Source organism: Streptomyces sp. NPDC003635 (assembly GCF_053587635.1).
In genome coordinates, this window is sequence record NZ_JBSFOK010000027.1 from 1 (window position 1) to 56700 (window position 56700).

The 56700-nt window shown below is 71.7% G+C and carries 50 protein-coding genes (1 of these 50 only partly in view); 27 read left to right on the forward strand and 23 right to left on the reverse strand.

Translation table 11 applies throughout. The features are described from left to right. The first annotated feature begins 179 nt into the window (after positions 1–179). From ACWDRW_RS24045 to ACWDRW_RS24055, 3 genes are read left to right on the forward strand one after another with little or no spacing between them, the layout of a single operon-like run. A complete protein-coding gene (locus tag ACWDRW_RS24045) occupies positions 180–1529 on the forward strand; it encodes a tetratricopeptide repeat protein (protein WP_451726177.1) in 1350 nt (449 codons plus the stop codon). Continuing rightward, complete coding sequence (locus ACWDRW_RS24050; RefSeq protein ID WP_451726083.1) at positions 1526–3181, forward strand: HoxN/HupN/NixA family nickel/cobalt transporter; 1656 nt, start codon at positions 1526–1528, stop codon at positions 3179–3181. Before ACWDRW_RS24045 ends, ACWDRW_RS24050 begins: the two co-directional genes overlap by 4 nt. A 33-nt stretch (positions 3182–3214) precedes the next feature. Beyond that, entirely contained in the window at positions 3215–4828 is a 1614-nt protein-coding gene (locus tag ACWDRW_RS24055) for a protein kinase domain-containing protein (RefSeq protein ID WP_451726084.1), read from the forward strand. A gap of 25 nt (positions 4829–4853) precedes the next feature. On the opposite strand, the gene ACWDRW_RS24060 is transcribed toward ACWDRW_RS24055, so the two are convergent. Continuing rightward, positions 4854–5648, reverse strand: a complete 795-nt coding sequence (locus tag ACWDRW_RS24060; protein WP_451726085.1) for an SGNH/GDSL hydrolase family protein — start codon at positions 5646–5648, stop codon at positions 4854–4856. Between the two features lie 316 nt (positions 5649–5964). Between ACWDRW_RS24060 and ACWDRW_RS24065 the strand changes: the two genes are divergently transcribed. The 7 genes from ACWDRW_RS24065 (at position 5965) to ACWDRW_RS24095 (ending at position 15456) form a co-directional block, all read left to right on the forward strand. Next, entirely contained in the window at positions 5965–7170 is a 1206-nt protein-coding gene (locus tag ACWDRW_RS24065) for a S8 family peptidase (protein WP_451726086.1), read from the forward strand. Positions 7171–7340: 170 nt separating this feature from the next. Further along, positions 7341–7715: a hypothetical protein gene (locus ACWDRW_RS24070; RefSeq protein WP_451726087.1), complete on the forward strand. Its 375-nt coding sequence runs from the start codon at positions 7341–7343 to the stop codon at positions 7713–7715. A gap of 1 nt (position 7716) precedes the next feature. Next, a complete protein-coding gene (locus ACWDRW_RS24075) occupies positions 7717–8814 on the forward strand; it encodes a GNAT family N-acetyltransferase (RefSeq protein ID WP_451726088.1) in 1098 nt (365 codons plus the stop codon). Positions 8815–9149: 335 nt separating this feature from the next. After that, the gene (locus ACWDRW_RS24080) at positions 9150–9971 is read left to right on the forward strand and encodes a glycosyltransferase family 2 protein (RefSeq protein WP_451726089.1); all 822 of its coding nucleotides are present in this window, start codon (positions 9150–9152) and stop codon (positions 9969–9971) included. Continuing rightward, a complete protein-coding gene (locus tag ACWDRW_RS24085) occupies positions 9968–10975 on the forward strand; it encodes a glycosyltransferase (RefSeq protein WP_451726090.1) in 1008 nt (335 codons plus the stop codon). The genes ACWDRW_RS24080 and ACWDRW_RS24085 overlap by 4 nt, the downstream gene beginning before the upstream one ends. Continuing rightward, positions 10968–11768, forward strand: a complete 801-nt coding sequence (locus ACWDRW_RS24090) for a polysaccharide deacetylase family protein (protein WP_451726091.1) — start codon at positions 10968–10970, stop codon at positions 11766–11768. Before ACWDRW_RS24085 ends, ACWDRW_RS24090 begins: the two co-directional genes overlap by 8 nt. After that, the gene (locus ACWDRW_RS24095; protein WP_451726092.1) at positions 11761–15456 is read left to right on the forward strand and encodes a lipopolysaccharide biosynthesis protein; all 3696 of its coding nucleotides are present in this window, start codon (positions 11761–11763) and stop codon (positions 15454–15456) included. Before ACWDRW_RS24090 ends, ACWDRW_RS24095 begins: the two co-directional genes overlap by 8 nt. 15 nt (positions 15457–15471) lie before the next feature. On the opposite strand, the gene ACWDRW_RS24100 is transcribed toward ACWDRW_RS24095, so the two are convergent. Next, positions 15472–16890 (reverse strand): GH39 family glycosyl hydrolase, encoded by a 1419-nt coding sequence (locus ACWDRW_RS24100; RefSeq protein WP_451726093.1) that lies wholly within the window; start codon positions 16888–16890, stop codon positions 15472–15474. 142 nt (positions 16891–17032) lie between these two features. On the opposite strand from ACWDRW_RS24100, the gene ACWDRW_RS24105 reads away from it, so the two are divergent. Together ACWDRW_RS24105 and ACWDRW_RS24110 are read left to right on the forward strand one after the other, a co-directional pair. Continuing rightward, positions 17033–18127: a DUF5925 domain-containing protein gene (locus ACWDRW_RS24105; protein WP_451726094.1), complete on the forward strand. Its 1095-nt coding sequence runs from the start codon at positions 17033–17035 to the stop codon at positions 18125–18127. A gap of 15 nt (positions 18128–18142) precedes the next feature. After that, positions 18143–18913 carry a DUF72 domain-containing protein gene (locus ACWDRW_RS24110; protein WP_451726095.1) on the forward strand — a complete coding sequence of 257 codons (771 nt, stop codon included), beginning with the start codon at positions 18143–18145 and terminating at the stop codon, positions 18911–18913. A 66-nt stretch (positions 18914–18979) separates the two neighbouring features. Here the strand turns inward: ACWDRW_RS24110 and ACWDRW_RS24115 are convergent, their stop codons facing one another. Continuing rightward, positions 18980–19351 carry a GntR family transcriptional regulator gene (locus ACWDRW_RS24115; RefSeq protein ID WP_451726096.1) on the reverse strand — a complete coding sequence of 124 codons (372 nt, stop codon included), beginning with the start codon at positions 19349–19351 and terminating at the stop codon, positions 18980–18982. 72 nt (positions 19352–19423) lie between these two features. Here ACWDRW_RS24115 and ACWDRW_RS24120 point away from each other — a divergent pair, with 72 nt between their 5' ends. Together ACWDRW_RS24120 and ACWDRW_RS24125 are read left to right on the forward strand one after the other, a co-directional pair. Beyond that, positions 19424–20356 carry an N-acetyltransferase family protein gene (locus tag ACWDRW_RS24120; protein ID WP_451726097.1) on the forward strand — a complete coding sequence of 311 codons (933 nt, stop codon included), beginning with the start codon at positions 19424–19426 and terminating at the stop codon, positions 20354–20356. Next, entirely contained in the window at positions 20337–20837 is a 501-nt protein-coding gene (locus ACWDRW_RS24125) for a DUF402 domain-containing protein (protein ID WP_451726098.1), read from the forward strand. Before ACWDRW_RS24120 ends, ACWDRW_RS24125 begins: the two co-directional genes overlap by 20 nt. Here ACWDRW_RS24125 and ACWDRW_RS24130 read toward each other — a convergent pair. Then, entirely contained in the window at positions 20834–21448 is a 615-nt protein-coding gene (locus tag ACWDRW_RS24130) for a class I SAM-dependent methyltransferase (RefSeq protein WP_451726099.1), read from the reverse strand. The genes ACWDRW_RS24125 and ACWDRW_RS24130 overlap by 4 nt on opposite strands. Positions 21449–21561: 113 nt before the next feature. On the opposite strand from ACWDRW_RS24130, the gene ACWDRW_RS24135 reads away from it, so the two are divergent. Further along, the gene (locus ACWDRW_RS24135; protein WP_451726100.1) at positions 21562–21699 is read left to right on the forward strand and encodes a hypothetical protein; all 138 of its coding nucleotides are present in this window, start codon (positions 21562–21564) and stop codon (positions 21697–21699) included. Positions 21700–21709: 10 nt separating this feature from the next. Here ACWDRW_RS24135 and ACWDRW_RS24140 read toward each other — a convergent pair whose 3' ends face one another. Beyond that, positions 21710–22159 (reverse strand): GNAT family N-acetyltransferase, encoded by a 450-nt coding sequence (locus ACWDRW_RS24140; protein WP_451726101.1) that lies wholly within the window; start codon positions 22157–22159, stop codon positions 21710–21712. Between the two features lie 170 nt (positions 22160–22329). Here ACWDRW_RS24140 and ACWDRW_RS24145 point away from each other — a divergent pair, with 170 nt between their 5' ends. After that, on the forward strand, positions 22330–23343 hold the full coding sequence (locus ACWDRW_RS24145) for a lytic polysaccharide monooxygenase auxiliary activity family 9 protein (protein WP_451726102.1): 1014 nt from the start codon (positions 22330–22332) through the stop codon (positions 23341–23343). 57 nt (positions 23344–23400) lie between these two features. On the opposite strand, the gene ACWDRW_RS24150 is transcribed toward ACWDRW_RS24145, so the two are convergent. Next, positions 23401–24261, reverse strand: coding sequence for an esterase/lipase family protein (locus tag ACWDRW_RS24150; RefSeq protein WP_451726103.1), 861 nt, complete (start codon positions 24259–24261; stop codon positions 23401–23403). A gap of 145 nt (positions 24262–24406) precedes the next feature. Continuing rightward, positions 24407–24853, reverse strand: coding sequence for a MarR family winged helix-turn-helix transcriptional regulator (locus tag ACWDRW_RS24155; protein WP_451726104.1), 447 nt, complete (start codon positions 24851–24853; stop codon positions 24407–24409). Positions 24854–24940: 87 nt separating this feature from the next. Here ACWDRW_RS24155 and ACWDRW_RS24160 point away from each other — a divergent pair, with 87 nt between their 5' ends. Next, entirely contained in the window at positions 24941–25315 is a 375-nt protein-coding gene (locus ACWDRW_RS24160) for a cupin domain-containing protein (protein ID WP_451726105.1), read from the forward strand. Here the strand turns inward: ACWDRW_RS24160 and ACWDRW_RS24165 are convergent. The 3 genes from ACWDRW_RS24165 to ACWDRW_RS24175 are packed head-to-tail and all read right to left on the reverse strand — an operon-like array spanning position 25293 to position 30878. Continuing rightward, a complete protein-coding gene (locus ACWDRW_RS24165) occupies positions 25293–26432 on the reverse strand; it encodes a DUF7639 domain-containing protein (RefSeq protein ID WP_451726106.1) in 1140 nt (379 codons plus the stop codon). The genes ACWDRW_RS24160 and ACWDRW_RS24165 overlap by 23 nt on opposite strands. 34 nt (positions 26433–26466) lie before the next feature. Continuing rightward, the gene (locus ACWDRW_RS24170) at positions 26467–27441 is read right to left on the reverse strand and encodes a DNA polymerase Y family protein (protein WP_451726107.1); all 975 of its coding nucleotides are present in this window, start codon (positions 27439–27441) and stop codon (positions 26467–26469) included. Further along, the gene (locus ACWDRW_RS24175; RefSeq protein WP_451726108.1) at positions 27438–30878 is read right to left on the reverse strand and encodes a DNA polymerase III subunit alpha; all 3441 of its coding nucleotides are present in this window, start codon (positions 30876–30878) and stop codon (positions 27438–27440) included. Before ACWDRW_RS24175 ends, ACWDRW_RS24170 begins: the two co-directional genes overlap by 4 nt. 133 nt (positions 30879–31011) lie before the next feature. Here ACWDRW_RS24175 and ACWDRW_RS24180 point away from each other — a divergent pair, with 133 nt between their 5' ends. Continuing rightward, positions 31012–32046 carry a DUF3533 domain-containing protein gene (locus ACWDRW_RS24180; protein ID WP_451726109.1) on the forward strand — a complete coding sequence of 345 codons (1035 nt, stop codon included), beginning with the start codon at positions 31012–31014 and terminating at the stop codon, positions 32044–32046. A 57-nt stretch (positions 32047–32103) separates the two neighbouring features. Here the strand turns inward: ACWDRW_RS24180 and ACWDRW_RS24185 are convergent, their stop codons facing one another. From ACWDRW_RS24185 to ACWDRW_RS24205, 5 genes are all read right to left on the reverse strand, one after another. After that, the gene (locus tag ACWDRW_RS24185) at positions 32104–33186 is read right to left on the reverse strand and encodes a S1 family peptidase (RefSeq protein ID WP_451726110.1); all 1083 of its coding nucleotides are present in this window, start codon (positions 33184–33186) and stop codon (positions 32104–32106) included. Between the two features lie 277 nt (positions 33187–33463). Next, positions 33464–34387, reverse strand: a complete 924-nt coding sequence (locus tag ACWDRW_RS24190; protein WP_451726111.1) for a slipin family protein — start codon at positions 34385–34387, stop codon at positions 33464–33466. Between the two features lie 157 nt (positions 34388–34544). Continuing rightward, positions 34545–35453, reverse strand: a complete 909-nt coding sequence (locus ACWDRW_RS24195) for a S1 family peptidase (RefSeq protein WP_451726112.1) — start codon at positions 35451–35453, stop codon at positions 34545–34547. A gap of 245 nt (positions 35454–35698) precedes the next feature. After that, complete coding sequence (locus ACWDRW_RS24200) at positions 35699–36550, reverse strand: S1 family peptidase (RefSeq protein WP_451726113.1); 852 nt, start codon at positions 36548–36550, stop codon at positions 35699–35701. A gap of 156 nt (positions 36551–36706) precedes the next feature. After that, positions 36707–37882: a DUF5685 family protein gene (locus tag ACWDRW_RS24205; protein WP_451726114.1), complete on the reverse strand. Its 1176-nt coding sequence runs from the start codon at positions 37880–37882 to the stop codon at positions 36707–36709. Between the two features lie 327 nt (positions 37883–38209). Here ACWDRW_RS24205 and ACWDRW_RS24210 point away from each other — a divergent pair, with 327 nt between their 5' ends. Continuing rightward, positions 38210–38647: a cell division protein SepF gene (locus ACWDRW_RS24210; RefSeq protein WP_451726115.1), complete on the forward strand. Its 438-nt coding sequence runs from the start codon at positions 38210–38212 to the stop codon at positions 38645–38647. Positions 38648–38702: 55 nt separating this feature from the next. Here ACWDRW_RS24210 and ACWDRW_RS24215 read toward each other — a convergent pair whose 3' ends face one another. Continuing rightward, positions 38703–39881, reverse strand: a complete 1179-nt coding sequence (locus tag ACWDRW_RS24215; protein ID WP_451726116.1) for an acyl-CoA dehydrogenase family protein — start codon at positions 39879–39881, stop codon at positions 38703–38705. Between the two features lie 89 nt (positions 39882–39970). Further along, positions 39971–41623: an MFS transporter gene (locus ACWDRW_RS24220; protein ID WP_451726117.1), complete on the reverse strand. Its 1653-nt coding sequence runs from the start codon at positions 41621–41623 to the stop codon at positions 39971–39973. A gap of 272 nt (positions 41624–41895) precedes the next feature. Between ACWDRW_RS24220 and ACWDRW_RS24225 the strand changes: the two genes are divergently transcribed. After that, positions 41896–43248, forward strand: a complete 1353-nt coding sequence (locus ACWDRW_RS24225; RefSeq protein WP_451726118.1) for a mannosyltransferase family protein — start codon at positions 41896–41898, stop codon at positions 43246–43248. A gap of 239 nt (positions 43249–43487) precedes the next feature. Continuing rightward, positions 43488–44492 (forward strand): phosphatase PAP2 family protein, encoded by a 1005-nt coding sequence (locus ACWDRW_RS24230; protein WP_451726119.1) that lies wholly within the window; start codon positions 43488–43490, stop codon positions 44490–44492. A gap of 106 nt (positions 44493–44598) precedes the next feature. Here the strand turns inward: ACWDRW_RS24230 and ACWDRW_RS24235 are convergent, their stop codons facing one another. Then, positions 44599–44814, reverse strand: coding sequence for an I78 family peptidase inhibitor (locus tag ACWDRW_RS24235; protein WP_451726120.1), 216 nt, complete (start codon positions 44812–44814; stop codon positions 44599–44601). A gap of 429 nt (positions 44815–45243) precedes the next feature. Here ACWDRW_RS24235 and ctaD point away from each other — a divergent pair, with 429 nt between their 5' ends. Beyond that, positions 45244–46923 carry an aa3-type cytochrome oxidase subunit I gene (gene ctaD / locus ACWDRW_RS24240; RefSeq protein WP_451726121.1) on the forward strand — a complete coding sequence of 560 codons (1680 nt, stop codon included), beginning with the start codon at positions 45244–45246 and terminating at the stop codon, positions 46921–46923. Here the strand turns inward: ctaD and ACWDRW_RS24245 are convergent. The 3 genes from ACWDRW_RS24245 to ACWDRW_RS24255 form a co-directional block, all read right to left on the reverse strand. Then, a complete protein-coding gene (locus ACWDRW_RS24245) occupies positions 46814–47839 on the reverse strand; it encodes a helix-turn-helix transcriptional regulator (RefSeq protein ID WP_451726122.1) in 1026 nt (341 codons plus the stop codon). The genes ctaD and ACWDRW_RS24245 overlap by 110 nt on opposite strands. A gap of 95 nt (positions 47840–47934) precedes the next feature. After that, complete coding sequence (locus ACWDRW_RS24250) at positions 47935–49227, reverse strand: ABC transporter substrate-binding protein (RefSeq protein WP_451726123.1); 1293 nt, start codon at positions 49225–49227, stop codon at positions 47935–47937. Further along, entirely contained in the window at positions 49196–49744 is a 549-nt protein-coding gene (locus tag ACWDRW_RS24255; protein ID WP_451726124.1) for a hypothetical protein, read from the reverse strand. Before ACWDRW_RS24255 ends, ACWDRW_RS24250 begins: the two co-directional genes overlap by 32 nt. Before the next feature lie 131 nt (positions 49745–49875). On the opposite strand from ACWDRW_RS24255, the gene ACWDRW_RS24260 reads away from it, so the two are divergent. The 3 genes from ACWDRW_RS24260 to ACWDRW_RS24270 are packed head-to-tail and all read left to right on the forward strand — an operon-like array spanning position 49876 to position 53758. Then, positions 49876–50346, forward strand: coding sequence for a hypothetical protein (locus ACWDRW_RS24260; protein WP_451726125.1), 471 nt, complete (start codon positions 49876–49878; stop codon positions 50344–50346). After that, complete coding sequence (locus tag ACWDRW_RS24265; protein ID WP_451726126.1) at positions 50346–53063, forward strand: branched-chain amino acid ABC transporter permease/ATP-binding protein; 2718 nt, start codon at positions 50346–50348, stop codon at positions 53061–53063. Before ACWDRW_RS24260 ends, ACWDRW_RS24265 begins: the two co-directional genes overlap by 1 nt. Continuing rightward, positions 53060–53758, forward strand: coding sequence for an ABC transporter ATP-binding protein (locus ACWDRW_RS24270; RefSeq protein ID WP_451726127.1), 699 nt, complete (start codon positions 53060–53062; stop codon positions 53756–53758). The genes ACWDRW_RS24265 and ACWDRW_RS24270 overlap by 4 nt, the downstream gene beginning before the upstream one ends. Here ACWDRW_RS24270 and ACWDRW_RS24275 read toward each other — a convergent pair. After that, complete coding sequence (locus ACWDRW_RS24275; RefSeq protein ID WP_451726128.1) at positions 53748–54266, reverse strand: transglycosylase family protein; 519 nt, start codon at positions 54264–54266, stop codon at positions 53748–53750. The two genes, ACWDRW_RS24270 and ACWDRW_RS24275, sit on opposite strands and share 11 nt — an antisense overlap. A 172-nt stretch (positions 54267–54438) precedes the next feature. Then, complete coding sequence (locus ACWDRW_RS24280; RefSeq protein ID WP_451726129.1) at positions 54439–55080, reverse strand: transglycosylase family protein; 642 nt, start codon at positions 55078–55080, stop codon at positions 54439–54441. A gap of 542 nt (positions 55081–55622) precedes the next feature. On the opposite strand from ACWDRW_RS24280, the gene ACWDRW_RS24285 reads away from it, so the two are divergent. Then, on the forward strand, positions 55623–56405 hold the full coding sequence (locus tag ACWDRW_RS24285) for a hypothetical protein (RefSeq protein WP_451726130.1): 783 nt from the start codon (positions 55623–55625) through the stop codon (positions 56403–56405). A 61-nt stretch (positions 56406–56466) separates the two neighbouring features. Beyond that, positions 56467–56700, forward strand: the 5' portion of a protein-coding gene (locus ACWDRW_RS24290) for a hypothetical protein (RefSeq protein ID WP_451726131.1). It continues 81 nt past the right edge of the window; the window shows 234 of its 315 coding nt (coding positions 1–234); it begins with the start codon at positions 56467–56469; its stop codon lies off the right edge, out of view.

Sequence of the window (56700 nt, forward strand, 5' to 3'; positions counted from 1 at the left end):
CCCAAGTACATCCAGTACGAGGGCTTGCACCCGGCACGCCGAGAGCACGCACCGGACGCCGCTCCTTGACGGGCAAACGTTGCCTGACGCGGCACCAGCAGCCGTCGGGGTGCGGGGTGGTGTGTCGGCCGCCGGTTCGTCGCGGCTGGTCACGCGGTTCCCCGCGCCCCTGGGGAGGCCTGCGCCCTGTCTTCTTCGCACGTGACCTAGGAGTTGGCATGAAAACTCGCGATCGCTTGCAACTCGCTCTGTGTTCAGGGTTGTTGGCCGTTGCGCTGTCCGGGGGAGCTGTCGCCCTCGGGGGTGGGCACGAGGACTCGGACGAACGGAGTGTCTCGCCCGTGAGTCTGATCACCGGAGATCTCGACACCGACGTGTCCTCGCTGCAACGCCATCTCCGTGAGCAGCCGCGGGACTTCGCCGGGTGGGCCGCCCTCGGACTCGCCTACGTCGAGCAGGCGCGCACCAAGGGTGACCCCTCCCGGTACCCGCAGGCCGAGAAGGCCCTGAAGCGGTCCCTGTCGCTGGAGGCCGGTAATGACCATGCGCTCGCCGGGCAGGCCGCCCTCGCCGCTGCCCGGCACGACTTCCCGGCCGCCCTCGCCTTCGCGGACAGGGCCCTGAAGGCCAACCCCTACAGCGAACGCGCCCTGGCCTCCCGCGTCGACGCCCTCGTCGAGCTCGGGCGCTACGACGACGCCCTGGAGGCCGCCGAGATCGCGGACGCCCGACGCCCCGGGGTCCCCGTCTTCGCGCGGTACGCCTACGTCCACGAACTGCGCGGCGACGTGAGGACCGCGCGGCGGGTGCTGGAGCAGGCCCTCGCCTCCGCGACGGCGCCCTCGGACGTGGCGTACGTGGCCACTCAGCTCGGCCAACTCGCCTGGAACGAGGGGGACTACGAGGAGGCGCTGCTCCAGTACGCGCGGGCGCTCGCCGCCGACGACTCCTACCTCCCCGCGCTGGAGGGGCGGGCCCGGGCCCAGGCCGCGAGCGGGGAGCGGGATGCCGCGGTGAAGGGCATGGAGGCGGTCGTCGCCCGCTCGCCGCTGCCCGGGCCGCTCGTCGTGCTCGGGGAGTTGTACGAGGCCGACGGGGAGCGGAAGCGGGCCGGCGACCAGTACGCCCTCGTCGACGCCTGGACCGCGCTCGCCCGGGCCAACGGCGTCAACGCCGACCTCGACACCGCCCTCGCCGCCGCCGACCACGGCGACCCGGACGCCGCCCTGCGCGCGGCCCGCGCCGAGTGGGAACGACGCCACACCGTGCACACCGCGGACGCCCTCGCCTGGGCCCTCCACGTCAGCGGGCGCGACGAGGAGGCACTGCCCTACGCGCGCCGGGCGACGGCCACCGGGTACCGCAACGCCACTTTCCTCTACCACCGCGGCATGATCGAGCGCGCCGTCGGTCAGGAGGGGGACGCCCGCGAGCATCTGGCGGCGGCCCTGCGGCTCAACCCCGGCTTCTCGCCGCTCGGCGCCCGTGAGGCCCGGGCCGCCCTGAAGGATCCGGAGGCCGGAGCGTGAACCTCCGTCGTCCGGTCGTCGTCGCCGCCGCGGTCGGCGCGGTCCTGCTGCTCGGCTCCCCGTCCGCGAGCGCCCACCCCCTCGGCAACTTCACCGTCAACCGCTACGACGGACTCGTCGTCGAAGCCGACGCCCTCCGCGTGGACCACGTCGAGGACCTCGCCGAGATCCCCGCCACGCAGGCCGGTCCGGAGATCGAGCGGCTGGGCATGGCCAGGTGGGCCGAGCGGCGATGCGCGAGCGCCGCGCGGGGCAGCGTCCTCCAGGTGAACGGCCGTACCACCGCTCTCTCCGTGAACAGCAGTCACGCGCGCGTGCGGCCCGGGCAGGCCGGGCTCGACACCCTGCGGGTGGAGTGCGCGCTGTCGGCTCCGCTGCCCGAGGGAGTGGGCCTCACGCTCGGCTTCCGGGCCGCCGGTGCCGACTCCGGCCCCGGGTGGCGGGAGATCACCGCGCGGGGCGACCGGATGACGCTCGCGGCCTCCGACGTACCGCGGGAGTCGCTGTCCGGGAAGCTGACCGCCTACCCGGAGAAGCTGCTCTCCTCCCCCGCCGACACCGCGACCGCCTCGCTGGAGGTGAGGCCCGGCGGGCCCGCGCTCGCCGAGGAGGACGAGCGGGACGCCCCCGCCGCCTCCGTGCTGCCGCGCGGCGCCGACCGGTGGACCCGGGCCCTTGACTCCCTGGTGGCCCGGAACGACCTCACCGTCGGCTTCGCCGCCCTCGCCGTGTTCATCGCGATCGGCCTCGGCGCCCTGCACGCCGTCGCGCCGGGCCACGGCAAGACGCTCATGGCGGCGGTGGCCACGGCCCGCGGCGGCAAGGCCCGGATGAAGGACGTCCTCCCGCTCGCCGCCTCCGTGACCGTCACCCACACCCTGGGGGTGGTCGCCCTGGGCCTGCTGATCACGGCCGGTTCGGCCGCCGCGCCCTCGGTCATCGCCTGGCTGGGCATCGCGAGCGGCGCCCTGGTCACGGGCGCGGGCATCACCCTCGTACGACGGGCCTGGCACCAGCGGGCCCACCAGCGCGCGCACGCCCATGCTCACGCCCACACCCACGAGCACGCCCATGCGCACGAGCGGACCCCCGCCCTCGTCGGCGCCCGCACCCACGAGCACGGCCGAGAGCAGGTGCACGACGAGCACGCACACGGGCATGACCACGAGGAGACCCACGCCCACGAGCACGACCATGAGCAGGCGCACGACCATGAGCAGGCGCACGCCCGCGGGCACAGCCACTCCCACGGCGGCACCACCCACACGCACTCCCACGGCGGCAGCACCCACTCCCACTCCACCGCCCCCACCGTGCGCGGCACGATCCTGCTCGGTTTCGCCGGTGGGCTCGTGCCCAGCCCTTCCGCCGTCGTCGTCCTGGTCGGCGCCGCCGCCCTCGGGCACGCCTGGTTCGGGCTGCTGCTCGTCGTGGCGTACGGGATCGGGCTCGCGCTCACCCTCACCGCGGCCGGATACGCCGTCGTACGGCTCGGGGCCGGGGCGAGCCGGCTGCTGGAGCGGCGTCCGCGCTGGGCCGTCCATCCGGTGACGGGTCTGGTCCGCCGCGGCGCACCGCTGTTGTCCGCGTTGGTCGTCGTAGCTCTTGGGGCCGGATTGGTGCTCAAGGGGGCGGCATCAGCCCTCGGTTGAGCTACTTTGTGAGGAAAAGGAGATTTCGCGCGCATGCGAATGGGGGCGCCCGTGTCCGACGCACCGGGCAGTGAACGAGTGATCGCGGGCCGCTACCGTCTCCTGTCCCCACTCGGTGAGGGTGGCATGGGGACCGTCTGGCGCGCCCGGGACGAGGTGCTGCACCGCGAGGTCGCCGTCAAGGAGGTGCGGGCCCCGCACGGGCTGCCGGCCGCCGAGGTGGAGCGGATGTACGCCCGTCTGGAGCGTGAGGCGTGGGCGGCGGCGCGGGTGGCGAACCGGAATGTGGTGACCGTGTACGACGTGGCCACCCAGGACGGCCGCCCGTGGATCGTGATGGAGCTGGTGCGCGGGATCTCCCTCGCCGAACTGCTCGACGCCGAAGGCCCGCTGCCACCGCAGCGGGCGGCGAACATCGGGGCCGAGGTGCTGTCGGCGCTGCGGGCCGCGCACGACGCCGGGGTGCTGCACCGGGATGTGAAGCCGGCCAACGTCCTGCTGGCCAACGACGGCCGGGCGGTGCTCACCGACTTCGGGATCGCCATGGTCGAGGGCAGCTCCGCGCTGACCATGACCGGCGAGGTCATCGGCTCGCCCGAGTTCCTCGCCCCGGAGCGGGCGCTGGGCCGCACCCCGGGGCCGGAGTCCGACCTGTGGTCGCTCGGCGTGCTGCTGTACGCGACGGTGGAGGGCAACTCCCCGTTCCGCCAGGACACCCCGCTCAGCACCCTGCGGGCGATCGTGGACGAGGAGCTGCCGCCGCCGCGCCGGGCCGGTCCGCTCGCCCCCGTGATCGAGGGGCTGCTGCGCAAGGACCCCGCCGAGCGGCTGTCGGCGCAGGAGGCCGAGCAGGAGCTGCGGATCATCGGTGCCGGAGGCACGCCCCGCGCGGGCGCGCTCCGGGCGACGCCGACGCCGTACGCCCCGACGGTCGCCTCGCACCAGCAGCCGCCGACGCCCCCGAGGGCGTACACACCTCCGCCGAGCTTTCCCGGCACCGCCCCGACGACCATCGGTCCGGAGCGCCCCGGTCGCAACCGCCGTGCCGCCGCCGTCCTGATCGCGGGTGTGGTGGTGCTCGCGCTGGCGATCGCCGGTCTGACGTACGCCCTGCTCAACCGCGAGGACGACGGCAAGGAGGCGGGCGGCGGCAGCACCACCAGCCAGGAGGAGACGCCGACCACGCCGACCGAGACGGACGAGGAGAAGCCCACTCCGACGCCCACGCCCAGCGACACCCCGACGACGAGCGCTCCGCCGCCGCAGTCCGTGCAGGTGTCGCTGGCCGGGGCGAACACGCAGTACGAGGGGGCCTGCCCGCCACCGCAGGGGGAGGCTCCCTCGTTCACGGCGACGTTCACGGTGGGGCGGCTGCCCGCGGAGGTCAGCTATCGCTGGGTGTCGCGGGACGGCGATGTCATGGACTCCGGCTGGAAGACGCTGTCGTTCCCGGAGGGCGGCACGAAGACCAAGCAGGACCGGGCGTTCGTGACGACGAACGACGACAGCGGGTCCTTCGAGAACGAGATCAGCGTGGAGGTCCGCGACCCGGTGGAGACGACGTCCAACTCGGTCGCGTTCTCGGTCACCTGTGAGACGGAGACCCCGACGGACGGGGTCTCCCCCTCCCCTTCGGTGAGCTACTGAAGGATCAGGCCGAGTTGCTGAACGATCAGGCCGCGCTGTTCAGGACGGGCAGGTAGCCGCCGGACTGGCCGGCCGCGGTCGGGTGGTACGACTCGCCGATGTTGAGCCAGTTGACGCTGTGCAGCCAGGAGCTGCCGGAGCAGATCTCGTGGCCGGTGAAGGTGGTGCGGACGTCGCCGAAGGTGAAGGAGTGCGCGGCGGCACGGCGGGCGACGGCGGCGTTCAGGTAGTCGGACGCGTCGTTGATGGCCTTGCGCTTGGTCTCGGACAGTCCGAGGCAGGACTGGCCGAGCTTGTAGAAGCGCGGGTAGCCGATCACGACGACACGGGCGTTGGGCGCCTTGGAGCGGATCGAGGAGTAGACGTTGTCGAGCTGGCCGGGGAGCGTGGAGTCGACGTACGCCCGGGCCGTGTTGATGCGCGAGACGCAGGCGCTGTCGGACTGGAGCACACAGGTCGTCATGACGTCGGCGAACCCGGCGTCATTGCCGCCGACGCTGACGGAGACCAGCGCGGTGGCGGAGTTGAGCGGGCCCATCTGGTTGGCGAGAACATCACCCGTACGGGCGCCTGAGCAGGCCGTGAAGGCGAACGACGAGGGTGAGTTGGCGGCCGCCCAGAGGTAGGGGTGGGCCTTCGTGCTGCGCTTGCAGTCGCCGCTGGAGCTGATGTAGCTGCCGGCGCCGACCCCGGACGCGTAGGAGTCACCGAGGGCCACGTAGGGGCCCGGGGCGGCCTGTGCCGAACCGGCACCGGCGAGGACCGCACCGGCGGCCAGGAGGAGCGAGCTGACGTAAGCGGCAATTCGGGAACGTCTCATGGAACCTCCCTTTAGCAGGATCTCTGCCATAACTTTCGTACCAACTACGCGTGTTGACGGGAAGTGTCCATGCCAAGACTTTCGACCCCGAATCGACCCGGACCCTATGGGTTCACTATGCGTTTGATTACGTGCTCATGACAGATTTGTTGACAGCCCCTCAACTCCCTTGTTCTACGCCTGTAGACCACCCACTCTTGATCCAGCCCGTAGCGGGAACGCGACGCTCCGCGGCCGTGCGCGCGATCACGTGCGCACCCCCCACAGACGCGTGCCCCACCCAAGCGCGCGTCGCCAATGAGGAGGACTCCCTCGCATGGCACAACTGCGTAGCAAGAGACTGCGGTTCGCCGCGATAACCGGTCTGGCGACCGCCGCCCTCGTGGGCGGGCTCACCTCACTGCCCGCCCAGGCGGCCCCGGCCGAGGGCAGGGTCCTGGCCGCCGACTCCCCCGCGGCCATCAAGGACAGCTACATCGTCACGCTGAAGAAGGGCGCCGGTTTCAAGGCGGCCTCCGGCACGGGCAGGGGGCTCATCAAGGAGTACGGCGGCTCGGTGAACCGCACCTTCGGCACCGCGCTGAACGGCTACACCGCCACCCTCTCCGCGGCCGAGGCGCGACGCCTGGCCGCCGACCCGGCGGTGGCCTCGGTGGAGCAGAACCAGCGGGTGCGGGCGGACGCCACACAGTCCAACGCGCCCTGGGGCCTGGACCGCATCGACCAGACCTCGCTGCCGCTGTCCGGCACCTACACCTACCCGGACACCGCGGGCAGCGGCGTGACCGTGTACGTCATCGACACCGGTGTGCGCATCACCCACTCGCAGATCAGCGGCCGTGCCTCCTACGGCTACGACGCCGTCGACGGCGACACCACCGCCTCCGACGGCAACGGCCACGGCACCCACGTGGCCACCACGATCGCGGGTTCCACCTACGGCGTCGCCAAGAAGGCGAAGATCGTCGCGGTCCGGGTGCTGAACAACAGCGGATCCGGTACCACGGCGGGCGTGGTCGCGGGCATCGATTGGGTCACGGCCAACCACTCCGGACCCTCGGTCGCCAACATGTCCCTCGGCGGCGGCGCCTCCACCGCGCTGGACACGGCCGTACGCAACTCCATCGCCAGCGGCGTGACCTACGCGGTCGCGGCCGGCAACAGCAGTGCCAACGCCTCCTCGTACTCCCCCGCCCGGGTCACCGAGGCCATCACCGTCGGCGCCACCACCAGCACCGACGCCCGCGCCAGCTACTCGAACTACGGCTCGGTCCTGGACATCTTCGCGCCCGGCTCCTCGATCACGGCGGGCTGGCACACCAGCGACACCGCGACCAACACCATCTCCGGTACGTCGATGGCCACCCCGCATGTCGCGGGCGCCGCCGCGGTCTACCTGGCTGGCCACACCTCCTCCACCCCGGCCCAGGTCGCCTCGGCCCTGACCGCCGGTGCCACCACCAACGTGGTGACGAGCCCCGGCACCGGTTCCCCGAACCGGCTGCTGAAGCTCGTCCCGTAACTCCTGGACCACCTGTTCCCCGGAGGACCCCACTTCCTCCGGGGAACAGCCCTGTACAGGCCCACGCCGTCTTGACGGCCCCCTCGCGACTGAGCCACATTGAAGCCCGGCATCCGGCGCTTCGGGGGGCAAAGTCGCCAATGCAGACGTTAAGGCTCAAGACATCACGCGTGCGACCGGAACCGGGGGACCTGGCGCCGCTGCTGGCGGGCGCCGCGACGGCCGTGGGGGCGGCCGGGGCGCTGCTCGCGTTCGCCGACAGCGACTCGCCGCTGCGCGCCCCGCTCACGCTGTTCTTCCTGCTCGCGGCCCCGGCCGCGGCCATCGCCGCCGCGCTGCGCGGGCTCGAACCGTTCGGCCGGACGCTCGCCTCGCTGGCGGGCGCGGTCGTGGTCAACATGCTGGTGGCGCAGGGAATGCTGGCCCTGCACAGCTGGTCGGCAACCGGCGGCATCCTGGCCGTGACGGCGCTCAGCGCCCTCGTACTCCTGCTGGTTCTGGTACGGCGGCTGCGCGGCCGTACGGAAAGAAGGCGGACTCCCTGACGTGGACATCAGCGTGTACCGTCCCGGCGAGCTGACCGCCGCCGACCGGACGGCGTGGACGGCGATGCAGGCCAAGGCCCATCTCAACGGGTCGCCCGAGCTGGCGAACCCCTTCCTCTCTCCCGAGTTCGCGCTCGCCGTCGGCCGGTGCCGGCCCGGGGTACGCATAGCGGTCGTCCGCGAGCAGGGCGAACCCGCCGCGTTCTTCCCGTACCAGCGCACCGCGGCCGGGGTCGGCCGGGCCATCGGGCTCGGGGTCTCCGACGCCCAGGGCCTGGTGCACCGGCCCGGGTTCAGCTGGGACGCCCGGGAGCTGCTGCGCGCCTGCGGGCTCGCGGTGTGGGAGTTCGACCACCTCGTCGAGGGCCAGCCGGCGTTCCAGGCCCAGTCCACCGGGTCGTACGCCTCCCCGGTCATGGACGTGGACCAGGGGTACGAGGTGTACCTCGGCCAACTCCGGGAGCGCTCACCGAAGTTCACCCGGACCACGCTCGCCAAGGAGCGCAGGCTCGGCCGGGACCACCCGGACGTGCGGTATGTGCACGACGAGCGGGACCCGGCCGCGCTGCGCACCCTGATGGCGTGGAAGTCGGCGCAGTACCGCAGGACCGGACGCAGCGACCGCTTCGCGCAGGACTGGATCACGCGGCTCGTGGAGCAGCTCTTCCACTCCCGCACCGAGTCGTTCGCCGGGCTGCTGTCGGTGCTGTACACCGGGGAGCGGCCGATCGCCGCGCACTTCGGGCTGCGCAGCGAACGGGTGCTGGCCTGCTGGTTCCCGGCGTACGACCCGGCGTTCTCCAAGTACTCCCCCGGCCTGGTGCTGCACCTGCGGATGGCCGCGGCGGCCGCTGCGGACGGCATCGCCTATCTGGACCTGGGCCGGGGCCAGAAGGAATACAAGGACTCCCTCAAGTCACGCGAGCTCAGCGTGTCCGAGGGGTGGGTGACCCGGCGTCACCCGGTGGCGCTCGGACATCGGGCACGGCGTGCCCCGGTGCGGGCCCTGCGCAACGTCGTGGTGTCCAGGCCGGAGCTGTTCGAGCCCGCCGACCGCCTGCTGAAGCGGGTGGGAAAGATCCGCTCAGGGCGGAAGTAACGGAAAAACCAACAAAAACGTGAGGCCTGGTTCCAGGTCTTGCCATATGGACGCAATCGTCAATACCGTCATACATCTCACCCGCATCGGACCACCACTTACGCGGACCAGGGGAGGGCTCAGGGCCGCGGTGGAATCCGGCGCGGGAGCGCGGTAGGGGGGTTCCGCACTCGGTCGGCGTACTGGAGGTACGCGCGGCCGGGGCGTGCCGCGCAATCGGCTGTCGCCTGGGCGGGAGCCGGTGAGTTGTGCCAGTAATAACCCCCCTTTCGAACCGGACACACAGCCGGGCCGCCCGGGGGCGGGCGGTCCACCGGACGAGAGGGACCAGACTCATGAGCTCAGTTCTGCGCCCGGCGACCACGGGCGACACATACCGCACGGCCGGCGCGTACCGGCCCGTCTCCTCGCATCTGGCCATCGCGCCGCCGGTGAGCGTGGTCATCCCGGCCATGAACGAGGCGGAGAACCTGCCGTACGTCTTCAAGACCCTGCCGGACTGGATCCACGAGGTGGTCCTGGTCGACGGCAACTCCACCGACAACACCGTCGAAGTGGCCCGTGAACTGTGGCCGGACGTGAAGGTCGTGGAGCAGCGCGGCAAGGGCAAGGGGGATGCCCTGATCACCGGCTTCGAGGCGTGCACCGGCGACATCATCGTGATGGTCGACGCGGACGGCTCGGCCGACGGACAGGAGATTGTCAGCTATGTCTCGGCGCTGGTCTCCGGCGCCGACTTCGCCAAGGGGTCCCGCTTCGCCAACGGGGGCGGCACCGATGACATGACCTTCATCCGCAAACTGGGGAACCACGCCCTGTGCGCCGTGGTCAACCGCAAGTTCGGCGCCCGGTACACGGACCTGTGCTACGGCTACAACGCCTTCTGGCGGCACTGCCTGGACAAGATCGACCTCGACTGCACCGGGTTCGAGGTGGAGACCCTGATGAACATACGGGTCGTCAAGGCGGGTCTGAAGGTGCAGGAGATACCGAGCCACGAGTACCTCCGCATCCACGGCACCAGCAATCTGCGCGCCGTGCGGGACGGGTTCCGGGTGCTCAACGTGATCCTCAGGGAACGCTCCAACCGCCGGGACCTGCGCCGCCGCGCCGGGCGCTCGCCGATGCTCGACTCGGTGCGGGGAGAGGTGTCTTGAGCCAGTCCCGCGCGACCGGCGGGCCGGACATCTCCGTAGTGATCTGCGTCTACACCGAGGACCGCTGGGAGGACATCCTCGCGGCGGTCGCCTCGGTTCGGGCGCAGTCCCGCCCGGCCCTGGAGACGCTGCTGGTCGTCGACCACAACGACGTGCTGCGGGAGCGGCTGGCCAGGGAGTACAAGCAGGCCACGGACGTCCGGGTGCTCGCCAACGCGGGCCCCCGCGGTCTGTCCGCGGGCCGCAACACGGGCATCGCCGCCTCCTACGGCGAGGTGATCGCCTTCCTCGACGACGACGCCGTGGCCGAGCGGGACTGGCTGCGTCACTTCGCCGCCGGGTACGCCGACCCGCGCGTGATGGCGGTCGGCGGCCGTACGGAGCCGATCTGGGCCTCGGGCCGCCGCCCGGACTGGTTCCCGCAGGAGTTCGACTGGGTGGTCGGCTGCACCTACCGCGGCCTGCCACCGGGCCGGGTCCGGGTGCGCAACGTCCTCGGCGGCAACGCCTCCTTCCGCCGTACGGCCTTCGACGCGGCGGGCGGCTTCGCCACCGGCATCGGGCGCGACGGCGACAAGCGGCCGCTGGGCTGCGAGGAGACGGAGCTGTGCATCCGGCTCACCCGGGCCAGGCCCGACGCGGTCCTGCTGATCGACGACCGGGCCGTGATCCATCACCGGGTGCCCGAAGCGCGCGAGCACTTCGCCTACTTCCGCACCCGCGCCTATGCCGAGGGCCTGTCGAAGGCGCTGGTGGCCCGAAGTGTCGGCGCCGACAAGGGACTCGAGTCCGAGCGCCGGTACGCCACCCGGGTTCTTCCGGCCGGGGTGGCGCGCGGACTGCGGGACGCGCTGCTGGGCCGGGCGGGGGGCGCGGGCCGGGCCGGCGCGATCGTCGCCGGGGTGCTCACCGCGGCCGGTGGGTATGCCGTCGGGAGCGTCCGGGCCCGCCGGGGCGCGGTGACGTACTCGGTGGCGGCGGTCGAGGAGGGCCGGGATGGATGACAGGGCTGTGCCGATCCTCATGTACCACGCGGTGTCGTCCGAGCCGAACGACGCCACCCGCGCCCTGTCGGTGACCCCGGAGGCGTTCGCGGAACAGATGGCGGTCGTCTCCGACCTCGGCCTGACCCCGGTCACCACCGCTGAGCTGGCGGCCTGTTGGCGAGCGGGCCGACCGCTGCCCGCACGCCCGCTGCTGGTCACCTTCGACGACGGCTACGAGGGCGTGCACCGGCACGCCCTGCCCGTGCTCGCCAAGCACGGCTTCCCGGCCACACTGTTCGTCTCCACCGGCTGGCTGCGCGGCCCGTACGACACCGGCGGCGCCCTCGACACCATGCTGGACTGGGACCAGGTACGCGAACTCGCGGCGGGCGGGGTGGAGATCGGGGGCCACAGCCACACCCATCCCCAGCTCGACCAGCTCCCGGACGAGAAGCTGCGCCGGGAGCTGATCCTGTGCAAGGAGATCGTCTCGGACCAGCTCGGCGCCGGCCCGGCCTCGTTCGCCTACCCGTACGGCTACTCCAGCCGCCGGGTGCGCGAGGCGGTGCGGGAGACGGGGTACGCCCAGGCCCTCGCCGTCGGCAACGGCCTCGCCCGGCGCCGGCAGGGACCGTACGCGCTGCGCCGGGTCACCGTCCGCCGCGGCACGGGCGCCGAGGAGTTCCGGCGGCTGGTCGAGGGCCGCGCGATCACCCGCACCTTCGCCCGGGACCTCGCCCTCACCAAGGGCTACGCCATGGTCCGCAGAGCCCGACAGGTACGCCGGAAGGCCATCCGAACCCGTGTCTGACACGACGACCACGACCGAGGCCGAGCAGGAGCCGGCCGAGGCGCCCACCCAGCCGGGGCGGGGCAGCCAACTGTTCCGCAACGCCTACGCCCTGATGCTCAACACCGGTATCTCCGCGGTGCTCGGCCTCGGTTTCTGGCTGGCCGCGGCCCGCTACTACTCCGAGTCGGCCGTCGGCCAGGGATCGGCCGCCATCGCCGCGATGAAGTTCCTCGCGGGCCTGACGGCGGTGACCCTGACCGGCGCGCTGGCCCGGTTCATCCCGATCGCGGGCCGCGCCACCGGACGGCTGATCTTCCGCACCTACGCGGGCAGTTCGGTGGTCGTGGCACTGGCGGCGGGCGTCTTCCTGCTCACGCTGGACATGTGGGGGCCGTCGTACGCCTTCCTGGACGGGCCGCTGCCCGCGCTCTTCTTCGTCGTGTCCGTCGTCGCCTGGAATCTGCTCACCCTCCAGGACGGGGTGCTGACCGGACTGCGCAGCGCGCTGTGGGTGCCGGTGGGCAACACCGCCTTCTCCGCGGTCAAGCTGGGGCTGCTGGTCGCGTTCGCCACGGTGGTCCCGACGACCGGGGTGTTCGTGTCATGGGTCGCGGCCATCGCGATCTCGGTGCTGCCGCTGGGCTGGCTGGTGTTCCGCCGGCTGGTGCCGCGGCATGTGAAGTCGACCGAGGAACACGCCAAGCCGCCGTCGCTGCGGGAGGTCGGCCGGTTCCTCGCGGGCGACTACACCGGCTCGCTGTTCTCGCTCGCCGTGGTCTATCTGATCCCGGTGATCGTGGCGGCGCAGGTCAGCTCCGAGGACAACGCCTACTTCTACATCACCGCCACCATCGGCGGCACGGTCAACCTGCTCGCCATCAACATGGGCGCCTCGCTGACCGTCGAGGGCTCGCACGATCCGGGCCGGCTCGCCGCCAACACCCGGGCCGCGCTCAAGCGCATGGCCCGCATCATGATCCCGGTCGCGGCGATCCTGTTCTTCGGTGCGCCGTGGATCCTCGGCGTGTTCGGCACGGGCTACGCGGACGCGGCCACCCCGCTGCTGCGCTGGTTCGCGGTCGGCGGACTGCTGCGGGTCGTGATGGAGACCTACTTCGCGGTGCTGCGCGCCCAGAGCCGGACCGCCGGACTGGCCTGGCTCCAGGGCCTGTTGTGCGCACTGGTGCTCGGTCTGACACTGCTGCTGCTCCCCCGCATGGGGCTGACCGGCGCCGGTGTCGCCGAGATCGTGTCGCTGGCGGTGATCGTGGCGATCGCGGCACCGAAGCTGTACCGGACCGTGCTGACCGCGCCGGCCGAACTGCCCGAAGGGTCGGCACCCGACGGTGATCTCGCGGACCTGGGGGCGCGGGAGGGGGCTCCCGCTCGCGGGCCCGCCTGGGCACTGGACTCCGACACCCTCGCCCTCGGCATCCACGTCGACTTCGACCACCTGGAGCGCCGGCCCGACGTCCGGCCGGGCCCGGGCACCCCGCCCACCGGACTGCCCGCCGTGCGGCGCCCCGAGCACCGGCCGACCTGGGCGGCGGGGCTGCCCGTGGAGAGGGGGGTTCCGCCGCGCGAGCCGGAGGTGGACGCGCCGTTCGAGACGGAGGAGAAAGCGGTCGTCCCCGAGGTGCCGGAGGCCGTGCGCGAGGAACCGCCCGAGCCGGAGGAGACGCGGGAACGGCTGCTGCCCACCCGCCTCGGAGTCGTGCTCGGCTGTCTGCTGATCGCCGCCCTGCTGCTGTACTGGGTGCCCGCGCTCCGGCTCGGCGAGGCGGACCTGGACGCGATGGGCGGGCTCGGACTGATCTCGGTGCTGCCCACGCCGACGCTGATCGGCGCCGGGCTGCTGGTCACCGTGTTCGCCTCGCTGCTCTGGCTGGGCCGCGAGCACCGGACACTGCTGCTGGTGACCCTGCTGGCGACCGTGGTCTCGCTGCACGCGCTGCCCGCCCTGATCGAGACCGAGCCGAGGTTCGCCACCGCCTGGCAGCATCTGGGCTTCCTGGACTACATCGACCGCACCGGGTCCGCCGTACCGGATCTGGACGCGCGCTGGAGCTGGCCCGGGTTCTTCGCGGTGGCCGCGTTCGTGGCACAGGCCTGCGGGGTCTCGGATCTGACCGAGGTCATCCGCTGGTGGCCACTGGCCATGCAACTGCTGTACCTGGTCCCGATGTTCCTGCTGACCCGCTCGATGCGGGCGAGCTGGCGGGCGCGGTGGACCGGCATCTGGGTGTTCGTGCTCAGCGGCTGGGTGGGCCAGGACTACTTCTCCCCGCAGGGCTTCACCTATCTCCTCTATCTGGTGTTCGCGGCGATCCTGCTGGTGTGGTTCCGGGCGCCGCGGGTGATATGGACGAAGGTGCGGCCCGGCGAGCTGGAGGTCGAGCCCACCGACCGGCGGCAGCGTGCGGTGCTGCTGCTGGTCGTCATCGGACTGTTCGCGGCGAGCGTGCCCGCCCACCAGCTCACCCCGTTCGTGATGCTCGGCGTGCTGGCGGTGCTGGTGCTGGTCGGGCGCAGCGAACTGCGCGGACTGCCCGTGCTGTTCGGGGTGATGGTGCTGTCCTGGATCGGCTTCATGGGCGAGCCGTACTGGTCGGGCCACTTCGACGAGCTCTTCGGCGGGGTCGGCGGCGTCGGCTCGAATGTCTCCTCGTCCGTCTCCGGCCGGATCGAGGGCGGCAGCTCCACCCACAAACTGGTGCTGTACGCACGGGTGCTGCTGGCCGGCGGTGTGATGGCCATGGCCTGCTGGGGCTGGTGGCGCCGCCGTGATCACAAGTACCGCGAACGTTCCCTGGTGGTGCTCACCTTCGTCCCCTTCCTCGGCTTCGGCATGCAGAGCTACGGCGGCGAGATGGCGCTGCGCGTCTTCATGTTCGCGCTGCCCGGCGCCGCCCTGCTGACCGGGCTCGCCCTGTTCCCGCGCACCGGCGTGACCGCGAAGGAACGCGACAAGGACCGGGTGAGCCTCGCCCCGCTGGCCGCGCTCATGGCGGGCCTGGTCCTCATGGGCGGCTTCCTGGTGGCCCGCTGGGGCAACGAGCCGTTCGAGCGGGTGCGGCCCGGCGAGGTCGCGGCCATGGAGTACGTGTACGCCCATGACGAACCGAGCGCGCGGCTGCTCTGGCTGAGCAACGACACGGTCAACGTCGTGACGCCGTCGATGCCGTGGGGCGCGCGGGACATGGAGAAGGTCGAGTACCTGCCGACGCTGGCGCCGGTGGACCCGGTGCTGGTGTCGGGTCTGGTCAAGGCACTCAAGGACGCGGGCCCGAACTCGTATCTGATGATCAACCGCAGTCAGGTCACCTACCTGCGGATGGACGTCGGCTACTCGGACAACTGGGAGCCGCGGCTGATCCACCACCTCGACCGGCGCCAGGAGCTGAGGAAGGTCTTCGTCAACGAGGACGTGACCATGTACGCGCTGCGCGAGCAGCCCGCCGGCGAGGTCCCCGAGGCCGATCCCGGCCCGATCGGACCGAAGGTGACCTGGACCCCGTGGTCGGTGGTCGGGGCGCTGGCGGCCCTCGCGCTGATCGTGCTGCTGGCGGCGCGCGAGCTGGTCCGGGTCGCGGTGCGGCCGAGTGTGCGCCAACTGCGCTGGCTGCAGAGCAGCTTCTGGTTCTCGCTGCCGCTGCTGGCGGTGCTGCTGGCCTCACTGGTGCAGCGGTTCCTGACGATCAAGTAGACGCGGGGGCAGGGGTCAGGTGGCTCGCTCGAGCCACCTGACCTCGTACGCCTGCAGCTTCAGCCGCTCACCGTCGACCGTCGCGGTCGCGGACCGGTCCAGGGTGTTGACGACCAGGACGGTCTCGTCGGTGGCCAGGACTTTGATCCTCGGGGAACTCGACACCACGGTCCGGTACTCGGTGCCCGGCGGGAACTCTGCGGCGAACCGGGCCAGCAGGTCGTACATCGGCAGCCGCTGCCCGCCGCCGGCCCCGCTGGTCGGCGTCCAGAGGCAGCCGGGGCACTCGGTGCCCTCCTCGGACTCCGGGTTCCAGTAGAAGCCGGAGGTGGCCCCGCCCTTGGCCATGGCGATCAGTCCGGCGGCGTGCACGGCGGCCCGGCGGGTCTCGGACCAGCCGTGCCGGTTGTCGTCGCCGTCGCCCGGCTCGACGTAGTACTCGGCCCACCACAGGGGCAGCTCGCCACCGGTCTGGTCCCGCACCCACTCGCCGACGGCGGTGAACTTGTCGGTCGCCGCGAACTCGTCGGGCAGCAGCTCGTCGTCGCGGGTGTAGCTGGAGCCGTCGACGACGACGAAGTCCGCGCCCGCCTTGTGCTCGTTCCAGTAGGAGAAGGCGTCCAGGACACGGCGGTCCATCGCACCCCAACTCCCCTTGAGAGCCGGGGAGGCGTGCTCCTCGCGGGGATCGAGGCTGTCCATCACCAGATAGGGACCGCCGACCATGATCTCCGGGTTGACCTTCTTCAGGGCCCGGTGGACGAGGTTGTAGAGCTGGGTGTAGCCCTCGTAGTCCCAGCGAGCCTCGGCGTCGTTCCAGAAGCCCTTGAACTCGTTCCAGACGATGAAGTGCCGTACGTCCGGATAGCGTTTGGCGACCGTCGCCGCGAGCGCGGCGAAGTCGTCGAAGTGCTCGGGCTCCGGCGCGGTCTCCAGCGCCGCCTGGCTCCAGTCGGTGTCGTCGACCCCGGCCTCGCCGCCCTTCATCCAGTCCGGGGCGCAGCACAGGGTGACCACCGGGGTGCCGCCCGAGGCCCGGACGAAGTCGATGCGGCGGTCCATGGCCTCGAAGTCGTAACGCCCGGGCACCGGCTCGGGGTTGTCGGCGCCCCAGCCCATGAGGTGCTGGATCTGCGCGAGCCCGGCGTCGGCGAGCCGCTTCTCCACGCGGTCCACGGCGGCCGGGTCGCCCTCGTCGGCGCTGAACTGGGTGTGCGTGAACCCCCAGCCCACCTCCGGATTCGTCGCGTTCGGCGTGGCGGTCGGGGTGCCGTGCACCTTGTCGCCGTCGCGGGTGGTGCCCTCGGTGCTCGCGCCGTTGCCGGGAAGCGTGTTGAGCAGGGTCACCACCAGGGCCAGAGCGGCCACCCCCACACCGAGCAGCGCGGTGAGCCGCCACCGCCGTGCCCCCGAATTCCACCCATGTCGTCCCATCGAGGGCAACGGTAACCGTGTGGCGGGCGCGAGGGCAGGGTTCCGCTGTGAACGGTCCGGAAGCTTTTCCGAGCGGCGACCGATGAGCGACGTCAGGGGGAAATGCCGTGCGCGAAGGGCGTTCGTGGCGGATCATGGCGACATGTCTGCGAACCCACACGACGCTCTGCCGATCCGGCTCAACGTCGACGACAGCGACTCCCCGTCCGATGTCGTCGACGCGCTGTTCCTCGGCCGCTTCGCGACGGGCGAGCAGCCTTACTCGCACGCGGCGAACATCGACCGCGTACGCTCCGGGGCGACCCTCCTCCCGCCGGGCGCGCGGGTGCTGCGAGTGGCCCGCGACGACGACCGCAGCGCGACCCTCGCCGAGGGCGACGGCTGGACCGTGCTGGTCTCCCGCTGGAACCGCGGCGCCGACGTCACGGTCACCGCGACCACGGCGGACCTGGCGAAGAAGGTCCTCGACCAGGCGACCGACGGCGCGGCGGACGAGCCCGAACCCCAGCCGGAGAACGTCACCATGGGCTTTTGGTACGTCTCCCCCAGGCGCGGCCCGCACCGCACCACCCGGCAGATCTCCGCCGGCACCTGGGAGGAGGTGCGGGCCAACTACACGGCGCCGGTCGCGGACGCGATGGACGGGCTGATGAAGACGACCCCGGAGGACATCGCGGGCCGACTGCTCCTGCTGCACGGCCCGCCGGGCACCGGCAAGACCTCCGCGCTGCGCACGCTCGCCCGTTCCTGGCGCGACTGGTGCCAGGTGGACTGCGTGCTGGACCCGGAGCGGCTCTTCAGTGACGTCGGCTACCTGATGGACATCGCGATCGGCGAGGAGGACGGCACCGGCAAGGGACGCTGGCGGCTGCTCCTGCTGGAGGACTGCGACGAGCTGATCCGCGGCGAGGCGAAGCACACGGCGGGCCAGGCACTGTCCCGGCTGCTGAACCTCACCGACGGGCTGCTGGGCCAGGGCCGCAATGTCCTGGTCGGGGTCACGACCAACGAGGACCTGGAGCGCCTCCACCCTGCCGTGGTCCGCCCGGGCCGCTGTCTGGCCCGGATCGAGGTAGGCCCGCTGACCAGGGCGGAGGCGGTGGGCTGGCTGGGCACCGAGGAGGGCGTGGGCCGCGAGGGCGCGACACTGGCGGAGCTGTACGCACTGCGCCGGGGCACGTCCCCGACGTCGCTGCCGGAGCCGCGGCCGGGGGCGGACGCGGGCCTGTACCTGTAGTGCTTTGATGGTCGTATGACCATGTTGGTCGGCACGTCCGGATGGCAGTACAAGGACTGGCGGGACGTCCTGTACCCCTCGGGCTGTCCGCAGCGGCTGTGGCTGGAGGAGTACGCGGCGGCTTTCGCGACGGTCGAGCTCAACAACGCCTTCTACCGGCTGCCGTCGAGAGAGAACTTCGCCTCGTGGCGGGACCGGGTGCCCGACGACTTCGTGGTCGCCGTCAAGGCCAGCCGCTACCTGACCCACATCAAGCGCCTGCGCGAGCCCGAGGAGCCGGTGGAGCGCCTGATGACGCACGCCGAGGGCCTCGGCGCCCGCCTGGGCCCCGTCCTGCTCCAGCTCCCGCCGACCCTGCGGGCGGACCCCGGCCTGCTGGACGCATGCCTGTCCTGCTTCCCCACGGGCACCCGGGTGGCGGTGGAGCCGCGACACGACTCGTGGTGGACGCGGACCGTACGGGAGGTCCTGGAGGCGCGGGGCGCGGCCCTGTGCTGGGCGGACATCCAGGCCCGCCCGGTCACCCCGCTGTGGCGCACCACCGACTGGGGCTACGTCCGCTTCCACCAGGGCAGGGCCCAACCGTGGCCCAGCTACGGCCGGCAGTCCCTGAAGACGTGGGTGGGCCGGATCGCGGACACCTGGCCCGACAGCCGGGACGTGTACACGTACTTCAACAACGACCCGACGGGGGCGGCGGTGCGGGACGCGGCGACGTTCGCGAGACTCGCGGGGAAGGCGGGCCTCACGGTGACCAGGACGCCGGACCAGGTCCCCGCATCCTGACCGGCCTTCCTCCGTCCGCCGCGACGGCGCTCGGCCACCCAGGAGCCCGGGCGGCGCCGAACGGCCTCAGTCGGCCTCGTACGCCGCCCGCAGAGCATTCCGTACGGCGTCCAAGGCCTCCCCCTCGCCCAGCCCCAACCGCCGCACACGCTCCGCGTACGCCTGAGCCGCCGACGCCGCTTCCCGCTCCGCGGCCGAGCCCGCGGCGGCCACGAAGGTACCGTTGCGCCCCCGCGTCTCGATCACCCCGTCCGTCTCCAGCGCCCGGTACGCCTTGGCGACGGTGTTCGCGGCGAGCCCCAGCGACTCGGCGAGCCCGCGCACCGTGGGCAGCCGGTACCCCACGGGCAGCACACCCGCACGCGCCTGCTCGGAGATCTGCGCCCGCACCTGCTCGTACGGCGGCGCGCTGTCATCGATGTGGATCTTCAAGGTCACGCAGGCGATTGTCCCGTACCCCGCGGAAAATAAGAGGCACCCCGGCACACCCCGCCCGTAACGTGCGGCCTCATGACAGTCATCGTTCGCGAGATCAAGCCCGACGCACAAGCCGACCTGGAGGGCTTCGCCGCCGTCCGGCACAGGGCCCTGCCCTTCTACGTCATCACCCCGGACTCCCTCGCCTACGACCTGGCCCACTTCCACCCCGACGCCCGCTACCGCCCGCTCCTCGCCGAGGCGGACGGGGAGATCATCGGCACCGCGCAGGTCGGCCTGCTCCACGAGAACCCCAAGCCGCTCCAGGGCTTCGTCAACGTGTACGTACGCCCGGACCAGACCCACCGCGGCGCCGGCTCCGCCCTGGTCCGCGCCGCCGAGGAGTACCTAAGCGGGCTCGGCGCGACCCGGCTGCTGTCCTGGGTCCTGGACGAGCCCGGCAACCGCGCCTTCGCCGAGGCGCACGGCTATCAGGCCGGCCGTTCCTCGCACTTCCAGCGACTCGACCTGACGAACGGCGCGCTTCCACCGCTCCAGGACCCGCCGCCCGGCGTCGAACTCCGCCCGGCCGCCGCCTTCGCCGACGACCCACGCCCGGTGTTCGACCTGGACGCCGAGACGACGGCGGACGAACCCAGCGAGGCCGGTGTCGCCGAGCTCTCGGACTACGAGGCGTGGCTGGCCGACACCTGGAACCACCCGCTGACCGACCTCGAACTGACCACCGTCGCCCTGGTCGACGGCCGCCCCGCCGCGTTCAGCGCCGCCCGCACCGACGGCGGCACCCGGTACGCCACCGGCATGACCGGCACGGGCCGCGCCTTCCGCGGCCGAGGCCTGGCCAAGCTCGCCAAGAACGACTCCCTGCACCGGGCACGCGCGGCCGGGTACACCGAGGCGTTCACGGGCAACGACACCGGCAACGAGCCGATGCTCGCGATCAACCGGTGGTTCGGGTACGAAGTCTGCGCCACGGAGGTGCGCTATGTCCGCGAACTCGGCTGAGCCCGGGGCCCGGATGCAGGTCGTCCTGGTCAAGGGCGGCCGTACGAAGATCAGTTACCCGGCGGAGCTGCTCTCCGACGACGGCAACCGGATCGCGGTACGCGCGCCCTGGGCCGGCGACGAGCCACGTGACTTCGGCTTCGTCCGCTTCGAGCAGGGGGACGTGTTCACCGAGTACTACTGGCGGGACCGCTGGTACTCGGTGAAGGAGGTCCGCGCCGCCACGGGCGCCCTGAAGGGCTGGTACTGCGACATCACGCGCCCGGCGACCCGCTCCGGCGCCGAACTGGTCGTGGAGGACCTCGACCTGGACCTCTGGCGCTCGGCCGACGGCACGGACGTACGGCGGCTGGACGAGGACGAGTTCGAGGAGAGCGGTCTGCGCGAGCGTGACCCGTCCGCCGCCGCGGCGGCGGTGGCCGCGCTGGACGAGCTGGAGGCACGGGCGCTCAAGGGCGACTTCGGCTCCCTGCTGGCCTAGACGATCGCCACCACGGCGTACCGCTCGTCCGAAACGGCGTGCCCCCACAGCGCGGGGTCGTCGGACAGCCGCTCCGCGCGCACCTCGACGGCGAGCGGGGTGAGCAGGCCGACGAGGCGGTCCGCCGGGATCCCCACCGGGCTCACGCTCCCCCACACCCCCTCGACGAGCACGAGCCGTCCCCCGGGGCGCAGCAGCCCGCGCCAGTGCCGCAGCACCCGGCCGGGGCCGGGCAGCGTCCACAGCACATGCCGGACGAGCAGGACGTCGTAGCGCTGCTCCCCCACCGGTGGTGCCGCCGCGTCACCGACCAGGAACGCGGCGTCACGGCCAGCGAGCTTGGCGCGGGCGAGGCCGACCATGGCCGCGGAGCTGTCCACCCCGGTGACGCGGTGTCCCTGTTCCGCCGCGAGCAGCGACAGGCTGCCGGTGCCGCAGCCGAGGTCGAGGACGTCGCTCGGACGTCCGGGGAGCCAGTCGCGGAGCCGCAGGGACCAGGCCCGGCGTACCTCGGGGTCGCGCAGTCCGTGGTCGGGCTCGTCGTCGAAGGAGGGTGCCGCCGCGTCCCAGTCGGTACGCGGTGCGGTCGCGTCGTCACGGTGGAGTGCCATGCGTCCGAGAGTGACACGCGCCACTGACAGAACGGTCGTCGATGAGGAACCCTCGCCAAAAGGGTCTACCTCCGTGAGAACGCGGAACTCGGTAGGCACTGAAGGAGGCAGCCATGCGCCGCACCACCGTGCAGAAGCCCCTGAGGAAGAGCGACTCGCGCCGGATGACCCGCGAGGAGGCCGACGAGCGCCCCGCGGGACGCCCGGAGGTCCGCAAGGACATCGCACGAACATGGTGGCCGGACGGCTGACCGGCACCCTTCAGCTCAGTCGCTTGCGATAGTGGACGCGGTCGTAGGGCCCGTCCACTCGGCGTTCCACGAGCTCATAGCCGAACTTCGGATAGATCTTCTGGTTCTCCCACATCTTGGCGTTGGTGAACAGCCGCACCTCGGGCAGCCCGAGGGCACGCGCGTGCGCCTCCACGAACTCCAGCAGCCGCCGCCCCACGCCCTGTCCCTGGGCGTCCGGGTGGACGGCGATGTTGTCGAGGTAGAGATGGTCCGCGTGCTCCTCGACCTCCACGAGGCCGACCACCGGGTCCCCGGTGACGAACACCTGCCCCGCCGCCACGTTCGCCGCGTGGTCCCGTTCCATGGGCTGCGGCACCACCCCGATGCGTTCGATGTAGTGGTGGTACGCGGCATCGGTCACGCTCTTCACGGCCGCCACGTCGGAGCTGTTCGCGGGCCGGATCTCCTCGTTCGCCATGGCCCGCACCGTACCTACCTGAGCGCAGTCTGAGCACTCCCTTAAAGGGACCATAAGGATCTCCGTCACCCGCCTCCAGCAGGCGATTTCGCGGTTCTCTCGGGCTAGCTTGCTGATCGCCCCCACGGGTTCCCGACCAGCAACCGACGACCGTTTCCCAGGAGTTCCGCATGCCCGCACGCCGTAGGGTCGCCACCGCCGCCACCGTCGCCGCGGTCGGTGTCGCGCCGCTCGCACTGACCGCCCTCGCCGCCGCGCCCGCGGCCGCGCACGGGTCGATGGGCGACCCGGTCAGCCGGGTGTCGCAGTGTTACGCGGAGGGCCCCGAGAGCCCGAAGTCCGACGCCTGCAAGGCGGCCGTCGCGGCCGGCGGCACCCAGGCGCTCTACGACTGGAACGGCATCCGCATCGGCGACGCCGCCGGCCGGCACCAGGAGCTGATCCCGGACGGCAAGCTGTGCAGCGCGGGCGCCGACGAGTTCAAGGGCCTGGACCTGGCCCGAGCCGACTGGCCGGCCACGAGCGTGAGCAGCGGCTCGTACACCTTCAAGTACCGCGTGACCGCCCCGCACAAGGGGACCTTCAAGGTGTACATCACCAAGGAGGGCTATGACCCCGCCCAGCCGCTCGGCTGGGGCGACCTGGACCTGGCGAACCCGGTGGCGACGGTGACCGACCCGGCGGCGTCCGGCGGCTTCTACACGTTCTCCGGCACTCTGCCGAACCGTTCCGGCAAGCAGGTCCTCTACGCGGTCTGGCAGCGCTCCGACAGCCCGGAGGCGTTCTACTCCTGCTCGGACGTCACCTTCGGCGGAAGCGGCGGCGGCAGCGGCAGCGGCTCCACGACCGGGGAGTCCTCCCCCGCGCCCACCGCCTCCGCGCCTTCCGAGGAGCAGATCGAGGACGGCGCCGAGGAGTCGACGGTCGAGCACGGCGGCCACGGCGACCAGGACGCGAGCACCTCGGCCGAGCCGGTCGCGGAGAACGGTGGAGGGGAGAAGTCTTCGGCCGCCGCCAACCAGCCCAAGGCGGCCGGTGCCACGGAGAACCTCGCCGAGACCGGCGGCGACAGCAGCACCTCGTACATCGCGATGGGCGGCGCCGCGGCGCTGGCGCTCGGCGCGGCGGCCCTGTTCATGTCGGTCCGGCGGCGTGCCGCCGGCGGTGCCCGGCACGGTCGCTGACCTCAAAGGCTCCGGGGCCTGACCGGCGGCTCAGGCCGGTCAGGCCCCGGCGGTGTGTCAGCTGAACACCGACGCGCAGGTGGTGGGGGTGGCCCGTGCCGGATCGAGGGCGTTGGCCACCTCGTGGAAGGCGATCCGGTCGATCAGACCGATCGCCACATGCTCGGAGAGGTCCACCGGGCACAGGTCCTGGAGCAGCACGTTGCGTACGTTCGCGCCGTCCAGGAACTGGCTCCGGTACGGCGTGACGACCTGGTCGTACTTGGTGGCGAGGACGGTGTACTTGACGCCGGGCACGGTGTCGCCGCCCGCGTTCAGTTTGGTGAGGAAGGCGGAGCCGACGATCTGGTCGGCGAGGCCGGGCGTGGCGGTGGAGAGCAGGTCCTCGGCGCCCGGGAAGTAGGGCAGCAGGTTGGTGAGGCCGGACAGGTTCGTGCCGTGGTTGTCGGGTGCGATGCCGACGAGGGCGTTCACCTCGGCCGCACCGCCGAGGAACTTCAGGTAGTAGCGGGGCATCATGCCGCCCTGGGAGTGGCCGACGAGGTCGGCCTCGGCCGCGCCGGTCGCGGCGAGCACCTTGTCGACGAAGGCGTCCAGTTGCTCCGCCGACCTGTCGATCGGGCCGAGGCCGTGGAAGAACGGCACGCCGGACAGCTGGCCGTAGTCGAGTGAGAAGACGCAGTAGCCGCGCTTGGTCAGATAGGGCGCGAGGCCCAGCCAGTTGTCGACGGAGTTGCCGAAGGTGCCGTGCACCAGGACGACGGGGCGGGGGTGGGCCGTGGAGGGCTTGCAGGAGTAGTTGTTCCAGCCTGAGCTCGGCGCGTCGGCGGCCTGGGTGGCGGAGGCGGGGACGAGGGCGACCGCGGCGGCCAGCAGCAGGCCTACGGCGGGTCTGAGCAGTCTCTTCCAGGGCAGCATCGGGTGATCTCCTTGCGGCTCAAGGGAGTTGCGATGGCTTTACGCCCTGTGATCCGGATCACGGGATGCTGTTCACTTGTCAAGTTACGGACGAGTAGTTCAAGGGGGAAGTTACGCGTCAGTAAAAACTTCCAGTGATAACCAGTCACCAGACGGGGCGGATGGGCCCGCTGGGCGCGATGCGCAGCAACTGATGTGCCACCGCGCGCATTTCCCCGTCCCCCACCAGCGCGCTCCACTCCTCGACGACCTCCGCGGCCGCCTCCTCCGCGGCCCGAGTGCAGGCCCACCCGCGCTCGGTCAGGACGATCAGCCGGGCGCGCGCGTCCCGCGGATGGGGCCGTCGCTCGACATACCCCCTGCGCACCAGCTCGTCGACGAGCTGACTGGCGGCCTGCTTGGTGACCCCGAGGTGCGCCGCGAGATCGGTGACCGTGGCGTCGCCCTGGGCGAGCCGCGCGAAGGCGAACCCGTGAGCCGGCCGCACCTCCTCGAACCCGCGCGCGACGACGCTGTCGTTGATCCGCCGGGTGAGGTCACCGGCGGTGGCGAGCAGGGCGTAGGTCAGGGCCAGGGCTTCGGAGTTCTGCACGTGCGCATTGAAACACCTTGACGAACAAGTCAAGAAGCTTGACCATATAGTCAAGCTACTTGACCAGTCGAGGGAGACGACCTGCTCATGCCCGTGATCCGCTCCTCCGAGGCCGTGGTCCACGAGATCCACGGCGCCCGTTTCGTCTCGTACGCCACCCCGCTCACCGGCAGCAAGGAGCTGTGCGCCTGGCGCGGCGAGGTCCCGCCGGGGACCAAGGCGCCGGCGCACACCGTGAACAAGGAGGAGATCCTGCACGTCCTGATCGGCACGCTGCGCGTCACCCTGGACGGCCGCACGGACGACATGGCGGCGGGCGACACACTGATCATCAACCCCGGTTCGACCCTGGCCGTCGAGAACCCGACCGATCAGACCGCGCTGACCTGGGTCACCACGTCCATCGGCCTGGAGGCGGAACTCGCCGACGGCACCCGGGTCACTCCGCCGTGGGCCAACTGACCGACGCCAGCAGCAGTTCGGCGCGGATCAGCTCCAGCAGCCGGCCGACCCAGTTGCGGCCCCGGTCGTCGCGGGCGTCCGTCCAGTACGGCGCCTCCGAGAACCCGGTGTAGCTGATCCGCGCGTCGCCCGTGCCGAGCAGTACCTCGGCCAGTTCGGGGTGCTGGGTGAACTTGGCGCGCAACAGCCCGGCCATGACCGCCGGACGCAGCTCGGGCCAGTCGTCCCGGCGCGTCGCCCGGCCGCCCAGCTCCTGCGCCTCGTCCGGGGTGGCGGCGGCGCGAACGCGGTCGTGGTCGGCCGGGTCGGCCGTGGAGAGGGCCCAGTAGCCGTGCAGGACGGAGGCGTAGGTCCGGCCGTCGAAGTCGATGGCCACGGGGTAGTCGTTGCGCAGGACGAACAGCCCCGGCTCCGCGGGCCAGCCGCGCGGGTACACGACCTGGTGGGAGACGAGCGCGGGCCGCCCGGGTCCGGCGGGGTCGTCGGCGTGCAGCACGGCCTCCCGCTCCTGGGACTCCCGTACGGCCTCGTCGCCGCGCCGGAAGTACTCCAGCGCCTCCCGGTGCAACTCGGGGGTCGCGGTCGGACCGTCCCCGTCGACGGGTGCACCGATGTCCGTGACCAGGATCCGCAGCGGGCGGTCCTGCAGATCCATGTCCCCCAGGACGTAGATGCGCAGGTGCGCCGGCACCGCCAGGTACGCCTCCCTGAGCAGAGCGCGGTTCGGCTCGGACGGCTCCGCCCGAAACCGCCCGATCGCCTCCTGCAACCGGTCCCAGGCGGTAGGTCGTCCGCTCAACTCCTCGACCTTGTCGGCGACTTCGCGCAGGAAGCTCTCCGGCGTACACACTTCGGGGCTACGGGACTTCCACTTGGGCGCATCGGCGGGCCGGTCGGGAGCACCGGGATCCCGCGCAAGGATCTCCCCGGAACCGATCAGCTCCGCCAGCCCTTCCAGATCGGTCCGCGCGGCCCCCCGAACGACACCGTCCGCGAAGACGACGAGGTCCTCGACCACGTACTCCCCGTCGTACGGAGCTTGCCGCCACACATGGCACCAGGCCCCGTCGATCCTCTCCCCGTCAACGACCCGATGGGTCGGCCCACTCCAGCTCATACGGGCCACGCTATCCCGCGCGACGAAGGCCGCCTCAGGCCGCCAGCGCCCCCGGCATCACCGCCGTGGGACCGAACTTGGCCCGGAGGCGGTCCGCGACCGCCTCGATCCTGCGCACCTTCTCGTCGACCGGGTCGAAGGTGAGCTGGTGGGAGGACTGCTCGGCGGAGTCCAGGCCCTCCGCCCGCAGGACCAGCGCCCGTACCCGCGCCCGCTGCAACCCCAGCGCCTCGTACATGCCGTAGGCCACCCGGGTCAGCGCGGGCGAGTGCGCGGTCGGTTCCTTCAGGGTCCGGCTGCGTGAGGTCCCGGAGCGGTCGGCGTAGCGCACCGTGAGCGTCAGCGCTCCGCACACCTGGTCCAGCGCCCGCAACCGCGCCCCCAGCTCCTCCGCCGCCGAGAGCAGGGCGCGCCGATGCCGGTCCCGGTCCAACTCGTCCCGGTCGAAGGGCCGTTCCGTCATGAGCGAGCGCGCCACCGCGTTCGGCACCACCCGCCCGCGGTCCACCCCGTTCGCCTTCTCCCGCAGCTCGCGGCCCGGCTTCGCGCCGATCAGCCGCTGCAGGGTGGACAGCGGCGCGGCGGCGACCCGGCCGAGGGTGTCGAGACCGTACTCGCTCAGGGTCCGTGCCGTCGCGGCCCCCACCCCCGGCAGTGCCGTCACCGGCTTCTCCGCCAGGAACTCCACGATGCGGTCCGGCTCCGACGGCACGACCCGGGTCACCCCGGGCCGCGCCTCCCGCAGCGCCATCCGGGCCAGCATCGTGCCCGGCCCGGCCCCGATCGCACAGTCCACCCCGTGCAGCGCGAGCGCCCGCACCCGGATCACGGAGGCCAGCTCCACCGCGTCCCGCCCGAAGTACCGCTCGGCGCCCCGCAGATCGACCAGCGCCCCGTCCGGCGGGAGGGCCTCCACCACGGGCGTGAACTCCTCCAGCAGGCCGAGCAGCCCCGGCAGGGCCGCCTCGTACATCGGCGGCAGCTGGAAACGTACGCAGAGGATGGTCATCCCGCACTCCCCGGACTCTGATGCCACAACTTCCGTGTCTGCGAGGGCTCCTGACCCGCGGGACGCAGATCGGCCCACGGATGCATTTCGTAACCGGTCGGCATCTGGATGCGGCGGCCCCCGGTGGCGTCGCCGCCTCCCTCCGGCACCGGCTCCGCGAGTCGCGCCGCCACCACGTCGAGCCCGCCCCGCGCGCGCAGTTCGGCCAGCTCGGCGAGGTTCCAGGCGGCGGCGCCCACCACGCTGAGGCTGCGCGGCCCGCGCCGCTGCACCACCCCGCGCACCAGCAGCAGCCAGGAGTGGAAGACGGTGTGCGCGCAGGCGTCGTGGGAGTCGTCGAAGAAGGCGAGGTCGACCAGGCCCGTGCCGTCGTCGAGGGTGGAGAAGATGACCCGCTTGCCGGACCGGATCGGCGGGGTCTGGGTGGCCGCCTTGGCGCCCGCCACGAGCACCGTCTCACCGTGCCGTGCCTCTCGCAGCCGGCGCGCGCTGACCACGCCCAGCTCCTCCAGGAACTCCCGGTGGTCGTCCATCAGATTGCGCGAGGCGTCCATGGACAGCACCCCCAGCTCGGCGCTGAGCCGCTCGGCGGAGGACAGGTCGGGAAGACCGGCCGAAGCCGTCTTCCGCCCGCCGGCCAGCGGGAGTTGGCCGCCGCCCGATCCCCGCGCGCCCCGGTGCAGCTCGGTCAAGTGCAGTTGCAGATCACGACGGTTGGCGCCGAACGCGTCCAACGCGCCCACCTGCGCGAGCCTTTGGGCCAGCGGACGGCTCGGCCGGGCCCGCTCCCAGAAGTCCAGCAGCGAGGCGTACGGCTGCCCGTCCGCGATCCGCGCCGCCTCGGCCTCGCTGATGCCGTGCACGTCGGAGAGGGCCAGCCGCAGCCCCCAAATACCGGACACCAGTTCGATAGTGTGGGCGACTCCCGACGCGTTCACGTCCAACGGCAGGATCGGCACCCCCCGCCGCCGCGCGTCCGCCAGCAGCAGCCGCTTGGGGTACATCCCGGGATCGTGCGTGAGCAGCCCGGCGTAGAAGGCGGCCGGGTGGTGCGCCTTCAGCCAGGCCGACTGATACGTCGGTACGGCGAAGGCGACCGCGTGCGCCTTGCAGAAGCCGTACGAGCCGAAGGCCTCGACGATCTCCCAGGTCCGCTGGATCGTCTCCGCGTCGTACCCCTTGGCCGCCGCGTGCTGCGCGAACCAGAACCTGATCCGCCCCTGCGACTCCGGGTCGGAGAGCCCCCGCCGCACCCGGTCGGCCTCGGCCCGTCCGCAGCCGGTCATGATGTCGACGATGTCGATGATCTGCTCATGGAAGACGACGACCCCGTACGTCCCCTCCAGCGGCTCCTTCAGGTCCGGGTGCGGAAAGCGGACCGGCGCCCGCCCGTGCCGTGCCTCGATGAACGGCCGCACCATGTCGGCGGCGACCGGTCCCGGCCGGAAGAGCGAGATGTCGACGACGAGGTCGTGGAAGGTGGCCGGCTGCAGCCGCCCGACCAGGTCCCGCTGACCCGGCGACTCGATCTGGAAGCAGCCGAGCGTCTCGGTGGAGCGGATGAGTTCGTACGTCGCCGGATCACCTGGCGGTACGGCGTCCAGGTCGACCTTCTCCCCCGTCGCCCGCGCCACCTCCGCGACCGCGTGCGCCATCGCCGACTGCATCCGCACCCCGAGCACGTCCAGCTTGAGCAGCCCGAGATCCTCCACGTCGTCCTTGTCGAACTGCGACATGGGGAAGCCCTCACCGCTGGTCGGCATGACCGGCGTACGGCCGAGCAGGGAGGCGTCGGACAGGAGCACTCCGCAGGGGTGCATGGCGACTCCGCGCGGCAGGGCGTCCAGGGCCTCGGTCAGCTCCCAGAGGCGGCCGTACTTCTCCTTCTCCCCCGCGAGTTCCTTGAGTTCGGGCAGCTCCTCCAGCGCGGCACGGGCGTCCCGCGCCCGGATGTGCGGGAAGGACTTGGCGATGCGGTCGATGTCGGCGGGGTCCATGGACAGGGCCGCGCCCACGTCCCGGATCGCGTGCCGCACCCGGTAGGTCTCCGGCATCGCGACCGTCGCCACCCGCTCGGTGCCGAACCGGTCGATGATCGCGCGGTACACCTCGAGCCGACGCGCGGACTCCACGTCGATGTCGATGTCGGGCAGGACCAGGCGCCGCTTGGACAGGAAGCGCTCCATCAGCAGCCCGTGCTCGACGGGGTCGGCGTGGGCGATGCCGAGGAGGTGGTTCACCAGCGATCCGGCGCCGGAGCCGCGCGCGGCCACCCGGATGCCCATGTCCCGCACGTCGTCCACCACTTGAGCGACCGTCAGGAAGTAGGTGGCGAAGCCGTGGTGGGCGATGATGTCCAGCTCCCGGTGCATCCGCTCCCAGTAGGAGCGCCGCCCGGCGTACCCCTTCAGCACCATCCCCGCCGCCGCCCGCGAGGCGAGCACCCGCTGGGCGGTGCGGCGGCCCGCGCCGACGAGCCGCGGCTCGGGGAAGTGCACGCTGCCGATGCCGAGGTCGTCCTCGGGGTCGACCAGGCACTCGGCGGCCGTCGCCCGGGTCTGCTCCAGCAGCCGGTGGGCGGTGTCGCGCCGGAAGCCCGCGGCCTCCACGATCCGCTCGGCGGCGTGCAGCATGGCGCCGGGGTCCTTGAGCCAGGCCGCGCCGGAGTCCAGTTCCTTGGTGGGGTCGATGGGGACGAGCCGACGGGCGGCGTCCAGGACGTCGGCGACCGGGCCCTGGCCGGGGTCGGCGTAGCGGACGGCGTTGCTGAGCACCGGCCGGATCCGCTGCTCGGCGGCGAAGCCGACGGTACGGGCGGCGAGCCGCAGGGAGCCCGCGCCGGTGCCCTCGCGGCCGTGCCAGACGGCTTCCAGGCGCAGCGCGTCGCCGTAGACCTCCCGCCAGGGGGCCAGCAGCCGGGCCGCGCGGTCGGGGCGGCCCGCGGCGAGGGCGCGGCCGACGTCGGAGTCGGGGCCGAGCAGGACGGTGAGGCCGTCACCGTGGTTGGCGGACGAGGTCAGGAGCGGCGGCCCGTCACCGGAGTGTGCCGCCGTGACGATTCTGCAGAGGTCGGCCCAGCCGCGCGCGCCGTCCCGGGCGAGGAAGGCGACGCGGGGTGTCGACTCGTCGATGAAGGCACCCCCGCGGACGGGGGCGCGGCGCCTTTCGGGTCGTACGGGATCGTCCTGCCGTACGGACTCGTCCCGCCGTAGGGGCTCGAAGCGGTCCACGGCCAGTTCCGCGCCGAACAGCGGGCGCACCCCCGCCTTGGCGCAGGCCTTGGCGAAGCGGACCGTGCCGGCGACGGTGTCGCGGTCGGTGAGGGCGAGGGCGTCCATGCCCCGTTCGGCAGCGCGCTCGGCCAGCCGCTCCGGGTGGGAGGCGCCGTAGCGCAGGGAGAACCCGGAGACGGTGTGCAGATGCGTGAACCCGGGCATCCACACCTCCGATATCGAACATCTGTTCCCGACTGCCTCACCCCCACCATAGACCAAAACCCGAACACATGTACGACAACCGTTCGGCCCTCTCCCACCTGCGAAAACGTCCCCCGCCTCGGACTGTGGGGACATGACACGGAACAGCTTTCTCGGTGAGGTGAAGGACGCGGTGACCCCGCGGGCCACCCTGCTCGTCCTCGGTGTGATCGCCCTCCAGCTGCTGTTCATCACGTCCTACGTGGGGGCCCTGCACGACCCCGAACCGAGGGACGTACCGTTCGGGGTGGTCGCGCCGCAGGCCGTGGCCGAGCAGGCGGTGACCCGGCTGGAGCGGCTGCCCGACGAGCCACTGGACCCGCGTGCGGTGGCCGACGAGAAGACGGCCCGGGAGCAGATCCTGAACCGGGACATCGACGGGGCGCTGATCATCGATCCGTCCCGGTCGACCGACACGCTCCTGGTCGCGAGCGGCGGCGGTACGGTCCTGGCGACCACCCTGGACAGATACCTGACCGCCCTGGAGGCCTCCCAGCAGCGGACGGTCCGGACGATCGACGTGGCCCCGGCCTCGCCGGAGGACTTCGACGGCCTGTCCGCCTTCTACCTCGTCGTCGGCTGGTGCGTGGGCGGCTACCTGTGTGCCTCGGTCCTGGCGATCAGCACGGGCGCGCGGCCCGCGACCACGCGCCGCGCGATGATCCGGCTGCTCGTGATGGCGCTGGTGGCCCTCGTCGGCGGCCTGGGCGGCGCGGTGATCGTCGGCCCGATCCTGGACGCGCTGCCGGGCAGCGTGATGGCCCTGTGGGGGCTCGGCGCCCTGGTCGTCTTCGCGGTGGGCGCGGCCACCCTCGGCCTCCAGGGCATCTTCGGCATCATCGGCATCGGCCTGGCGATCCTCCTGGTGGTGATCGCGGGCAACCCGAGCGCGGGCGGCGCCTTCCCCCTCCCGATGCTCCCGCCCTTCTGGCAGGCGATCGGCCCGGCCCTCCCCCCGGGCGCCGGTACCTGGGCGGCCCGCTCGATCGCCTACTTCAAGGGCAACGACACGACGTCCGCGCTGCTGGTCCTGTCGGCGTGGGCCGCGGCGGGCATCGTGATCACGCTGGTGGCGGCGGGCCTGCGCGAGAGGCGAAAGGGCGAACGGCTGCCGACGGAGGTGCTGTAGGACGACGCGAAGTCCCGCCCCTCGCGCGCGGGGCGGGACTTCACCAAGCGGAAACCGTCAGCCGATCTGGGTGCCCGTCGCCGACAGGGCCTCCGTCACCGGCTGGAAGAAGGTCTCGCCACCGGAGGCGCAGTCGCCGCTGCCGCCGGAGGTGAGGCCGATCGCCTTGTCGCCGGAGAAGAGCGAGCCGCCGCTGTCACCGGGCTCGGCGCAGACGTCGGTCTGGATCAGCCCGTTGACGATGTCGCCGTTGCCGTAGTTCACGGTGGCGTCGAGGCCGGTGACCTTGCCGCTGTGCACCTGGGTCGTGGAACCGCTGCGGGTGACCTCCATCCCGACCGTGGCGTCGGCCGCGCCGGAGATCGCCTGCGTGGAGCCGTTGTAGAGGTTGACCTCGCTCGGGTGCTCGACCTCGCCGGTGTACTTCACCAGGCCGTAGTCGTTGTCCGGGAAGCTGGACACCTCGTTGGCGCCGAGCGCGTTCCCGCTCGAGTCCTGCCAGTTGGTGATGCCCTCGGTGCAGTGGCCCGCGGTCAGGAAGTACGGCTCCCCGCCCTTGACCACGTTGAAGCCGAGCGAGCAGCGGCCACTGCCGTCGGTGATGGCGTCACCGCCCGCGATGAAGGGCTTGAACTCCCCCTTGGTGCGCTGGAGTTCCGCCGTCCCGCCGAGCCCGTCGACGACCTTCGTGAGCTTCGCCCACTCGGCGTCGGAGACCGTGCGGTCGGCGGTGACCACGATTCTGTTGGTCGTCGGGTCGGTCGCCCAGGAAGTCCCGGGGATCGTCGCGTCCTGCTTCAGGGTGCCGCGCGCGCTCTTCAGCTCGGCAAGGGAGTTCGCCACGACCCGCGCCTTGGCGCCGGCCTCCGCGACCGTCTCGGCCGCGCCCTGGTCCAGCACGTTCACGACGAGGTTCTTGCTGCGCGCGTCGTAGTACACGCCGGCCGCGTCGGTGCCCAGATCCTTGACCAGCGTCGAGGCGAGCTTTCCGGCCGCCGTGACCGACAGGGTCTCGGGCTTGGCGGTCGTCGTCGACTCACTGGCGTTCGCAGTCTGGAAGGTGACTCCGGCGGCCACCAGCGCGGTGATTCCCGCGCCTGCCGCGACGGCCCGCCGCTTGGGTATGCGTCGGTGCTTCAACTCACGTCCTCCTGTGGGGGGTCGGTCCGGAGGCTGTGGGGGCCTCAGGAACCGGAAGGCGTACGGACACAGAGGCGGCGCACAGCAAAAAGCCGCGTCCGTGCCGGTTGATCGCCGCCCACTATTCCGATCCTCACAGGGGGCACACAAGGTCGACTTCAGGACGTACACACGGCCGTCACACCGCATCCCCGCACCCTTGACCGTGCACGGTCACCCCAGGCGGCTTCGCACTGCAAACACTACGAGCGAGTAACTCGTATGCGGCGCGTAAGGTCTACTCCTGTCTTGAATTCGACCCATCGGGGTCCGGATCCAAGAGGGGCGCGGCGAGCGGCAGTTGCCCAGGAGAGACAGAAGGCGCTTGCCGCTCGACGGCGGGCGGCGACGAAGGAGCAGGGACAGGAGCAGGGGCAGGAGCAGGGGCAGGAGGAGCAGTCGGCTGCGCGGCCCGCTCCAGGAACCTGAGCAGTTCCACCGGGAACGGCAGCACGAGCGTCGAGTTCTTCTCGGCCGCGACCGCCACCACGGTCTGCAGCAGCCGCAGTTGGAGCGCGGCGGGCGTGTCCTCCATCTGCTGCGCCGCCTCGGCGAGCTTCTTCGACGCCTGCAGCTCGGCGTCTGCGTTGATGACCCGCGCCCGCCGATCCCGCGCGGCCTCGGCCTGCCGGGCCATGGACCGCTTCATCGTCTCGGGCAGGGAGACGTCCTTGATCTCGACCCGGTCGATCTGCACGCCCCACCCGATGGCCGGGCTGTCGATCATCAGCTCCAGCCCCTGGTTGAGCTTCTCCCGGTCGGACAGCAGATCGTCCAGATCGCTCTTGCCGATGATGGACCGCAGCGAGGTCTGCGCCATCTGCGAGACGGCGAACCGGTAGTCCTCGACCTGCACCAGGGCGTCGGAGGCGTCCACGACCTTGAAGTAGACGACCGCGTCGACGCGCACCGTCACGTTGTCCCGGGTGATGCCCTCCTGGGCCGGCACCGGCATCGTCACGATCTGCATGTTCACCTTGTGCAGCCGGTCCACGAACGGCACGACCAGGGTGAAGCCGGGCCCCCGCACCTGGGGCCGCAGCCTGCCGAGCCGGAAGACGACCCCGCGCTCGTACTGTTTGACGACCCGCGCCGCGGCCATCACGTACACCGCTCCGACCGAGGCGAGCGCCGCGCCCGCCGCCACCAGTTCCTCGACCATCACGGCCCCCCGGGGTCCGACGTGGAGGCATCAGGTTGTCAGGTGCCCACCCGGTGTCTGCTTCGACGGTAACTCCGCGGTCCGGACGAGGGCGAGCCCCCGCACGACAGTTGCGTACGGGGGCTCGCTCGCTGCTGGCTGTCTGCCGACGGGCGTCCTAGAAGACGCTCATGCCATAGGCGTTCAGGGCCTCCACGACCGGCTGGAAGAAGGTCGTACCGCCGGAGGAGCAGTTGCCACTGCCGCCGGAGGTCAGACCGTACGCGGTGCCGTTGCTGCCGTAGAGCGGGCCGCCGGAGTCACCGGGCTCGGCACAGACGTTGGTCTGGATCATGCCGTAGACGATGTCGCCGCCGCCGTAGTTGACGGTCGCGTTCAGACCGGTGACGGTGCCGGTGCGGATGCCGGTGGTGGAGCCGTCACGGATGACGCTGGTGCCCACGGTCGGGTTGGCCGCGCGGACGATGTCCGTGTTCCCGGCGGTGCCCGACTTGGCGATCGTGGTGTTGGTGTACCGGACGAGACCGTAGTCGTTCGTCGGGAAGCTGGAGCCGGAGGTCGGGCCGAGGACCGTCGTACGCCCGGAGTTGGAGTACCACGTGCCCGCGCCGTCGGTGCAGTGACCGGCGGTCAGGAAGTAGTACGCGCCCGCGCTGTTGCGGACGTTGAAGCCGAGGGAGCAGCGCCAGCTACTCGCGTAGATGGCGTCGCCGCCCGCGATGTACTTCTGGAACTTGCCCGGGGTGTGCTTGATGGTCAGGGCGTCGGCGTTGCCGCCGGCCTGCTGCCGGATCTTGGCGATCTCGGCCTTGGAGACCGTGCTGTCGACGGTGACGACGACCCGGTTGGTCCTGCTGTCGACGGCCCAGGCGGTACCCGGCACGTCGGCCTTGAGCACGGAGGCGCTCGCGCTCTTCAGCTCGGCGGAGCTGAAGGTGGTGGGGGTGTCGGCCGCGTTCGCGCTGGGGATCGCGATGGCTGCGGCAGCCACGAGGCCGGTCGATACGGCGATCAGCCGGGTCCGTCTCGCAATGCCGCCGCGGGGGGTGGTGCGCTTGATCCTCACTTTTCGTTCCTCCACATGGGAAGTCGGGGGCCCTCGTGGGGTTTCGGGCCCGTGAGGCGCAGCCAGGGAGCCGGAACCGTCCGGATTCCGAACATGCCGTGCCCCTGACAAGCGCTGAGGGGGAGTATTCGGCCGCACGGCCGGTGGGCGCAAGGGCGCCTTTCGGCCGTGCAGCCTTCAACCGACTCCGGGACCCGTTGACGGAACCAGTGGATCCGGTGGAGGAGACAGCAGATCCGGCGGAACTAGTAGATGCTGACCCGGTACGCGCCGAGCGCTTCCGGAACGGGCTGGTAGAACGTCGTGCCGCCGGTCCGGCAGTTGCCGCTGCCGCCCGAGGTGATGCCGAGCGCCTTGGTTCCGTCGTACAGCGGACCGCCCGAGTCGCCGGGCTCGGCGCAGACAGTGGTCTGGATCATGCCCCGTACCGTGCCGCCGCCCTGGTAGCGAACGGTGACGTCGAGCGCGGTGACGGTCCCGCTGTGGGTGCCCGTCGTGGAGCCGGTGCGCTTGACGGACTCGCCCACGAAGGCGTTGGCGGCGGTGTACCCGCCGGGGTGGCTGAGACCGGTGTTGTCGTAGCGGACGAGGGCGTAGTCGTTGCCGGGGAAGCTGGCGCCGAGCGTCGGGCCGATCAGGGTGTTCTGGGCCTGGTCGGTGTACCAGGTGCTCACGGACTTGCCGCAGTGGCCGGCGGTGAGGAAGTAGTACGTGCCGCCGCTGACCACGTTGAACCCGAGCGAACAGCGGTACCCGCCACCGTAGATGGCGTCCCCGGCGGACAGCAGTGGCCGGAAGACGCCCTGGGCGCGGTCGATCCGTACGGCGCCCGCGTCGGCGCCGGCCGCCTTCTTGATGCGGGCGGTCTCGGCCGCGGAGACCGTGCTGTCCGCGGTCACGACGACTCGGCCGCTCGCCTCGTCGACGTACCAGGCGGTCCCGTCGACCGCGGCGGCCGCCACGGCCTCCTCGACCTGGGCGAGTTGCGCGCTACTGCGGGGAGCGGTGTCACCGGCGGCCGCGCCCGGCGCGCCGGCCAGGGTGGCGGCGACGAGCCCTGCGGCGACGGCGAGCAGTCTGGTGCGCTTGGTTCTCACTGGTCCTCCTCTTGGGAAGCGGAAGGCCCTACGGGGTGGGGGCCCGTGAGACGCTGCCGAGATGGCGTGTTCCTGACATGCACCGCAGTGAGGATGACTCCGCCCGGTCCCGTGCACAAGGGGCGCACAGGAAACTCCCGCGCGCCCCGGACGGTCTCAGCAGCTGCACCCGCAGTCGCAGCCGTCGCAGCCACAGCCGTCGTCGCCGCAGCAGTTGCTGCAGCAGTCACAGCAGCTGCAGCAGTCCCCGCACCCGCTGCAGTCGCAGTTCGCGCACAGCCCCTCCCGCCGCTGCCGGGACCAGGGATCCTCGAACTCCCCGCAGCACATCTGGCAGGTGCAGGCCAGCCCCAGCCATACCGCGCACCCCGCGAGCAGTCCCCGCCGATCCCGCCGAGGCGGCTCCGGAGGCAGCGGCGGTCCCCCCGGCCCCCCGGGCCCGGGCGGCGCGTACGGCCCCGCCATGTGGGAGCACGACGCCGATCCGAACGCCCGGTCCACCGACCGCCGCAGCTCGTGCACCAGCAGCAGATGGGCCAGCTTCGGATCCGTGAACTCGACCTCCCGCAGCGCCAGCCGGATGCCGTGCAGCGCGTCGTCGGCCAGCCGCCGCGCCTCGGTGAGCGATGTCCCGGTCGCCGTCAGCGGGTTCCAGGCACCCGACGCCGCGTCGGCTTCCCTGTCCTCCACGGCGTCCAGCAGATGCGCCAGCCGCCCGAACAGCCGCCCCGCCTCGGCGAGCGGCTCGGCGTTGCGCGGACGCCCCGCGAGCACCGCCGTATGCGCGAAGGCCGCCGCGGTGGCGGTCTCCGTCGGCTCGGTCACCACCAGCACCGAGGTCCCGGGACCCGCCAGCTTCTCGATCCCCACCTGCCGCTCCACCGCGTCGACCAGCAACCCGGTGTCGAACCCCACCGCGGAACCGCTCCGCGCCCCCGCGACCCCCCAGCTCGACGCGACCCGGCGCGCGGCCACCGCCACCGGGCGCCGCGCCAGCAGCCCGTCCCCGTCGGCCAGATGGTCCCGGACCTTCGCCGAGGCCAGCACCAGCGACACCGCCGCCGCCAGGCGTGCCCCTTCCCCTCGCGCGACGGACGCCGTGCGCATCCCGCGCAGCGGGCACGGCCCCGCCGTCCGCCGAAGCCCCTCGTCCGCGACCGCCTGAGCCTCCGTCAGAACCGAGATCAGCAGCCCGTCGTAGTTCGTCACCACCCGGGCGAACTGACCGTGGTCCCCGCGCAACGCCAGGCACAGACCGCACAGATGGGCCATCCACTGACCGGCCAGCCGCTCCCCGAGCCGATGCCGGCAAGGCCTGACTATTCCGAACACGACGCTCCCCCGCGGTACGCACAGCATCAAGTACGACATTGAGTCCGGCGCATCGTACCGACCGTCTCCGCGGCCCCTTGAGCGCCCTCCCGCTTCACCCGTACGCACCGCAGATCACCCATACGCCGCGAAGAATCATATTTCACTCACAGTCAGCAGCCATGCGTGGCAAGGCCCTTGGCACACCTGGGCTCTCGACGTATGCGCTGTGCACCAGTACCGTCACAAACCCCCCGCGCGGCGTCTATCCACTTGGCGCGCCGTCCGCATCATGGATGACCATAGGGATGCGGAAAGCAAGAAAGACCGCTGTGAGAGGAGGCGTCCATGGGATCGGTGCGCAAGGCGAGTGCCTGGCTGGGCCTCGTTGACGACAACGATGACGAGCGTTACTACGACGACGACTACTCCGAAGGGACCGAGTCCGGGGATGCCTGGGTCACGGACCCGCGGGTCAAGGTGGCGGCGGACGTCGCCGAGGAGAAGGGCCGCCGGATCGGCACGGTCACCCCGGACAGCTTCCGGGACGCCCGCGCCATCGGTGAGCTGTTCCGTGACGGCGTCCCGGTCATCATGAACCTCACGGCCATGGAGGCCGCCGACGCCAAGCGCGTCGTCGACTTCGCGGCCGGCCTGATCTTCGGTCTGCGCGGTTCGATCGAGCGCGTGTCCACCCGGGTGTTCCTGCTGACCCCGGCCGACACCGAGATCATCAACGGCGAGCCGGCCGCACACCGGACGGACGGATTCTTCAACCAGAGCTGAGGCAGGGCCGTTTCACCGGCCCTGCCCCCTCGGGGTTCACCGGAACCCCTCGGGCTCACCGGAACGCGTCGAGCCCGGTGAGCGCCTTGCCCAGCACCAGCTGGTGCATCTCGACGGTGCCCTCGTACGTCAGCACCGATTCGAGGTTCGTCGCGTGCCGCATGATCGGGTACTCCAGCGAGATCCCGTTGGCGCCGAGGATCGTCCGCGCCGTACGGCAGATGTCGATGGCCTCGCGGACGTTGTTGAGCTTGCCGAAGCTGACCTGCTCGGGACGCAGGCGCCCGGCGTCCATCCGCCGCCCCAGATGGTGGGCGAGCAGGATTCCCTTGTGCAGTTCGACCGCCATGTCGGCGAGCTTGGCCTGGGTGAGCTGGAAGCCGCCGATGGGCCGCCCGAACTGCTCCCGCGTCCGCGCGTACTCGACCGCCGCCTCGAAGCAGGAGCGGGCCGCGCCCATCGAACCCCAGACGATGCCGTAGCGGGCGTGGGTGAGACAGCTGAGCGGTCCGCGCAGCCCGGTGACCTCGGGAAGCACCGCGTCGGCGGGCAGCCGTACCTCGTCCATGACCAGCTCGCTGGTGACCGAGGCGCGCAGCGACAGCTTGTGCTTGATCTCGGGGGCGGAGAAGCCGGGGCTGTCGGTCGGCACGACGAAGCCGCGGATGCCGTCCTCGGTCTGCGCCCAGACCACCGCGACCCCGGCGACCGAGCCGTTGGTGATCCACATCTTGCGGCCGGTCAGCACCCAGTCGGAGCCGTCGCGCTTGGCGTACGTCCGCATCGAGGCGGGGTCGGAGCCGTGATCGGGCTCGGTGAGTCCGAAGCAGCCGATGACCTCGCCGGAGGCCATCCGGGGCAGCCACTGCTGCTTCTGCTCCTCGCTGCCGAAGTGGTGGATCGCGTACATGGCGAGAGAGCCCTGCACCGAGACCAGCGAGCGGATCCCGGAGTCCGCGGCCTCCAGCTCCAGACAGGCGAGTCCGTACTGGACGGCGCTGGCGCCCGCGCAGCCGTATCCCTTCAGGGACATGCCGAGCGCACCGATCCCGCCGAGTTCACGGGCCAGTTCGCGGATGCCCGGCAGCTCACCGGTCTCGTACCACTCGGCGACGTACGGCAGGACGCGGTCGGCGGCCCACCGGCGGACGGTGTCGCGGACGGCCAGGTCCTCGGGCTCCAGGAGGTCGTCGATCCCGAGCGGATCGGCGGGATCGAACGGGGGCAACGGCATGGGAGACCCTCCGGCAGCTCAAAACTAGCAGCGCTAGTCACGGATTGAAGGCCGACGTTACGACGCAGTCTCCACCACGTCCAGCGTTGTCAGGCAGTCACCCGGGACTCGGCGATCTCCCGGGACTTCGCGACCTCCCGGGGCTCGGCGATCTCCCGGGACCCGGCCACCTCGCGGGGCGCCGGGACGTCCACCTCCGCGGCGGCGGGCTCGCACTGCATCGTCCGCGGCAGGCGCAGTGCCATCACCGCGCCGAGCAGCAGCAGCGCGGCGCTGACCAGCAGCGTCACATGGAGCCCGTGGACGAAGCAGTTCCGCGCGGCGACGCGCAGGGTCTCCCCGGCGGCGCCGCCCAGCTGCCCGGCCACCTCATAGGCCTCGCCCAGCGAGTGCCCCGCCGCCCTGGAGGCCTCCGCGGGCACTCCGGGCACGGAGGACAGGCCGGGGGTGTAGGCCGCGTTCATCACGCTGCCGAGCAGCGCGATGCCGATGCCCGCGCCCAGCTGGTAGGAGGTCTCGCCGATCGCCGCGGCGCCGCCCGCCTGTTCCGGCGGGGCCTCGCTCAGCATCGACTCGTACGCCCCGAACAGCGTGGTCTCCAGACCGAAGCCGAGCAGCACGAACCCGGAGAGCATCAGCGCGGGATTGTCCGTGCCGCCCATGGCCGTGAGGAGCACCACCGCGAACGCGGTCAGACAGAACCCGGTGCACACCATCCGCCGTGGGCCGAACCGGCGCAGCATCCGGGCTCCGGCGAGCCCCGCGCCCATCGCCGCGAAGGTCAGCGGCAGCAGGCGCAGCCCCGTCTCCAGGGGGGAGAGGCCGAGGACCAGTTGCAGATACTGGGCCGCGATCAGCTCCAGGCCGACCAGCGCGAGCATCGCCAGCACGATGCAGCCCACCGAGGTGCTGAACGCGGGACGCGCGAACATCCGCAGGTCCACCAGGGGGTGCTTGCGGCGCCGCTGACGTCGTACGAAAAGGACCAGCAGCGTCACGCCCACCACCAGGGGCAGGGCGGTGACGCCGTCGATCTGGCCGCCGCCGAGGCGCTTCACGCCCAGGACGACGCCGAAGAGTCCGGCCGCCGCCATCAGCGCGCCGACCACGTCCCAGGGGCCGCGGCCGTCGCCCTTGGACTCGGGCAGCAGCATCCGGCCCACCGGCAGGCTGACCAGCATCAACGGGATGTTGACGAGGAAGACCGAGCCCCACCAGAAGTGCTCCAGCAGGAAGCCGCCGAGCAGCGGTCCGACGGCCGCGCCGACCGCGGCCACCGCGCTCCAGATTCCGATGGCGAGGGCCCGCTCGCGCCGGTCGGGGAAGACCTGGCGAAGGATCGAGAGGGTCGCCGGCATGATCATCGCGCCGCCGACGCCGAGCAGCGCCCGCGCCACGATCAGCACCTGGGCGGTGTCGGCGAGGGCGGCCATCGCGGAGGCGACGCCGAACAGGGCGTAGCCGAGGAGCAGGATCCGTCTGCGTCCCACGCGGTCACCGAGCGTGCCGAAGAGGATCAGCAGCGAGGCGCAGACGAGCGGGTAGATGTCGACGATCCAGAGCAGCTCTATGGCGCCCGGCTTGAGGTCCTCGGTGACGGCGGGCACCGCCACGTGCAGCACGGTGGCGTCGACGGCGACCAGCAGCAGGCTGACGCAGAGGACGACGAGGACGACCCAGCGGTTGGCACCGGCCCCGGCCGCCCGACGGCGCAGCGCGGCGGCCGTGGTCGTCCCGGACATGTACGTACCTCCCAGATGTTCCCTCGCGTTCGGCGGGCTCACGGGGTGGGGACTCCCCGTGACTCGGCCGGGGAGGAGCGGTGGTCCCCGACCCGCGCAACGAAGCGAGTGACTCGTCAGAGTACGCGAGTCCGTCCCGGTGCCGAGTGGCGGACCTCTCAGACATCGGACAGAACTCGTGTGGCGTACGCCACTTCCCGGCCGCCTGTCGCGCCCTGTCGGAAACGGCCGGGCGGGCCGCCGGGTTCCGGGCTGCACAGATAATCGAGCCCGTGACCGATCTTCCTACGAGCGTGCGCCGGGCCGCGCCGGCCCTGCTGGGGTACGCGGCCGTACGCGCCCTGGGCCTGTTGACGCTGGCCCTGTGGAGCGCGGCGCGCGACAAGAGCGCGTACACCCTGCTGACCGCCCGCTGGGACTCGCTCTGGTACACGAGGGTCGCCGAGCTGGGGTACGGCTACGAGGTGCGGCTGCCGAACGGCGACGTCCACTCCAACCTGGCCTTCTTTCCGCTGCTGCCCTGGCTGGAGCGGATGATCGCCGCGGTCACCCCGCTGTCGGCGGCGGACGCGGGGTTCCTGGTCTCGGCCCTCGCCTCGCTCGCGGCGGCCTGGGGGATCTTCGCGGTCGCCGATCATGTCCACGGCCGTCGGGCGGGTTTCTTTGCGGTGCTGCTGTGGGCGGTGCTGCCGGTCGGGATCGTGCAGTCGATGGCGTACAGCGAGTCCTTGTTCACCGCGCTCGCGGCCTGGTCGCTGTACGCGGTGCTGACCGGCCGCTGGCTGACCGCCGGCACGCTCGCCCTGCTGGCCGGCCTGACCCGCCCGGTGGGCCTCGCCGTGGTGGCGGCGGTGTGGGTGGCGGGGATCGCCTCGTTCGTACGCGAGCGCCGCGCGACCCCGACCGAGCCCGCGCACCCCGAGCTCGTACCGGACCACGACGAGGTGCCGACCGGCGGCGCGCACCGGGTCGCCTCGCCCGGGGAACACGGAAGCGCCGCGCCGGCCGACCGCGCGCACCGGGTTGCCTCGTTCGAAGGGGGCGGGAGCGTGGCGCCCGGTGACCGCGCGCAGGGTCCTGGGTACGCCCCCTCCCCCGTCGGCGGCCCGACCCCGCCCGGCGCGTCGAGGGTCCGGCGCGCCCTCGGGATGCTGCTCGCGCCGCTGGGAGCCGCCGGTTACGTCCTGTGGGTGGGCCACGACACCGGCAAGGGCCCGCTGGGCTATCTCGAGGTCCAGGCCGGCTGGCGCAACGGCTTCGACGGCGGCCTCGCCTTCGCCCGGTTCGTCGCCGACAAGTTCACGTCGTTTCCGTCGGCGCTCGCCGGCTTCGGCCTGCTCGTCGGGGTCGGCCTCGTGGTGTGGCTGTACGTCGTCTGTGTCCGGCAGGGCCAGCCGCTCCCCCTGCTGGTGTACGCGGGTGTCGTCACCGCGCTCGCCCTGTGCGCCTCGAGCTACTTCGGCTCGAAACCGCGGCTGCTGCTGCCCGCCTTCCCCCTGCTGCTGCCCCTCGCGCTCGCCCTGGCCCGGGCGCGTCCGCGTGGATCGGCCCTGGTGGTGGTGCTGATCGCGGTGGGCTCGGCGCTCTACGGGGCGTTCTGGCTGAACGGCTCCGGTCCGCCGTGACCGCTTCGGGCACCCCCGGTGATCGTCAAGAGAATTCAGGACCAGCTTTCGGTGAACGAATTCATAAACCAGATAAAACCGTGCGCTGGAATGATCAAAGGAATTGAAGGGTGCGGCCGCCGCTGATTGCGAAGTCGTAGGAAATAGGCCGCCCCCTGAGAGGAATCCCACATCACATCGTCATCACAACCCGGCGGAATCAGCAGGGTTCTGAGCTCACTCGCTGTAACGTCGATTGGGTGCGTACCGAACGAAACCTCACCCGTCTGGACCGGGTGTTCGCGAGGCTGGACCGTGAGCCGGAACGGCCGGCCCACATCGATGTGCCGAGGATGAGCCGGCACAGGGTGGCCCTTTTCGCGGCCACCCTGGCCTTCTACGGCGCCATCGTGTGGGCCGTGGTCATCACCTCGTGGCTGGTCCGGCTCGACTGGCAGGTCATGTTCTTCCGGCCGTACCAGCAGTGGTCGGAGATCCACGCATTCGTCGACTACTACGTGGTGCTCGGCCAGCGCGGCCCCACCGCGGTGATGATCGCGGCCTGGCTGGGCTGGCGCTCCTGGCGGCAGCACACGCTGCGGCCGCTGCTTGCGCTCGCGACCTCGCTGCTGCTGCTGAACGTGACGGTCGGCGCCGCCAAGCTCGGCATGGGCCGGCTCGGACCGCACTACGCGACCACCGTCGGCTCCAACGAGATGTGGCTCGGCGGCGATATATTCCCCAGCGGTCACACCGCCAACGCCGTGGTGACCTGGGGAATCCTGGCCTATCTGGCTTCCACCCCACGGGCCCGCCGCTGGCTGTCCGCGCTGTCCGCGGTGACCTCGCTGGGCGTCGGCCTGTCCACCGTCTACCTCGGCACGCACTGGCTGAGCGATGTGCTCCTCGGCTGGGCAGCGGGTCTGCTGATCCTGCTCGCGCTGCCCTGGTTCGAGCCGCTGATCGCCCGCGCGGAGACCGCGATCTTCGATCTGCGCGACGCCTGGCGCGCCCGCCGCGCCGGTACGGCACCGGCCCCGGCCGCCCCGGTCGAGGTCCCGGTGCGGCTCAAGCCGCGTGAGTCCGCGCAGGACGTCTCCCCCACGGCCCGTACGCCCAAGGCGCCGGTCTATCTGGCCCCCGGCCCGCACACGGCCCGCTCGGAGCGCACCCCGGTCACGCCGGTCGGCAGCCGCAGACCGCCCCAGACCGACCGCGCCACCCGCGGCACGACCTCGACGGCACGCCCCCTGACGGGCGGCTAGCCGCCGGAACAGCGGGGCTCGGTACGCACACCCAACCCCGCGGCGATCGGCCCCGGCACCACGTGATTCCTCACGGGTACCGGGGCCGTCGCTGTCTCAGCCCCGCTCAGCCCTTCCAGGCCCGGGTCACCAGACCGTCCTTCACCTCGAAGTTCAGTCGTCCCACCCGGTACTCCATGGTGATGATCGCGCCCGGCGGCAGCGACCGTACGGTGGTCCAGCCCCGCTCGCGGGCGAGCCGCTCGGCGCGGTCGGCGGCGAGGCCGAGATAGCCGTCCGGCTGGTCGTGGGGTTCGGCGGGGGGTGTCGGAATCGGTGCCATGCGGCCACGCTAGGCCCTGTCCGGCGGCTGGGGCCAGAGAACAGCTCACACCCCGTCACCCGTCCCCCTCCGGTCACACTTTTGTCACAGGATCACGACACGGGTTTCAAACCCTCTCCGTCACACGGACGGGCGCTTCGCTACGCCTTTCGCAGGCATTCGAACGTAATTCCCGCGTGTCGCGGCAGCGCACCCAATTGACCGTCGGAAAGTTCCGGAAGAACTCCCCCCGGACTCCTTTCTCCCGCCGATTCCGCGTGGGTCCACGGAACTGACGCCACACAGGAATTGCCTCGCAGCCGCACAGAACCCCTCGTACGCCCCCTGTCGGAGCGCGCGGCGGCGCGAGCATCATGGCGTGGGCTCGCGGGCACGCGCGGCGCGGGCTTCAGCGGGCCCGGGGCAGGCGAGCGAAGGGGCGAGCGAGCGATGGGCACTCAGACGGTGCAGACGCCGGTACGACCCGTGCGGACCAAGCACAAGGGCCGGGTGATCGTCGACTGGCTGACCACCACCGACCACAAGAAGATCGGCCATCTGTACCTGATCACCTCGTTCCTGTTCTTCCTGCTCGGCGGTCTGATGGCGCTGCTGATGCGCGCCGAACTGGCCCGGCCGGGGCTCCAGCTCATCGACAACCAGCAGTTCAACCAGTTGTTCACGCTGCACGGCACGATCATGCTGCTGCTCTTCGCGACCCCGGCGTTCGCCGGCTTCGCCAACGAACTGATGCCGCTGCAGATCGGCTCTCCGGACGTGGCCTTCCCGCGGCTGAACATGCTGTCGTACTGGTTCTTCCTGTTCGGCGGGCTCATCGTGATCAGCTCGCTGCTGGTGCCCTCGGGGCCCGCCGACTTCGGCTGGTTCGCCTACGCGCCGCTCAACAGCCTGGAGCGGTCGCCGGGCATCGGCGGCGATCTGTGGATCATGGGGCTCGCGCTGTCCGGGTTCGGCACGATCCTCGGCGCCGTCAACTTCATCACCACCATCATCGGGATGCGCGCCCCCGGCATGACGATGTTCCGGATGCCGATCTTCGTGTGGAACACGCTGTTCACGTCGATCCTGATCCTGATGGCGTTCCCGGTGCTGGCGGCGGCGCTGCTGTGCCTGGAGGCGGACCGGCGCTTCGGCTCGCACATCTTCGAGGCGGCCAACGGCGGCGCGCTGCTGTGGCAGCACCTGTTCTGGTTCTTCGGCCATCCCGAGGTGTACATCATCGCGCTGCCGTTCTTCGGCATCGTCAGCGAGATCATCCCGGTCTTCTCGCGCAAGCCCATGTTCGGCTATCTGACACTGGTCGCTGCGACGATGGCGATCACCGGTCTGTCGGTGGTGGTGTGGGCGCACCACATGTTCGCCACCGGCGCGGTGCTGCTGCCCTTCTTCTCCTTCATGAGCTTCCTGATCGCGGTGCCGACCGGGGTGAAGTTCTTCAACTGGACCGGCACCATGCTCAAGGGCTCGCTGTCCTTCGAGACGCCCATGCTGTGGTCGGTGGGGTTCCTGGTGACCTTCCTGTTCGGCGGTCTGACCGGGGTGATCCTGGCGTCCCCGCCGATGGACTTCCACGTCACGGACACCTACTTCGTCGTGGCGCACTTCCATTACGTCGTCTTCGGCACCGTCGTCTTCGCGATCTTCGCCGGGTTCTACTTCTGGTGGCCGAAGTTCACCGGGAAGCTGCTCGACGAGCGGCTGGGGAAGATCCAGTTCTGGACGCTGTTCGTCGGCTTCCACACCACGTTCCTGGTGCAGCACTGGCTGGGCGCGGAGGGCATGCCGCGCCGGTACGCCGACTACCTGGCCGCCGACGGCTTCACCGCGCTGAACACGATCTCGACGATCGGCGCGTTCCTGCTCGGCATCTCGACGCTGCCGTTCCTCTACAACGTCTGGAAGACGGCGAAGTACGGGGAGAAGGTCGAGGTCGACGACCCCTGGGGCTACGGCCGTTCGCTGGAGTGGGCGACGTCCTGCCCGCCGCCGCGGCACAACTTCACCACTCTGCCCCGGATCCGCTCGGAGTCCCCGGCATTCGATCTGCACCATCCCAAGTTCGCGGCACTCGCTCCAGAGCCCGAGAAAGCCGGTCCCGAGCGGTCCTGAGGGCGTCGGTGAGCTCGATGGGCTCCAGCACCTCGAACTCGAAGCCGAGCAGCATCACATGGATCACCATCACGTCCAGGCTGCCGGCGCCGGTGCGCAGCAGACAGCTGCGGGACCCCTCGGCCTCCAGCACACCGGCGGAGGGCGAGATGTGCTCGGCGGCCTCCTCCAGGGGCACCAGCAGCCGGATCAGGGCGTGGGTGGCGTACGCGCGCGTGGAGACGCCCTGGGAGACGTAGGCGGCGAGGTCGTCGGCGGGCGGGCGGCGCGGGGTGAAGCGGGGACCGTGCGGCGGCTTGGGCGTGATGCGGTCGACCCGGAAGATGCGCCAGTCGTCCCGGTCGAGGTCCCAGGCGACCAGGTACCAGCGACGTTCGGTGCACACCAGGCGGTGCGGTTCGGTTCTGCGGCGGCTGAGCGTGCCGTCGTGGCCCCGGTACTCGAAGCGCAGCCGCTCGGCGTCCCGGCACAGATGGGCCAGTTCGGTGAGGACCCCGGGGTCCACGGCGGAGGGCTGGCCGCGCAGCATCGGCACGGTGAAGGCGTTGAGGGCGCTGATCCTGCGGCGCAACCGGTTGGGCAGTACCTGCTCCAGCTTGGTCAGGGCCCGTACGGAGGTCTCGCCGATGCCCTCGATGCCCTGTCCCGCCGCGGTGCGCAGCCCGACGGCGACGGCCACGGCCTCGTCGTCGTCCAGGAGCAGCGGGGGCAGCTCGGCTCCCGCGCCCAGCTGGTAACCGCCGCCGGTGCCGGGACTGGCGTTGACGGGGTAGCCCAGCTCACGCAGCCGCTCGACGTCCCTCCGGACCGTACGGGGGGTGACCCCGAGGCGGTCGGCGAGTTGCGCTCCGGACCATTCCCGGTGGGCCTGGAGGAGCGAGAGCAGGCGCAGCAGTCGTGCCGAGGTGTCCAACATGGCGCCGAGTCTGCCAGCGCGACCGGACAGTAACGGTCCGCAATGCTCAACTAGCTTGTAGAAATGGACACCGACGGTAACGCCGGGCTCCAGGATCACGGCGTGTAGGCCAACTGCGGCACGTCGAAACAGGTGTTGTCCATGTCCTCCTGGGACACCCAGCCCCGCCCGTCCTCCCAGCGCGCCACCGACAGACAGGTACGGCGGGTGGCGGGCGGCTCGGCGAGCCGCTCGAAGCGCACGGGGAGCAGCAGTCCGTCGGCGGTGTAGCCCTGGCTGCGGCTCATCCAGTCGTCCACGCACGCGCGCGTGACCTCACCGCGGGCGCAGGCCCGCGCCGCCTCGGTGAACCACCGGGCGGCGGCCCAGCCCTCCAACTGCCACTGCGAGTGCGTCTCCAGCCCTTCGGTGGCTTCCCGGAACTCCCGTACGGCCGGGTGGTCGGTGTCCTCGAAGTTGCGGCTGGATCCGGTCGCCCACAGGGCGTTGCGGCAGCGCGAGGCGTCCTTGTAGTCGTCGGCGATCGTCGAGGTCCAGTTCTGCACGTTCGTCACCTTGGCGGTGAGCTCGACGCCGGCGTCGTCCATCGCCGCGCACAGCCGCGCATTGCCGTGGCCGTCGATGGCGTCGAAGACGAGGTCGACGCCCTGCTCCTTCAGATCGGCCGCCACGGCGCGGAAGTTGGGCAGCGCGAAGTCGACCTGCTCGGTGACGACGTCGTACCCCTCGGCCTTCAGACCGCGTTCCACGAGCCGGGCGTAGGAGGCGGACGCGGCCTGGTTGTAGGAGACGACGGCGGCGGTGCGGGCGCCGCGCTCGCGCTTGAAGTAGCGGTAGACCTCGGTGCCGCCGTACAGCTCGCCGTCCCAGCCGACCGTGCCGTTCCGCGGCGCGAGGCTGCCGTAGATGCCGTACAGGTGCGGCCAGGTGTCGTAGGCGGCGCCGATGGGCTGGCCGCCGATGTCGGGCACCCCGGCCGCGGAGACACGCGAGGCACCCGCGTAGTCGAGGACCGTGGTGGCGACCAGGGCGACCACCCGGTCCTCGTCGATCAGCCGGTGCACGCACTCGTTGTTGCCGACGCCGCTGCCGCCGTCGTCGCACAGCCGCACCTCGACCGGCCGCCCTTCGATGCCCCCGCGCGAGTTGAGCCGCTCGAAGTACGCCTTGGCGCCGTCGCGCGGGCCGGTGAAGGCGTCCCCGCCGACCGGGCTGGTGGCGCTGGTGATGACGCCTACCCGGATCGGCCCGCCGCTCTGCGCGGGGGTCGTGCGCGCCCCGCCCTCGAAGTCGCTCTCCGGCAGCCGGCTGCCGCAGGCCGCGCTCAGCGTGAGCAGCAGCAGCGCCGCCAAGGCCTCAGCAGCCCGGAACCGGCGAGGCCGAGCCATTGCCGCTCAGTTGCACCAGCGCGCACAGCGTCTTGGCGGACACCTTCCACGTGCCGTCCTGCTCCACGGCCGTCCCGGCGGCGTCCGGCAGGGCGGTGGCGCCCTTCAGGGTGAGGGTGTACGTCACGTCCGCCTCGGTCGGCGAGGTGAAGGCGACCTCGGTGACCTCGGCGCCGACCTGTCCGCCGCGCTCGTCACCGCTGAACGCCTGGAGCACCGGGGCCATCTGCTCGCCGTTCTCCAGGACCGTCTGCTTTTCCTCCAGGGGGGTCTTCGGGTCGAAGAACTTCTGCCAGTTCTGCTTGATCTCCTGCTCGGCCGCGCCGACGTCGGCCGGCGCGGTCGCGGAAGGGCTGATCGTCCGCTCGACCGAGGGCGAGGGCGGAGTGGCGTCGCCGCCGCCTCCCTCGTCGTCGCTGCAGGCCGCGAGGGCCGGGCCGAGGAAGAGCAGCAGGGCGGCCGCCAGCGCCGTCGCGCGCCCCCTGTTCCCCCGACTGAGGTCGCTCCCGAGAACCATCTGGCTCACCACCGGGTGTCGGTCCGGGCCGGGTGCGCCCGGTGCTTTCAGGGTCAGCTCACAGAAGGCATAGTGCAAGCCATCGGCTGACATGGACAGACGCATGACGTGTGAAGCCCGAGGAGCCAGAGATGCGGACAGCCCGACTGCGGACCGTGCATCCCGTCCAGTGGGCCGGCTGGGCCGCCCTGGCCGCCGGCGCGGTGCTGTGCGTCCTCGGCTGGTACGGCGTCTCGGGCGAGCGTTTCGCGGAACGGCAACTGCCCTATCTGGCCTCCTGCACCGTGCCGGGCGCCGCGCTGATCGTCGCCGGGTCCGTGCTGCTCACGCACGGCCGGAACGCGCTCGCCGCCACGCGCGTGGAGGAGCTGTACGGCCTCCTCGTGGCCGCGGAACCGGCCGAGATCCCGGGGGAGGCGGCCACGGCTCCGCTCGCGGTCAGCGGGGAGCTGCTGATGGTGCCGGGCGGCACGCTGTGGCACCGCGCGGACTGTCCGCTGGTGTCCGGCAAGGCGGAGGCGGTGCCGGTGGACTCCAAGCTGGTGAGGAGCGGCGAGCTGGGTCCGTGCCCGATCTGTGAGCCCGCCGAAGCGGACGACTGATGTCCTCGCTGACGCACGACCTCACCCTCGCCGGTCTGTCGGTCGGCAGCGCCGCCGCGCTCACCGGGATCGGTCTGGTCGTGACGTACCGGGCCACCGGCGTGCTCAACTTCGCGCACGGCGCCATCGCCATGGTGTGCGCCTACGTGCTGCGGCAGTGCGTGGTGGAGTGGGGCTGGCCGCTGTGGGCGGGTGCCGCGCTGACCCTGCTGGTCGTGGCGCCCGCGATCGGTTTGGCGCTGGAACGGTTCGTGTTCCGTCCGCTGTCCGTTCTCGGCGGCGATCCGGCGCAGACGCTGGTCGCGTCGATCGGGGTGTTCGTGCTGCTGGTCGGCGGGGCTGCGCTGGTGTGGGGGCAGGGGGCGCGGGACGACGCGCCGGAGCTGCTGGTGTCGGCCGACCCGTGGGGACAGCTGGCGGTGGTCGTCGTCCTGGCGGTGGCGGTCGGTTCGGTGATCCGCTGGACGGTCTTCGGCCGTGAGCTGAGGGCGGTGGTCGACGACCGCGGCCTTGCCGTGCTGGGCGGCATCGACGCGGACCGGGTGGCCGCGGCGGGCTGGGCGTTCGGCTCGTTCACGGCGGGCCTGACGGGCGTACTGCTCGCGCCGTATGTCCGCCTCGACCCGTACGGGCTGCCGCTGCTGGTGATGGAGGTGGTCGCGGTCGCCGTGGCCGCCCGGATGCGGAGCCTGCCGGTGGCGGTGCTGACGGCGCTCGGCATCGGGGTGGCGCAGAGCCAGTTGACGCGTCTGCATCCGAGCGGCTGGGGCGAGCCGTTGCTCCAGGCCGTGGGCGCGAACCTGTTCGTGGTGGCGTTGCTGATCGCGGCACTGGCGCTCCCGCGCGTGGGCACCCGGGACGCGCTGCCCCGCACGGCCACCGCGCGCGTCCCCACCCCGCCGGGCGCCTGGATCGTGGCGGTGGTCCTGTTCCTGCTGCCGCTGGGGTTCGCGGGCTCGGACCTGCACACGTCGGTCCAGGTACCGGCGCTGGCGGTGGTGCTGCTGTCCCTGGTGGTGGTCACCGGCCGGGGCGGCCAGATCTCCCTGGGCCAGGCGGCCTACGCGGGCCTGGGCGCCCTGTTCACGGCCCTGCTGGCGGCGGGCCGCTTCCCGGGCCTGCCGCGCCTGCCGGAGCTGGCGGCGCTGGTGGTGGCGGTGATCCTGGTGGCGCCCTTGGGCTTGCTCACCGGCTGGCCCGCGATCAACCGCAGAGGCCTGGCCCTGGCGCTGGCGACCTTCGCGGTGGGCGTCGGGGTGAGCCGCTTCGTCTTCGCCCAGCCGTACGCGACGGCGGGGCTGACGCTGGGCCGCCCGGCGGGCTTCGAGGGCGACAGGGCGTTCTACCTCCTGGAGCTGGCCCTGCTGGGCGCGGCGCTGTGGGCGACGAGAACACTGCGCGGCGGCCGAACGGGCAGGGCGCTCGCGGCCATGCGCGACCACGAGGAGGGCGCGTCGGCGTCGGGAGTCCGGGTCCCGGCACTGAAGCTCCTGGCCTTCGTAGCGGGCGCCGCCCTGGCCGCCCTGGGCGGCGGCATGCTCGGCATGGGCCTGCGCGCCTTCGACCCCGCCGCCTACGACCCCGTGCGGGGCCTGCTCTGGTTCGCGGCGGTCGTGGTCCTCGGCGCGGACAGCACCCTGGGCGCCCTGGCGGCGGCGGCCCTCCTGGTGGGCCTGGACGCCGGAGCCCGCGGAGGCATGGCGGCGGCCCTGATCGGCGTACTGGCGGTCCTGGTGGGCCGCTTCCCCGGCGGCCCGTACGAGGCCCTGCGCAAAGCCGCGGAAGGCCTGCGACTCCGGGGAGGGGCGAGGCTCACGGAACGGGGGGAGGCGGTACGCGCGCGACTCCGGCCTCGGCCCGCACCGGGAGCCCGGCCCAGGGAACAGGTCAAGCCGACGGGGCCGACAGCCGCAGCCGCCGACGGCGGTCGGCCCCGGCAAGGGCCACCCGAACCGAATCCCGAAAGCAGCGCGGGTGGTGCGGGTCGGACCCCACGGACCCCAGACCCGGCCGAAGGCCGGGTGCCCACCCTCCAAACCCGCACCCTCCAAGCAAGCTACGGCGGGTTCACCGCCCTGGACGGTGTGGACCTGCAAGTACACCCCTCCCGGATCACCGCCGTCGTCGGCCCCAACGGCGCAGGCAAGAGCACCCTCTTCCACTGCCTGGCAGGCACCCTCCACCCCACCCGGGGTCAAGTCCTCTACGGCGACCGGGACATCACCCGCCTCCCCGCCCACACCCGAACCCGCCTCGGCATCGCCAGAACCTTCCAGCAACTCGCCGTCTTCCCCACCCTCACCGTGGCCGAGAACGTCCGCGTAGGCGCGGAGCAAGGCCACATCGCCGACCCGACGGCCGTGGAAAGAGCCCTCCGCCTGCTCGCCCTGGACGACGTACGGGACGCCCCCGCCGCCAACCTCCCCACCGGCACGCTGAGAAGAGTCGAACTGGCCAGGGCCCTGGCCGGCGGCCCCCGCGTCCTCCTCCTCGACGAACCCGCCGCGGGCCTGGACACCACCGAGGTCACCGCCCTGGCCCGCGTCCTGAAGGCCCTCGCCGCGGACGGCACCGCCCTCCTCGTCGTGGAACACGACCTCGACCTCGTGGCGGACCTCGCGGACGTCGTGCACGTCATGACCGCGGGCCGCATCGTCGCCTCGGGCCCCCCGGCCCACGTCCTCGACAGGCTCGGCTCCCGGGAGACACCCGTATGACGATCTCCCTGCGCCACGCGCGCGTGCGTTACGGCCCGCTCGAAGCGCTGCACGGCGTGACCCTCGCCGCCCCCGCCAGCGGCCTGACCGTCCTGCTCGGCCGCAATGGATCAGGCCGTACGACCGTGCTGGGGGCCCTGGCCGGAACGGTGCGGCTGTCCGCCGGAGCCGTGGTGTGGGACGGAGTCGACGTCACCCGCGTACCGGCGTACGAGCGAGCCCGCCGGGGGCTGTGCCTGGTCCCGGAGCGCCAGGCGGTCTTCGGTTCCCTCACCGTCCGCGAGAACCTCGAACTCGCCGCCCCCGCCTACGGCCTGGCCCTGGACGCCTACCCCCGCCTCGCGTCCCTGCTCCCGCGCCGCGCCGGCACCCTCTCCGGCGGCGAGCAGCGCATGCTCGCCCTGTCCCGCGCCCTGCTGGCGCACGCGCGCGTGGTGCTCGTCGACGAACCGGCGCAGGGCATGTCCCCGGCGGTGGCGCACCGGACGTACGAACTCCTCTCCGGGCTCGACGCCTGTGTGATCGTGGCGGAGCAGCGTCTGCCGCCCGTCCCGCGCGACCGCCTCGCGCTGGTGTACGAACTGCGCCGTGGCGCCGTCGTGTTCAGCGGCGAGGCGGCCGAACTCCGGGCCTCGCCCGATCGGCCGGGGGCGGGCCGAACACCGCGGAGGAGCGGACCGCGCCCTACGGAATGACGAGCAGCATGCCCGGCTCGATCCGGTCGGGGTTGCTTCCGAGAGTCTTCTTGTTGGCCGCGTGCATCGTCTTCCAGCCGCCCTTGATCTTGTACTTGCGGGCGATCGCGGACAGGGTGTCGCCGGTCTTGACCGTGTGCATCCGGCCCTTGAGGCCGTACCGCTTCGAGCACACGGGCCAGGCGTTCCAGCCCTGCACGGCCAGAACCTTCTGGGCGATCGCGATCTGTTGCGCGCGGGTGGCCAGATCCGCGCGCCGGGCGTACTTCAGACCGCCGAACTCCTCCCAGGTGGGCTGCCAGAACTGCAGTCCGCCGTAGTAGCCGTTGCCGGTGTTGATGTGCCAGCGTCCACTGCTCTCGCACTCCGCGATGCAGCCCCAGGGCCACCCTGGGGCGGCGCAGTCGTAGGGCGCGCGGGTGGCGGCCGGGTTCGGTGGTGCCGCGTGGGCCGGGGCGGTGAACACGGCCGCGGCCGCGAGGGCGAGGGTGATCGGTGTGCGGTACATCGGCCCACGCTAAGCAGCGGGGCACGCGGGGCCGGTTCGGCGCGGCGGTGTGCCGAGGGGCCCCACCCGGTCGGCGGACCGAGGGGCGGGACCCCGCACCCGGTGAGGGGGAGTCGCGCTCGGATCTCCAAGCGCGTCAGATCTCCAGACCCTGCGCGTTCTCCAGGCGCTGTCAGATCTCCAGGCGCTGTCCGGGCACGATCACATCGGGATCACCGCCGATGACGGCCTTGTTGGCGGCGTAGAGCCGCTGCCAGCTCGTCCCGTGCCGGGCGGCGATGCCGCTGAGGGTGTCGCCCTCACGGACGACGTAGTCGCCGCGCGACGCGCCGCGGTCGGTGTGGCCCGAGGCCCGCTGCGGCGCCTGGGGAGCCTTCCGCGCCTTCGGGGCCTGCTGCGGGGCCGCCTCGGCCGTAACCGGTCCGGAGGCGGGAGCGCTGCCGTAGGCCCCGGCGCGCGCCGAGCAGGTGGGCCAGGCGCCCCATCCCTGGGCGCGCTGCACCTTGGTGGCGACGGCGATCTGCTGGTCCTTGCTCGCCTGGTCGGCCGTGGCGGCGTAGGCCGTGCCGCCGTACGCGCGCCAGGTGCTCGCGGAGAACTGGAGTCCTCCGTAGTAGCCGTTGCCGGTGTTGATGTGCCAGTTGCCGCCGCTCTCGCACTGGGCGATGCGGTCCCACACTCCGCCGTCCGCCGCGGCGGCACCGCCGGCCGCGGCCAGCAGCCCGAGCGGGGCGAGCAGAGCCGCCCCGGCGAGGACCGCCGTCGTACGCGCCTTACGGGCGCTGTCGCGAGTGGTATCGGCACATTCGGACATAAAGTTCCCTCCCGACTGACCCGGGCTCCCCCAAGGCCGGAGCGCGGTCCGCGCACTGGGTCGCGGTTCTCGCGCCTCGCCCCGTCCGCCGGTGGGGTGTGGTGCTGCGAGCTGGCTGTGGTGCGGCCGACGGACGTACCCGAGCGGTGCTCTGTGCACACGGCCGAGAAATGTAGGGAGAGCGGCTGCCCGGTATCAACCAACTCCTTGTCATTCCTGGCCAGTTCGCCGTTACCGTGGGTATCAGCGATTTCCGGCCACCCACTTCATTCGCCGATTTCCTGATTTGTCGACCAGTCAGCTCGTCGATCTGTGACCCACTTCACGGAACCAACTACCTTGACCCGTCAACGACTTGACCAGGAGTACTCAATTCCGCACCCAAGGTGACCGTCCGCTACGGATGGTTCGATTCCGTTCGCCCTTGTGCGTGACTCCCGCCACAGATCAGCCGTTGTCATCTTCATGAGCCCGGGATCCACCCGGTTCACGGGCCGGGAGCCACCCGGCCCCGCCAAGTACCACATCCCGAGGGAGCCCCCGTGCCGCGCATGCTCGACGTCAGCGACGAGGTACGCGCCGAGATCGGCGACGACGAAGCCGACCGGCTGCTCGCCGGCGACAACGCCCCCGGCAGTTACGACTGCACGTCCTGCCGCACCCCGGGCGACTCCGAACAGGAGCGCACCAGCACCGTCCTGTTCATCGGGGACGAGACCGCCGTCCTCGCCTTCGCCCACGCCACCTGCCTGCCCTCCCAGGTCGTGCAGGTCACCGAGGAACAGCTCCAGGGGGCGGTGCGCTCCATCACCGGCGACACGGTCGACCTGGAGCCGGACAAGGTCGTTCCCGAGCAGGCGGTGCTCGGGGTGACCAGCGGACTGGTGCTGATCGCCGGGGAGTTGCACCCGGCCCTGGTCGTGGAGCCGACCGGGCCCATCGTCCGGCCCGGCTCCACCGCCGTGGGCGACGACTTCCTGCCGCTGCTGATCGAGCAGGGGTTCATGCCGGTGACGGCGATCGAGTCGGTACCGCCCGTGCTGCACGGCTGGTCGGTGCTGCTCGCCATGGGCCAGCTGCACGCGGTGCTGCAGCCGGGGACGGGCGGCGGTCAGCCGGTGGCCTGGTGGCAGGCGCACCAGCCGTTGCAGGTCACCGAGGGATGGCGGGCCGCGGCCAACAAGCACCAGCAGGTGCTGATGTTCGCGGCACCTGTCGGGTCCATCGGGCGTCAGCCCCGAGAGGACCTGCTGCGGGACGCGCTGGACAAGGCGGCCGCCAACGGGAAGTTGGTCGCTTCCGCGCTGCCTCTCGCCGGGACCTGAGTGCCCCCAAAGGTCGGCCGCTGAGCCGCATCCCTTGATGGGGCCGGTCGTTTGGACATACGTGCACGCATACGACTCTCCCTCGGCCACGCCGATCTACGACGCGCTCTACGCCGAGTACGTCAAGTCCTTCCGCACGCTGCCGGGTGACCGTAGCGGCGAGGAGGAGCTGGGGTTCACCGCCTTCGGGAACATCCCGCACAGTACGGGCTCGTACGGCGGGCACCGGCCGGGGTCCTTCTCCAGCTCGTACAGCGCCTACAGCGCGGGCGCGCAAAGTGCCCGGCAGTCGCAG

Bases quoted from the DNA above. Each gene is read 5' to 3' on its own strand.
- ACWDRW_RS24265 (WP_451726126.1), top strand. From the start codon at position 50,346: ATGTCCTCGCTGACGCACGACCTCACCCTCGCCGGTCTGTCGGTCGGC.
- ACWDRW_RS24055 (WP_451726084.1), top strand. From the start codon at position 3,215: ATGCGAATGGGGGCGCCCGTGTCCGACGCACCGGGCAGTGAACGAGTG.
- ACWDRW_RS24150 (WP_451726103.1), bottom strand. From the start codon at position 24,261: ATGCTGCCCTGGAAGAGACTGCTCAGACCCGCCGTAGGCCTGCTGCTG.
- ACWDRW_RS24140 (WP_451726101.1), bottom strand. From the start codon at position 22,159: ATGGCGAACGAGGAGATCCGGCCCGCGAACAGCTCCGACGTGGCGGCC.
- ACWDRW_RS24120 (WP_451726097.1), top strand. From the start codon at position 19,424: ATGACAGTCATCGTTCGCGAGATCAAGCCCGACGCACAAGCCGACCTG.
- ACWDRW_RS24090 (WP_451726091.1), top strand. From the start codon at position 10,968: ATGGATGACAGGGCTGTGCCGATCCTCATGTACCACGCGGTGTCGTCC.
- ACWDRW_RS24130 (WP_451726099.1), bottom strand. From the start codon at position 21,448: ATGGCACTCCACCGTGACGACGCGACCGCACCGCGTACCGACTGGGAC.
- ctaD (WP_451726121.1), top strand. From the start codon at position 45,244: ATGGGCACTCAGACGGTGCAGACGCCGGTACGACCCGTGCGGACCAAG.
- ACWDRW_RS24060 (WP_451726085.1), bottom strand. From the start codon at position 5,648: ATGAGACGTTCCCGAATTGCCGCTTACGTCAGCTCGCTCCTCCTGGCC.
- ACWDRW_RS24135 (WP_451726100.1), top strand. From the start codon at position 21,562: ATGCGCCGCACCACCGTGCAGAAGCCCCTGAGGAAGAGCGACTCGCGC.
- ACWDRW_RS24255 (WP_451726124.1), bottom strand. From the start codon at position 49,744: ATGGTTCTCGGGAGCGACCTCAGTCGGGGGAACAGGGGGCGCGCGACG.
- ACWDRW_RS24235 (WP_451726120.1), bottom strand. From the start codon at position 44,814: ATGGCACCGATTCCGACACCCCCCGCCGAACCCCACGACCAGCCGGAC.
- ACWDRW_RS24145 (WP_451726102.1), top strand. From the start codon at position 22,330: ATGCCCGCACGCCGTAGGGTCGCCACCGCCGCCACCGTCGCCGCGGTC.
- ACWDRW_RS24210 (WP_451726115.1), top strand. From the start codon at position 38,210: ATGGGATCGGTGCGCAAGGCGAGTGCCTGGCTGGGCCTCGTTGACGAC.
- ACWDRW_RS24125 (WP_451726098.1), top strand. From the start codon at position 20,337: ATGTCCGCGAACTCGGCTGAGCCCGGGGCCCGGATGCAGGTCGTCCTG.
- ACWDRW_RS24170 (WP_451726107.1), bottom strand. From the start codon at position 27,441: ATGACCATCCTCTGCGTACGTTTCCAGCTGCCGCCGATGTACGAGGCG.
- ACWDRW_RS24110 (WP_451726095.1), top strand. From the start codon at position 18,143: ATGACCATGTTGGTCGGCACGTCCGGATGGCAGTACAAGGACTGGCGG.
- ACWDRW_RS24160 (WP_451726105.1), top strand. From the start codon at position 24,941: ATGCCCGTGATCCGCTCCTCCGAGGCCGTGGTCCACGAGATCCACGGC.
- ACWDRW_RS24105 (WP_451726094.1), top strand. From the start codon at position 17,033: ATGTCTGCGAACCCACACGACGCTCTGCCGATCCGGCTCAACGTCGAC.
- ACWDRW_RS24190 (WP_451726111.1), bottom strand. From the start codon at position 34,387: ATGGTCGAGGAACTGGTGGCGGCGGGCGCGGCGCTCGCCTCGGTCGGA.
- ACWDRW_RS24275 (WP_451726128.1), bottom strand. From the start codon at position 54,266: ATGTACCGCACACCGATCACCCTCGCCCTCGCGGCCGCGGCCGTGTTC.
- ACWDRW_RS24180 (WP_451726109.1), top strand. From the start codon at position 31,012: ATGACACGGAACAGCTTTCTCGGTGAGGTGAAGGACGCGGTGACCCCG.
- ACWDRW_RS24270 (WP_451726127.1), top strand. From the start codon at position 53,060: ATGACGATCTCCCTGCGCCACGCGCGCGTGCGTTACGGCCCGCTCGAA.
- ACWDRW_RS24215 (WP_451726116.1), bottom strand. From the start codon at position 39,881: ATGCCGTTGCCCCCGTTCGATCCCGCCGATCCGCTCGGGATCGACGAC.
- ACWDRW_RS24245 (WP_451726122.1), bottom strand. From the start codon at position 47,839: ATGTTGGACACCTCGGCACGACTGCTGCGCCTGCTCTCGCTCCTCCAG.
- ACWDRW_RS24260 (WP_451726125.1), top strand. From the start codon at position 49,876: ATGCGGACAGCCCGACTGCGGACCGTGCATCCCGTCCAGTGGGCCGGC.
- ACWDRW_RS24280 (WP_451726129.1), bottom strand. From the start codon at position 55,080: ATGTCCGAATGTGCCGATACCACTCGCGACAGCGCCCGTAAGGCGCGT.
- ACWDRW_RS24250 (WP_451726123.1), bottom strand. From the start codon at position 49,227: ATGGCTCGGCCTCGCCGGTTCCGGGCTGCTGAGGCCTTGGCGGCGCTG.
- ACWDRW_RS24175 (WP_451726108.1), bottom strand. From the start codon at position 30,878: ATGCCCGGGTTCACGCATCTGCACACCGTCTCCGGGTTCTCCCTGCGC.
- ACWDRW_RS24080 (WP_451726089.1), top strand. From the start codon at position 9,150: ATGAGCTCAGTTCTGCGCCCGGCGACCACGGGCGACACATACCGCACG.
- ACWDRW_RS24065 (WP_451726086.1), top strand. From the start codon at position 5,965: ATGGCACAACTGCGTAGCAAGAGACTGCGGTTCGCCGCGATAACCGGT.
- ACWDRW_RS24100 (WP_451726093.1), bottom strand. From the start codon at position 16,890: ATGGGACGACATGGGTGGAATTCGGGGGCACGGCGGTGGCGGCTCACC.
- ACWDRW_RS24220 (WP_451726117.1), bottom strand. From the start codon at position 41,623: ATGTCCGGGACGACCACGGCCGCCGCGCTGCGCCGTCGGGCGGCCGGG.
- ACWDRW_RS24165 (WP_451726106.1), bottom strand. From the start codon at position 26,432: ATGAGCTGGAGTGGGCCGACCCATCGGGTCGTTGACGGGGAGAGGATC.